The organism is Mesobacillus maritimus (assembly GCF_023715205.1).
Taxonomy (GTDB): Bacteria; Bacillota; Bacilli; order Bacillales; family Cytobacillaceae; genus Mesobacillus_B; species Mesobacillus_B maritimus_C.
Map to the genome: position 1 here is coordinate 230687 of NZ_JAMBNR010000001.1, position 57671 is coordinate 288357.

The window sequence follows — 57671 nt, forward strand, 5'->3', positions numbered from 1 at the left end:
CGTTGCAATCAGCCGGAAGTTTTGACCATCTATTTGCTATTTCATCGATCCTGCGCCTTCTTTCTCCAACATCAATCTCTTTCAATCCTTTTAAACGTTTGACCGCAATTTTTATTCCTCTCTTTAAAATTTTACTTCGCAAGCTTGGCAAATGAACCTCCCCCTCCCTACATTGATAAGCGTATTTAAATCCTTGACACTTTTATTTTACTAGGAAACCTTCAAGGAGGAAAATTTGAATTCTTTCTTTTGTTAATATTCAAAAATAATCCTTAATTAATCCCATTCTCTTTTTGCTCTTCTCGCATAAATCCAATGTTTCCCACTGTATTGTAAATAAAACCAAAATACTCATTTCAAATGCAAAATAAAAAGCATTCATTCGAATGCATCAAATGAATACTTTTTACCAGTTATTTGGTTTATAATTATTCTGCCTTTTTAACGACTTCCATTTACATGTTGAGAAACTATTTCAACAATTTCATCCTCGATTTGCTTTCCTTTTTCCTCATCAAGCAAATTATTTAATAGAATAGAAAATATAACAGTTTCACCTTGTTCTGTTTTTAAATAACCACACAGTGAGCTAACGGTTGTAAGCGTTCCCGTTTTCGCTTTTATATTTAGTGTGCCCATCCTATCTCTTAATGTTCCACCGATCATTTTTTCTTTGTAACCAGCAACAGGTAAAGATTCTAAAAAAACAGGAAACCATTTTTCTTGTTGGATATGAAATAAAAGGCTAGAAAGCTCATTGGCTGGGATTAGGTTGACATGAGAGATACCAGAACCATCCCTAATCATTAATGATTTTACATCAACACCTAATTTTGGTAGTTGTTCATACATTACTTCAATCCCCTTTTCCCAACTCCCCTCTCCTTTTTTCACTCTCCCCAATTGCTTTACCAACATTTCCCCATGACCATTATTACTCAATTTCAAAAACGGAAGGAGTATTTCAGATAATGGTGCTGAAAAATGGTTGGTTAGGATGTTTGAATCCTTAGGTACCTTTCCTATCTTCGATGTACCTGAAATGTTAATTCCTTGTTTAACTAATTCTTCCCTGAACAACTCAAGAACATATTGTGTAGGCTCCCAAATCGCTACCCACTCTTTTTCTGCAGTTACTCCTAATGGTAGAAGCCCCTTTATGATGATTGTATTTGTACCATGTTCTCTGCCGATGAAAAGTTCTTTCTCGCTATCTGGAGATACCGTTACCACCTGATTAATGATTTTTAAATTCTTCGTTTTATTCGATACTTGTATTTTTGCAGGTTCACCAACCCGATTCCCTGAAGAAATCGTAACTAAAACGGTACCAGTATCATAATCATCATCTGGGGAGACAGTAAGGGCTGAAATTTGTGCCCCATAATAGGCACTTTCATCGCTCCATACTAAATCCTTTGATAAACGAATATCGTCAAACCAACTATCGTCAGCGATAAGGTCACCTTCAATATTAGTAATTCCTGATTTCCTAACGTCTTTCGCTAATTGACTAAGATTTTCTTTTAAAAGTGTTGGATCTCCATACCCTTTTAAATAAAGATTCCCATCTAAGAAAGTTCCGGATTTTTCCCCTTTAATTCTTACTTCTGTTTTAAATCGATAATCCTCCCCAAATATTGATAAAGAAACTGCAGTTGTTAACAACTTTAAGTTGGATGCAGGTCTCATGCGAACATCGCCATTATATTCAAATAAAACCTCTCCATTACGTGCAGAACGAATACTAATACCCGTTAAAGCTCCTTTTAATATAGGTTCTTCTTGTATGTATTTTTGTATGTCTTTTTGAAAAGTTTCATCAAATCCACCAGCGAAAGATTTTGTTGCCGGACATGATATTAAAATCATTGCTACTAATACGGAAAAAACAAATTTGTTTAAAAAGCATTTGTTTAGACTATCCAATCCATTCACTTCCAACCTTCTTTTTTACTAAATAGCATTACCTGTATACACGCTTCTACTACAAAATGTTCTCGTCAAGCCCTGATAAACGATTTACTTCAAAAGTTGCTTCCTTTGCTATAGACCAATAATTGCTCTAAGCAGTGTTTTATCTTACAGAGAAAACCTTTTTTCAAAAGGTTCTTTTTCAAACAATGTTGCTAATTAATATTGGATGATTTGGCTATGATTCTATTCCAAATTTGTTTACAAGATGAGAAAAGAGCCTATAGACTAAAGAGTAGCGCAACTAAAGGCTTATTTCTCGTTTAAATCGGCTTTAGGATTTTAACAACTAACTTTACGTAAACAGCCTTTAAAAAAAGCGTGCAATATGAAGCTTCCCGCCACTAATCGATTTTATATTAAAAAACGTACTATTTTTATTGAAATCTATTTTCATCATTTTCTTAACCAAATTTAGTTTTTAACTTTTTCTTGTTTTTCTTCCTATATGAAGGTTACTATTGTTAACGTAGCTTCATAGAAAGGAAGTAAGTCAAAAATGAATAAGCGTGTTTATTTTTTAATGATTGTTTCATTCGTAATCGGAATGGTCGAACTCATCATTAGTGGGATTTTAGATCTGATTGCGGAAGATTTGAATGTCTCACTTGGTCAAGCGGGGTATTTAATTACCATATTTTCATTAATTTTTGCGATTGCTTCACCAGTGTTATTATTAATGACTTCAAAAATAGAAAGGAAAAAGTTAACGCTTGTTTCCTTGGTGATTTTTTTATTTGGAAATATGATTACAGTCATTGCCCCGAACTACGCCGTTCTTTTTACTGGTCGTGTGGTGACAGCGTTAAGTGGTGCATTGCTGATTATTCTATGCCTTGTGATGGCTCCAAGTTTGGTTGAATCAAAATACCGAGGACGTGCAATCGGAATCGTTTCAATGGGTGTTAGTGCGTCACTTGTACTAGGAGTCCCGATTGGTATATTACTTGGAAATACTTTTGGGTGGAGAGCTCCCTTTTTACTTATTACAATCTTAACAATTCTATCCATCATCGGGGTTTATTTTCTCATGGATCAAGTTGCTCCAAAGCCAGGTGTTCCGCTTCGCCAACAACTTGCCACATTAAAAAGTCAAAAAATATCATTTGCTCATATTACAACATTTTTATATATGACTGGCCATACGGTTTTATATGCCTACTTAAAGCCTTATTTACAAACTGCAACTGGAATGGAAACCACATGGATAAGTGTCGTGTACTTCCTATTTGGAATAGCGGCAGTTGCTGGTGGTGGACTTGGAGGGACACTGGCCGATTTATTTGGCTCGAAACGGTCCATTTTATTCTCCATTATCGGATTAGGAGTCGTCCTACTCATTCTTCCAATAACAACAAACTTAATGGTGGTCTTTTTAGTGGGGTTGATGGTTTGGGGAATGCTCAGTTGGTTAGTTTCACCTGCAATGCAAACTTATCTTATTGAAACAACACCTTCGACTTCTGATATTCAACAAAGTTTAAGTAACTCCTCTCTACATTTAGGGATTGCTGTTGGTTCTTTAATTGGTGGAATTGTCGTTGAATCTTCATCTATTGAACAAAACCCAATTGTTGGAGGATTTATCGTTATCATTGCGCTTTTTACTGCAGTTATTTCAATTCGTAAACCATTAAGTAACCAAAATGAGATGGCAAGAATAAAAAAACAAATAGAGTTATAGTATAAACAGACCATCCTAAAGTTTAAGTTAGGATGGTCTTTATTATGATTAGCTCCTACTTAACCTAAAACACTTTGTAAAATGCACGAATTGGCTTTTTACCAAAATCAATCGTCAAGATTACAAAAAAAAAAACACCCCAAACGGTTGGTTTCAACTCTAACGTTTGGGGTGCAGTTTAAAATTAGATGGTCTCTTTCTCCTTCAGCTACAATTTAAGCCTGCCCAAAAGAATTTCCTTGATTTTCATCGTTCTTTTGAATAAGAACTTGATGAGGGAAGGGTATTTCAATGCCATTTTTATCGAAGGCTTCTTTAATTGATTTTCTTAGTTCTCTTTCAAGTGCAAACTGTTCACCATTTTGCGTTTTGGCGATTACTCGTAGGATCACTTCTGATGAACCGAATGCTTGTACACCAATTACATTTGGTCCTTCTACTACAACAGGGTTCTGAGCTGCTACAAGATCACACGCACGTTGCATGACTTCTATCGCATGGTCAATGTTATCATTATAGGATATTCCGATATCCACTAACGCTCTCATGTTTCCACGTGAATGATTACTTACACTTGTAATTTCACGATTGGGAATATAATGTAATGTCCCGTCAAAGCCACGAAGCTGCGTTGTTCGCAATCCTACTGACTCAACAACCCCATCAACAGGACCAATAGTTACATAATCATTCACATCTATTTGTTTCTCCAATAATAAGAAGAAACCAGTGACAACATCACTGACAAGGCCTTGCGCACCAAAACCAATGGCTAAACCAACAATCCCGGCCCCAGCAATCAGACTTGCTACCGATAAACCAAATATACTAAATAATGAAGCAACTAGGATAAAGATTAGTACATAGGCTAAAATATTTTCAGCTAATCTTTGAAGCGTTAAAGCACGACCTTCCGAAATATCATCGCGTTTCATCAGTTTATTAAAAGTTCGTTCTAAAACTTTATTGCCAATTGCTTTAACAATTGAAAACGCGATAAAGATTGCAATCACTTTTAGCAAAATGATCCCCGCACTAACTAACAAAGCTTCCCAGTCAAAATTTCCAAAATCCAATAAAATTACCTTCCTTTCTACCTCATTCCAAGCATAAAAAAATAATTAGTATACAATTTTGTTCCCTCTAAAAGTCGTCATTAAACTCTTATTCAAGAGAAATTCCGAATATTGTTTAAGAGTTTGTCTGATTTTGTCGAAAACAATTTTTGTAATTGCATATTTTATCATAAATAGTCTTCTGTGTCGAACTATCTCCTTTCCCCGGAAATAGAGATCATCATTCCCATATACATGATCCATGGTTTTATGTAGTGAATTTTGCTAAGATAAAAAGACACTCATCTCAATCTGTAGAGTGAATACATTTACTTAGGTGTACAATAATGAAAGTTGTTTTAGTTACCCCCAATTACCATCAACAGCGTGGCAATACAATTACTGTTCAACGGATTTCTAGTAAATTAGCAGCCTATGGCGTGGAAACTGAGATTGTATCCATTTCTGAAAATGTCGAAGAAAATCCTACTTTTCTCCCTAAAGGAGATATCATTCATGGATTTAATGCCTATCAATTTTTTAAATTTAAAGAGAATCTTACAACAAATTTACACAATTATGTCGTTACTTTAACTGGAACTGATTTTAACTATGATTTATTTAATGATCAAAAAAGGGCTAAAGGCATCCAATCCTTAATAGAGGCAAAAGCAGTTCACGTTTTTAATCAGCATGCAAAAAAGGTTATTCTGAAAGAGGTGCCTCAAATTCAAAATAAGATATTTGTCATTGAACAGGATATTAACGATTTTGATGACAATAGAAGCTCCCCTATTCAAAAAGAAGAAAACACTTTTTTATTCGTCCTTCCGGCTGGAATTCGTCCAGTTAAAAATGTCCCTTTTGCGATTGAAGCATTAAAAATTGTTCATAACAAATATCCCTATATTCGATTGTTGTTAGTAGGTCCAGAACTTGATAAATTAGAAGGAAAACTTGTTCGTGACCTTGTCCATAAAAACAAGTGGGTTCGATACATCGGGGAAGTCCCCCATCAAGATATGGGTTCGGTTTATAAAATTGCCGATAGCTTACTAAATACTTCCTATACGGAAGGTCAATCTACTGCAATCATGGAAGGAATGGCTTATGGCTTGCCTGTTCTCGTGTCTCACAATGATGGAAACCTTAGTTTAGTTGAACATGAAAAAACAGGTTTTGTTTATAAAAATCTAAGTGAGTTTATCGTATATGCAGAGGCTATCATAGACAGGACAAAAAAAGAAATGAACTAGGCTCTGCGGCAAAAAAATTTATTAATAATCACCATTCAAATTCAAAGGAAGTAAATCATCTACTAAAAATTTATCAACAGGTTTTAGAACCAACGAACAATTATGATAACTAGAAACCACTGAGTAGAAGTTATAGAAACCTACTCCAAAAAAAGAGGCACAATAATACCTTAAACTCTTTGTAATTATCATAGATAAAAATGTATCCCAACTTATAAAAAAGTTAGCTAAAAGGATAGCACATGGCTAATTAAAGTATCTACCATGTGCTTTTTTTATTTTATTTCTTCTTTCAGCCCTCAGACACTCTAACTATAGATTTGTTTTATGATCAATTATCTGCCACTCCCATATCCTCCGCCGAAATAAGGACCATATGTTGGTTCACCGTAACTTCCTCCATATTGTGGTCCGAATCCAGGAGTCCCATAGCCACCGCCAGTATACGGTCCAAAGCCTGGAGTACCATAACCACCACCAGGATGCGGCCCAAAACCTGGAGTACCATAACCACCACCAGGATGCGGCCCGAAACCTGAAGTACCATAACCACCACCAGGATGCGGCCCAAAACTTGGAGTACCATAACCACCACCAGGATGCGGCCCGAACCCCGGTACCCCGTAGCTACCCCCAAACCCAGGACCTTGACTACCTAATATTTCACTTCCTAAATAACCAATTCCAGCTCCAATTAAACCAGCACCTAATGCTCCGATTTTTCCATCTCTAGACACCATAAAAACTGGTTGTTGTCCATACATAATGAGCATTCCCTCCATTTAATCTTTAAAGAATACGATAGTATCCTATTCTTAAAGATTAAATTTGTATTGGACACCTGCCCTGTTTTGTTTATTTTCTTAGATTTCTCTATAGGCATGTGCCTAAAAACACCTATATCAACATAATAACCATTACTTGTTGCTTAACACGATAACCAATATATGGATGGTGCCTGGCACCTTCCTTTTTATGGGAAATAATTTCTGCGCATTTCGTCTAGTAATCTATGTTAAAATGTCTAATTAGAGAATTATTCAAGGGGGAATAGGGGAATGTATTGCCACCATTGCGGGGAGAAGGTTATGAAAAACTCCCTTTTTTGTTCTCAATGTGGGACAAAACTGGATCACGAGGAATTGATTAGCGCGAATAATCAAGGTGAGCTCGCTGCTGCCTTAGAAACAAACCGGAAGAACAAAGTAGTGAGTTTACTGCCACTCCTCCTTCCATTTATTAGCCTATTACTCGTTTCCACAGGATTAACTTTCTACTATGTAAAAGAATCCAATATAAACGAAGAAACACTTGAACTTAAAAGATTAGCAGATCAAGCTGCATTGGATGGGAACTTTAAGGAAGCCAAAAAATACGGTTCTGAAGCACTTGAACAACGTCCAGGATTCATGGTACTAGAAACTGATTTAGAGGCAATTAATGATGCCATTCAATACCAACAACGGATTAAGAACATTAGTAATGATATTAAAAAATCACACTTTAATCGCGCATCAAAAGAGCTTGCTAGTTTAAAGGACGAGTTAACTAGAAAACATGGGCCCATTTATCAGCCATTTAACGAGCAACTCCAAGAGAAAAACATTAGCATTACAGTTGGCTCCATTAAACAAGAGCTTAATAACTTAAATACCATCGATGAACTAGCTAATAAATTAACTATTTTAGCTTCGCTCCCGAGAGAAGCTGCAACTGCTACGAGAGAGCAAATCCTAAATAAAATTGTACAACTTAGCACCGATAAAGCTGAAACAGAATTAAGCAATAAGCAATTCTCAAACGCCTTTATAACCATTGATAAAGGCCTTCAATATGCGGTGAATGACGAGAAGTTATTGTCACTTAAAACTCGTGTTCAGCAGGAAAAGGAAGCATTTGAGCTTGCTGAACAACAACGTATTGAACAAGCCTTAAAAGCAGCCGAACAAGAAGATTTAAAAAACCGTACGGCTGCCGTTGAGGTTACAGATTTTATTGTTGAAGTAGATGAATACGGTGATATATATCTCAAAGGTACAGTTAAAAACACAGCAACTAAAGGGATCAATTCCATTACGATTTCCTACACAATCTTTGACGAAAATAAGGAAATCTTGGACAAAGGCGAAGTAACCGTCTATCCGTTTGAACTCGCTCCAGGTGAATCAGGAACATTTGAGGACACTTATTTTGGGGCTTATCAAGATGTCACCGTTGAAATTGATAACATCACCTGGTATCTAAATTAAAGGAGAGTTACAAAAGATGATAAAATGGATGGCTAGTATTTTTGTTACCCTGTTCATTTGGGTTGCTGGGATTTTTCTCTTCTCCCATTTAAAAGAGGATATACCGAATCAAGTGACTGCTTCTTCAAATTTAGTTGCACAATTAACCGAAACAGATAAACCAAACCCTTCCCCAAAGGATTTAAAAGAAGTTATCCATGACACCCAAAAACTAGTTATGAAGTTGGAATTAGAAGATGGATCACTAGGTTCAGGTTTTTTATATAATCAAAAAGGCGATATCATTACCAATGCCCATGTTGTGGCCAATGCTAAAGAAGTAAAAGTTAAAACAACAGATTCAAAAGAATATACCGGTCAGGTCATTGGAATGAGTACGGAAGTAGACGTGGCCGTTGTTCGAGTAAAAGGTCTTGAAGAGGTGGAACCATTAAGTATTGCCCGTATACGAAAAGCAGAAATCGGAGATGAAGTACTTGCTTTAGGAAGTCCGTTAGGGTTTCAAAACACAGTTACCACAGGAATTATAAGCGGCCTCGATCGAGACTTAAATATAGACAATTTTAAGTATGAAGACGTTTATCAAATCTCAGCACCAATTGCTCCGGGAAATAGTGGCGGCCCATTAATTGACCGCAAAACAGGAGAAGTCATTGGTATCAATTCTGCTGTATCCAATCAAGGAATGATTGGCTTTAGCATTCCTATTCGAGATGTCCTTCCCTTGATCGAAGCGTGGTCGGAAACACCAATGAAATCTCTTCCTTACTTAAATTCCCAGGTTGAACAATCGGTCACAGGTGGAAATGAAACAGTTGAAGACTACGCCCAGTACATCATTACTTATTTTTACGAAAGCATTCAACTCGGCGATTATGTGACAGCATACTCATTATTTGGGAGCGAGTGGCAATCCAATACGAGCTATAATGACTTTCGAAAAGGTTATTTAAATACAGAAACTGTCTATCTTGAAGACGTAAAAATAACTAAAGAAGATACTAATCAGATAACAGCTGTAGCTAAGATTGTTGCTGAAGAAAGAGAAAAGAAATCTAAGGTAAAAGTTAATTATGAAGTAACTTATACACTAGGTTATGAAAATGACCAATTAAAAATACTCTCTGGTAAAGGTCAAGCTGCAAACTAACTTATGGGAATAAATGCAATTATTTTCTTTTGTCATCTCGGTTAAAACCCAATATTAAGGAGATAGTAAGCGTAGTGTTATCATTAAACACTACATTTACTACGGAGGGATGTACTTTGAATATTCTTTTTCGTTTATTCCCAGATCTGTTTTTCAAACTGTTTCGAGGTGCATTCACATTAAAAAGCTTGTTGTACAAACTTCAACATCTGCTTAGAATGCCAACATTTGCATAACCAAGAGTATTCGTAAGTACTTTCCGGTAGTTCATTGAAAAAGGAGAGCTATTGGCTCTCCTTTCAACTTCTTGTTTGCTTGAAAGGAAACGACATCAAACTCTCCATTTGAAAATTCATTACTCAATATAATCGTAACATCTTCCTGTGCTTCCCCAAAGATAGCTGTTAGTTCCACGGTCAAATCATACACGGACCCTGAAGCTTTAAACGAACTATCATCTTTTAAATCCGCAGGTACTTGTCTTGGTACAACTTCTACAAGTTCTAAATCTTTAAATTGAGTAAAACCTCCATAATGCTCCTTGAGAGCTGCAACAACTTTTGGCTGTAGCATGCTAATCGTAACTTTTTCAAGGTCGTCCCTATTAAACTCCTCAGCATCAACAACCAAAGACATAAAACTAATAACCAAGAGCACCAAACTCACCGTTACTTTTTTCATTTTACCTCCTTCTTTCGTTTCTTTTCTATGTTGTGTACTTTCCTTTATGTTTATCCTTATGTGATAAAGTGAAACTTCAATCAGTGGGGGTTTTCTTCACCCCCCACTGATTGTTAGTCACAGATAATCTGATTGATGGTTCTAAGGGGCTAAAGCCCTAAGAAAATTAATATTACCAATCGGGCTTTTGACTTTAAGTTGATCTCCACTTATCCTTTTTTGGTCTTCCTCAAGTCTTAAAGTAGGAGTCTTACTGCAGGTAAGGCGGAATAAAAATAGAAAATCTTTTTTAAAAAAAAGTATTATGTCCATTTCCCGTCGTAATTTGCAAAAATAACCATCATTTTTTCTAATCTTCAATAAAAATGTTGTGATTTGTTGACAAGTTTTCAATCCTATTTGCAGGAAAAATAACAGTAAATCAAAAAAATAGTATATAGTCGAACGAAAATTGGAAAGGTGGTTACAATCATGGCAACGGATTTAACCCTACAACAAATCGTCGAAGGTATTCCTAAATCGATATTGAACGCATCTGACCGAGAATTAGCAGGGTTTCAACAAATTATTGATGAGACTATTCGTTTAAGAGAAGGACAAAAGAACCTTCAACAAATGATTAAAAATTTCTCCTCTACAACTATAAAACGCTCTTAAACAGAATGTTCTGGGGGTGATGTAAACACCCCTATTTTTTATTTTGATACGCTTAAAGGCGAAAGACTTTGAATTTCACCTCAGCAATTTAACTAACACAATTAAATTGCCCGTACAAAACTAAATTAGGGTGGGCACAAGGGTAAAATACATATTATAAAAAGAAGATTTAAATACGCGATTCATGCAATCAGAATTCTACGGTTGCATAAAAACATATTGTCTACTAAAATATAGTCCAAGCGAAGCGGAAAAGATAATTATGCGCATATGTAAGGATTATTGTCATAATGTAATTAACGGTGTGGATCATTGATCACTTACAGAAAAAAAGTCAAGCTAGAACAAAGGTTCATTTGCCCTGAATCAAAAAGGGCTGGGGAGGGTAAATCGATGTTGATTCGATATAATAAAAGTCATGAAAAAATCGCTATGGGGCTTTTATCTTTTAATCCAGATGAAAAGGATCTTCAAAAGCTGTTACAGACGATAAATGAATACGAAACACTAGCAAATCGTCAATTATACCTTTGGAAAGAAGAAGAAGGGTTTATTGGAGTGATAGGAGTCATGTTAGACGATCATCAGATTGAACTACAACATTTATCTGTAAATCCATCCCATCGAGATAAGGGTTTTGGGTCACTTATGGTCAATAAAGTATTAGAATTATTCCCCGATAAAACGTTTACCGCAAACGAAACAACTGCTCCATTTATCGAAAAATTAGAATTAAAAGACTCCATAACCCCTCAGACACAAAAAAAACATCCTCTTTCGGTTTAAACCGTTTTGTTTTGAGAAGGCAATCGAAGACTTTTGGTCTTCGGTTGTCTTCTTTTTATACTTGAATCAATCATCTATTAACAATGCTGCACAACTTTATTCGTTTGAAATAATGTTGTCAATTTGGTAAAATATCTTGTTGGTATTTTTTAATTATACATGTATTATGATTCATACGAATAGGAGGAGCAATCGATGTATCATGCTGAAACTTTCAAGAAAAAAGTGAAGTTGTTCCTCTCCATCTTCTGGCCAATTATGGTGACACAAATAAGTTTGTATATGATGAATCTGGTTGATACTATGATGTCTGGGCGAGTCGGAACAAATGACTTAGCAGGTGTAGCGATGGGTTCTAGCCTATGGATGCCTGTTTTTACTGGTATTAATGGCATTCTGTTAGCTATAACCCCCATTGTAGCCCAGTATTTAGGAAATAAGCAGCAATCTAAAATACATTATTCGGTCACCCAGGCTATGTATTTAGCTGTTATTCTTTCACTTATCGTTGTCTTTGTAGGAAGTTTATTTCTAAATCCAATTTTAACTTATATGAATTTAGATCCAGAAGTACACCATATTTCCTTTCACTATCTTGTTGGCTTATCTTTTGGAATCATTCCATTGTTTTTGTCAAATGTTTTGCGGAACTTTTATGACGGGCAAGGTTATACACGAATTACAATGTTCATAACCGTTTTAGCTGTCCCTTTTAATGTGCTATTAAACTATGGACTTATCTTCGGAAACTTCGGATTGCCAAGTCTAGGTGGAATCGGTGCTGGGTATGCAACAGCGATAACATACTGGATTATCCTATTGTGTAGTATAACGATGACTTTTCGACTCGGAAGTGTTAAAGAGTACCGTCTTTTTGTAAAATGGGTGAAACCTTCATGGACCGCTTGGAAAGACCAACTTGCGATAGGGATACCGATCGGTTTATCTATTTTTTTTGAGGCTAGTATCTTTTCTGTTGTAACACTTCTAATTGGGACGATGTTCTCAACCATTACTATAGCTGCAAATCAAATTGTTCTAAGTTTTACGTCGCTAATGTTTATGATTCCTTTAAGCCTCTCAATGGCGCTGACGATCGTGGTTGGTTTCTCTGTCGGCGGGAAGAAATTTCAAGCCGCAAAACAATATAGTACAATGGGCGTTTTAAGTGGTATCGCTTTTTTAGCAATCGGAGCAGTTTTGCTTTACTACTTACGCGAACCTATTGCTTACCTTTATACACAAGACCGTGAAGTTGTCTTATTGGCAAGTCAAATTTTCTTAGTCGCCATTATTTATCAATTATCGGACGCAGCACAGGCAGGATTACAAGGGGTTTTACGAGGCTATAAAGATGTGAAACTTCCTTTCTTTATTACTTTTATAGCCTACTGGATCATTGGAATCCCTGTCGGTTATTCACTTGCCGCTTTTACAGATTTAGGTCCTATTGGTTTTTGGGTCGGAATTTCTTTAGGGCTCACTTTTGCGGCAATTGGATTCTTAATACGGTTAAGAATTGTTCAACGTCAGATGGTTAAGAAGGATCCGACTACAATCGAAAAAACCTCATAAAGAAAAAAACGGAACCCACTCCTTAATGAGTTCCGTTTTTTTATAAGTTTTTCGGGTAAAGATAACAATTTTCAAAAAGGATGTTCCATTTTCACTTTATTGCAAAATTGTGTTTTGATTATAATCGTGGGATAAGTGTGTATTGATTAGCTCCATTTACAGTGACGATATTAAATAAAGTTTGTTTTCGGTCTGGAAACTTTACCGCATAAGTGATTGGAGTTCCCGCATTGTTATTCACACCTCGAATTGTTACAACACTTGGGACCGGGACTGAATAGGCGGCAACATTACTGTTGAGCATATGATTTTCTCTTACAACTTGCCCGTCGACTAAGATCTGAATTTCATTATTGCTATCACCTATATAATCCCAAATCAACATCCGTGCTGTACCATCTCCATCAAATCCGGACACCTCAAAGTCTCGTGAATCAATTTGAATATTTGTATTTGTATCCAATGTGTAGCCAGATGGAATTTCTGCACTGATTCGATTTTTCACTTCATTTACTGCAACCTCTTCGGGAATTGTTGACTCGAGTGTGAACATGAGAAAGAAAAACAGAATGGATAATATACCGAGTCCAGAACGAAATTTCTTTTCCCCATGAAACAGTTCTTCTTGATTTACACGTTCCTCAGATATTTCTTCGTTCGAATTTAGTTGAGCATGTTCTTGATTTTCTCCAAACATTTGCTTTGGATCTTTCTTCTGCCTTTTCAAGACTACCCTCCCCCATTCATTTAAACATTTTGATGCTAATGGGATATTTTTTAAACCAATAAGACATGAACGCACGTACCAGGAAGAAACTAATAAAAGCTAACAGGATAGCAAATGGTTTTGATAAAATTTCATCTTCTGCCCACAAATTCATAAAAAACAAGCCGAATGCAAGACCCACTAGACTAATAAAGAGCATTTGTGAAAACGGCCATAAAAATGGATACCTTGTATAAATTTTACGAAAGGAAGGTACTCGTAGTGATAGCCATAGTGTGAAACTTATTAGAAATAGCATGACAAAGTAAAGATTATCTTTTGGTGCTTCATAATTAATGACTGCAAAAATATCCGATACTGCCATTAATGGACTAAATATTAATATTAAATACATCATTAAAAACCAAGGAAGAAAGAAAACAATAATAATAAGGCTTAACAAACGTTTCATCATTATTGTTTTCCTCCTTTTTCAATTGGAAGGTCAACTACTTCTATTGTCGTTAACTGCTCAACACTAGCATTTAAATCTCCTGAAAACCGCATCGCATGATTTCGTATCGCTTGTTCACAAATGTTTCGGACAAGCCGACCATTGCCGCTATCTGTGCGACCTTCATAAGTTTTAAAAATCATTAGCATTTTTTCTTCAGCATGCTTTGAAGCTTTGTAGCCTTTCCCTTGAAGAATTAACCTACTAATTTTTAATAACTCGGAAGGACGATAATCTTTAAACGTAATAATATTGGGAAAACGCGATCTTAAACCAGGATTAACATTTAAAAACTGTTCCATTTCATCCTCATATCCAGCCACAATCACTACTAGTTCATTCTGATAATCTTCCATTGCTTTCACAAGTGTATCGATGGCTTCTTTACCGAAAGAATCACTTGAAAGACTGTAAGCTTCATCAATAAACAAAACACCTCCTAAAGCACGATCAATCACCTCTTTTGTTTTTAGAGCGGTTTGGCCAACATACCCTGCGACGAGACCAGAGCGATCTGTTTCGACCACGTTATCCGTTTTTACAACTCCAAGTTCTTTCAAGCGTTTAGCCACAATTCGAGCAATGGTGGTTTTTCCAGTTCCTGGGTTCCCCTTAAACACCATATGCAAGCTCTGGCTAGCCATATCAGGCAGGCCTAACGCTTTTCGTCGGGCATTCATTTCAATTTGTGCTGATAAACTCTTAACAAAATTCTTTACCTCTTCAAGACCTACGATTTTTTCTAATTCATCAAGCGCTAGTTGTTCCACTTCTTGTTTATGTAATCCGAAGTCATATTTCGTTAATAAAGTTAACTCTTCATTCGGTAACTCTATTTCATCCGCAATTCGAACGGCTTGAGTTCGAATCGCCTTTTCAATCGTATTTCGAACAAGCCGTCCATTCCCAATATCCTTTTTTCCGGCAATCTGTTTATTTTCATACCATACCTTCAATGGCTTGTGGACTCCCTCATCAAGATAAAATCCACGTGCTTGAACCATTAAGTTTGTCATTTGCACCATCTCATCCGCTGTATAATCAGGAAACTCGAGCTGTAAAGGAAATCGGGATGCTAATCCAGGGTTTACTCTGAAAAAATCTTTCATTTCCTCGGTATAACCGGCAAGTATAACAATTAGGTTCTCTCGATGAATTTCAATTAGTCGAACCAGTTCATTGATGGCTTCCTCACCTACACCTCCATTGCTTTTATCAACTAATGCATAGGCTTCATCAATAAAAAGAACTCCACCTAAGGCTGACTCAACCACTTCTTTCGTTTTTTCAGCCGTTTGACCTACATATCCTGATACTAATTCCGTTCGTCCTACTTCGACCAGATGCCCTTTTTTTAATACATCTAAATTTTTTAACATCAAAGACACACAACGTGCAATTGTCGTTTTGCCTGTACCAGGGTTCCCGTAGAAAATCATATTTAGGGTCTGGTCTGTTTTGACTGTAATACCCGCTTCTTTTCTTCGTTTATTCACCAATATTTGTTTTTCTAATGTACGTAAAAAAGTCTTTACATGTTCTAACCCAATGATTTCATCTAGATTCTCTTCAAGATTAAATGGCTGTTCCTCAATAATTCCAAAATCCTCTTTCATAAGGAGATTCAAATCTGCTTGTTCCTCTCCTAATTCAACTATCCTAGCAGCTTGTTTTCGAATTGCTTCTTCAAGGAGATTACGCACCAATCTACCATTGCCACTATCGTTTCTCCCGGGAATTTGTTTTTTTGCAAATAACCCAACCAATTCACTGTTAGCAATCTCATCAATTTGATATCCTCTTTGATTGGCCATCATGTGTGCCATTTTGACCATTTCTTCTGGTTTATAATCTAGAAATTCAACCTGAAAGGGAAATCTTGATGGAAGCCCTGGATTTGTACTTAGAAAATTTCCCATTTCATTTGTATAACCGGCTAAGATTACTACTAAGTCTTCACGGTAATCTTCCATTCCTTTTACCAAGGTATCGATGGCTTCTTGTCCAAAGGGATCATTTTTGTCCCTAGATAAAGTATAAGCTTCATCGATAAACAAGACACCACCGATTGCTTCTTGAATCTTTTGATTCGTTTTCGGTGCAGTAGACCCCAAGTATTCACCTACTAAGTCCTGCCTTGCTGTTTCAATAAGTTGTCCTTTAGAGAGAATACCCATTGACTTCAATAGTTTTCCAACCATACGGGCAACTGTTGTTTTTCCAGTTCCAGGATTGCCTGAAAAAATCATATGAAGTGTTAAAGGAATATCTTCTTGTCCTGATTGTTTTCGTCTACTCTGAATTTCTACTGTGTTCATTAATTCTTTCACAAATCCCTTTACGTTCCCTAACCCAATAAGATTGTCTAATTCTTTCATAATTTGTTCGATATTTTCCCCCTTATCTGGAACAATTGACAAAACAGGAAGGGATTTACCATTCTGTTTAACAAATAATTCGTTACCCTCTTTATAGAGAGCCATCTGTTCATTTTGTTTTATAAAATTTCTAGCTCGTAAATCAATCAATCCGTTACTAAGCTTTTCCTCAATCCAGAGGTGAAGAGACGTACCAAATTGTTGAGATTGTATCGCTTGTTGAGCTAAAAATGCAATGACTTTATCATCGTAAGTAAACGATATTAATGCATTATTTTGAAGATGTTGATTCACTTTCGCTAATAGTTGCTTTGCTAATTGTTCAAGCGCCTCCATTGATAGCGGTTGTGTGATTAAAACTGTTTTTATTGAGTTTTGAAGTTTTTCAGGAAGCTTTGTTAGAGCATCAGGTTCGTTGTTCACAGTATCTTCGATAGAAAAGACAATAAAATAATCAGCTGCTTCAACTGTAATGCCTGCCTCGGTACGAAAATAACCTTTCGTCACCAAACTGGCCACATATCGGAGAATGTCAGAATGAGCTTTACTAGCTCCTTTAAAGCAAACTGTTCCTATACCATATTCAAATGCTGCTGCCACATCTGATATAAAGTTTGTGTTAACTTCCTTTTCACTATAGGAGGAGAGATCAATTTCCATTACTTTTCGATAAGGAATCAGGCGTTGTTGATAAAGTTTTTCAATTAACAAGGAAAGTGCTAGCATTTTCCCTGTACCCTCGGGCCCTGCCATTAAGATTGTATGTTGGACAATTCCTTTTCGTCGTGTAAGGAACGCTTTTTTAAAAGCTGTTGTTAGGTTATTAAGAAAAGCCGTTTGGTCATAAATCGATTGAGCTAACCCTTGATTAATACGTTCAAACACTTCATCCAAGTTATGTACGTTTTCTGTTGTACGTAAATGTTGAAATCCTTTTTTCGAATCTGACATTACTTCTTTTACAGCACTACCCGATATCGGACTAGAATGTTTCGTTGATATTGGGGTAGTGGTTCCTCGATTCGTTACAAAACCTTTTTGGATACTGCTTATCTGATTTCCGATTTTATCGGATTTTTTTCTAAATCCATGCTGTTTAATATAATCAACTAACTGGATTTCTGGTAAAATAATTCGGCTCCATCTTTCAAATGACATAGTAGACTCCCTTAATTTTTTTTCAATCTTTTACTATTCTTTATAAAGGCTAGGATACGTATACAAATAGGATAGTCCCTAAAACCATTTTTAAACCAAAAGGAAAAGGCCGACACATTATGCCGGCCTTTTCCTTTTGAGTTTCTTACTTGTTTTACTCTTTTAAATTGTCAATAAAGCTTAACTTTGGTCATCATCTTCTACAAGGTGTTTTAGCATCGATAACTTATTGTTCCAGAACTGTTCATAATAATTTAGCCAGTCTCTCACTTCCACTAATGGGCCTGGGTGTAACACATAAAGCTTTTCCCTTCCTACCTTGCGAGAACGAACGAGGTTGGCTTCCGTTAGAATGTGGAGATGTTTCACAATTGCTGTTCTGCTTACCGAAAAGTTTTCTTTGATTTTTGTAATAGGGAGTTCTTCTTTTGCTAGCATTTCTAATACTTTCCGGCGCGTTGGGTCTGCAATTGCTTGAAAGACATCCTGCTTAGCAGCTGACACTTATTGTTCGACTACTTTTTTCAGTTTTTGAACAATTCCGGACCAACCCTGGTTCATTCGCTCTCTGATCACTGAGCTTGTCTCTCCTGCTTTTCCAACAATTTCGTCAGGATGCTTCCACCCATCATGAATAAGTGTGAATTCTGTTTTCCCATCTAATTCTTTCAATTTAAACGAAACTTTCCACCCTTCTGTATCCCATGAAAATGATAGGAGATGTGGCGCGTCCAGTTCCAACACCTTACATGGAGACGGTCCAAACGGTGATTGCAATTCAAATTCAAATCCAAGTTTCGGTTCAAAATTATTTGGCATAAACCATGCTTCAATTCCTTCTGCGGTCGAAACCACTTCCCATACCTTTTGAATCGCAGCATTAATAGTAATCGTTTGTTCAATCTTTGCTACAATATTTGAATGTTTATCTGTCATTTGTTTTTCTCCTCAGTTTTCAAAATTATAACACCTAAAGGTTACATATCGAATAATATAACACCTTTAGGTTATAGGTCAACCCCTTTCTACCAATTTACTGGATGGTGCCTGGCACCTGGAAATAACCACCTAGTCATGATACAAAGATTCAATTTGTGTTAAGTCATTCAACAAAGATTTCACTTCCTCTTTTGATAGGCGTATTAGTAATTGATCAAATAGTGAAACTACTTGGCCATCGTCCGCTTGATGCTTTTCTAAGTAACTCGATAGATTTTGTATTTGTTTTTCATTTAATGTCGTTACTGTATAGAAGCTTTTAATACTTTCTAATGTAAATACATTTTCAGTCTCATCAAATTGACCGGACAAAATCGTTCCATTAACGGTTTGCAACTGGACCACCTCATTTAGAATTTACCTTTATTTTTCCAACAAAAAGGTGCCGGTCGCCATCCAATTTCTGGATGGTGCCTGGCACCTTACATTTTTTTACTGAAACAAGGCTAAATATGCTCCATATCCTTCTTCTTCTAATTTTTCTTTTGGAATAAATCTCAACGCAGCAGAATTGATACAGTATCTAGCTCCATCTGGTCCGGGCCCATCATCAAATACATGCCCTAGATGTGTATCGCCGGTTTTTCCACGAACTTCAATCCTTCTCATACCATACGAAGTATCAAGTTTTTCCTCTATCTCCGTTCTTCTAATTGGCTTCGTAAAACTTGGCCAGCCACAACCAGCATCATACTTATCTCTGGAGCTGAATAACGGTTCACCTGAGATAATGTCAATATAGATTCCTTCCTCAGTATGATCCCAAAATTCATTCTGAAATGGTGGCTCGGTTGCATTATTACGAGTAACTTCATATTGAATTGGTGTTAGTTCATTTCTCAATTCTTCATCGGATTTCGTTTTTTTCCAATTTTCCCGAATAAACCTTGCTCGACCAGAGCCTTCTTTATATAAGTTATAGTGAAATGCATTCTTTTTATAATAATCTTGATGCTTTTCTTCAGCACGGTAAAAAGGTGTCGCCGGTATAATTTCCGTGACAATTGGCTTTTTGAATCGACCACTTGCAGCCACTTCTGCCTTTGAAGCTTCGGCTAATTTCTGTTGTTCTTCATTATGAAAAAAAATGGCTGTCCGGTACGATAAGCCGCGGTCATTGAATTGTCCACCCGCATCCGTTGGATCAATTTGTTGCCAAAATAACTCTAACAATTTTTTATATGGAAAAACTTCAGGATCAAAAGTAATTTGAACCGCTTCATAATGTCCTGTTGTGTCAGAACAGACTTCTTCATATGTAGGGTTTTCTTTGTGCCCCCCTGTATAACCAGAAACGATTTCCTTAATTCCAGGTTGTTCATCAAACGGTTGTACCATGCACCAAAAGCACCCACCTGCAAAGGTAGCTTTTTCCAATTTATCAGACATAAATGTCACCCCTATGATCAAAACTTGCCTTCCATACTCAGGGTTTAACCTGTGGAAGAGTTATTAATTATTAAGGCTACACGTTTCCATTCTTTTGCGCAACTATTATGCCAGCGAATATTCCCCTTATCTAAAGCTCTGTCCTCAAACTTTGTTTTTATTGAACCTAAAAATGGCCTAGTGATTTAGATTATACTCAAAAATAGTTCATTAAAGAGAAAAGAACTTATAGACTTAATTTAAACATACTCTAAATAGCTACTATTGCGTAAATATCGGCATTCGGATTTTACGAAACAGTCTATCTAAATACTTTACCAGAACATATTTACTGTTCCTTCATAATCAACAATTAAAAACTTGGTTTAAACACAGTCTTTTTCTTTGTGCATAAAGTGAATTATTAACGCCCTTTTAAAAAATTGTTCCTGTTTTTAACTGACTAAAAATGACAATGACCAATTTTTAGGGATAAGTCTATCAAAAGAATAAAATAAGGAGGGAAAATCCCTTTGGTACCATCTCCCTATTTTTCCCGAAACAAAGCCCCTAATCTTTATGTAGCCGATGTTAACCAAGAATCCATCTTTCAGCAACCTCATGAAACATTTCCCACGAAAATAACCTGGGTATATGGTAAAAACACAGCAATAGAAGAAGCTAAGCTTCAAAATAATGAGGAAGATATTAATGCCCCCGTTATAACTATCGAAAGCTACAATACATCTAACTCTGAAATCGAGTTTACAGAAACAAATTCAAAATTTGTTTCTGAAAATGTGACCTTACAAATGAGAAATCACTCACTTGATTCTTCCATCCAAAATCTAAGAACTAATAACATGTCCCAAGATTATTTTTATTCAAAAGTACAACATAATCAAGCAACCGATCGCGCTTCATCTAACGGTGCCGTGCAAGTTGAAGATGGGACAATAGAATCAACTGTTTCTTTTACATCCACGGAGGAAAAAAACACTTCAGAAACTAAGGGGTTAGCAAAGGTTTTTAAAAGTCTCAGTATTCATTCGCCTGTTAAATCTATTATTACTGAAGGCACTGAATTATTTGTTACAACTTTTCTGAAATATGACCAACAGAATCAGCTCGTTCATTTTTCAAATAATGACAATCTATTTACGATTGATTGTGATAAAATTGACGGAATTTGTTTTTAGTACTGCAGACTATAAGTAAACAAGAAAAAAGTTAAATTAGCTAAATCATCTCTTGCCGCATAACTCCATTCCACAGTATCCTTCACATGATGATATCTCTTGCGGAAAGGCTGTTTTCGTAAAGTTTGTTGTTAAAATCCTAAAGCCCACTTTAACGAGAAATAAGCCTTTCTCTGCGCTACTACTTATTTTGTAAGCTCTTTTCTCCTCTTAAAAACGAATTTGGAATGGAATCATAGTTAAATCATTCTATATTCCTTTAAAAAGCAACAATGTTTCAGAAAAGAGCCTTCGGAAAAGACAGCAATTTACTAATTTCTAATAACTATTCAATCCCCAATTGGATGCCCTGAAAAGTTCTAGAATCATAACTGAAAATCATTGTTTTTATAAAGATTAGAAGCATAGGAAAACGCACACTAATTCTTTTGAAGAGGTTGAATTTGATTAAGATTTATCCTTTCCAGTGCAAAAAAGCCCCTTTTAAAACAAGGGGCGACCTGCATAATGGTTTTAAAATACTTTCCCTGGATTTAGGATTCCTTTCTTGTCAATGATGTTTTTAATTTCCTGCATCAGTTCAACACTTTCTCCATGTTCTATCCGTAAAAACTGTTTCTTTCCAATTCCTATTCCGTGTTCTCCCGTACAAGTCCCGCCTTTTTCAAGGGCATATTCGACAATTTGCTGGTTAATTGCCTCCACCTTTTTAATACTAGCCAAATCATTGGCATCGATGGATAAAACCGCATGGTAGTTTCCGTCGCCAACATGTCCAAAAATAGCTGCATCCACACCATGAAATTCAACGAGCCTTCTTGTTTCTTTAATTGCATTCGGTAGCTCTGAAATTGGAACACATACATCCGTTGATAATAATCCTTTCCCAGGGTTTGCTGCCTGGATGGCAAAAGCAACTTGATGTCTCGCTTCCCAAAGTTGGGCACGTGCAAGCGTATCTTGTTCGAATTCAAATACTAAGCAACCTTCTTCTTTCGCTACTTCAGAGGCAAGTTCTACACCTTGATTTACCGCAAGCTGATTCCCACTCAATTCTAGAAACAATGTGGGAACCTCTTGATATGTTGTTCCTTTATAAGCATTAACAGCCTTGATCGTTGCTTCGTCTACTAATTCTACTTTTCCAAGTTCAATTCCAGCTTTTAACATGAAAGCTGCGGCACTTCCTGCTGCTTCAACACTTGGAAAAGTGGCTCTCGCTACCACTGTAGCTTCGGGAATTCCTCGTAGACGTAGCGTGATTTCAGTAAAAACTCCTAATGTACCTTCCGAACCCACAAATAGCGAGGTAAGATTATATCCGGCAGAAGATTTTACAACCACCCCACCTGAACGAATTATGCGCCCTTCGGCCAATACTACCTCAAGCCCTAATACTTGATCTTTCATCGTTCCATATTTCACACTGTTTGTACCACTCGCATTTGTTGATACCATTCCACCAATCGACGCGTCAGCTCCAGGATCCACAGGGAAAAATAAGCCATATTTTTTTAATTCTTTGTTTAATTGACTTCTGGTAACACCTGGTTGAACTTTTACGTAAAAATCATCAGGGCGAACTTCTAGTATTTTATTCATCAGCGTCAAGTCTAAACTGATTCCTCCTTGACTAGGGATAATTTGACCTTCAAGGCTACTACCTACACCAAACGGCGTAACAGGAATCTTCCGTTCATTTGCATAAAGGAGGAGAGTCGATATTTCTTCTTTTGATTTTGGGTAGACGACAATTTCCGGTTTTTGCGGTTGATGATAGGTCATACCCTTGCTATGTTGTTCAAGAATCGTTTCATTACGGGAGATTCTGTCTGCGTCTTGGATGATGTTCAATATTTGATCATACATCACAGTCATTTACAAACCTCCATCTTGACTAGTATAGGTCCTTACTGTGGCTAGTAACCCGTATGCAATTCGCTTCTGCACTTAACAAATGAAGCTTGAGGAATTTCATATTAGGAACTTTCTAAAATCAGCCTTTCAGGATTTTCGATATAAGAATGCACCATCGCCATAAAAGCATTGGCAGGTTCACCATCAATGATCCGATGGTCGAATGTTAAGGATGTTCCCATTACATGACCAATAACAATTTCGTCATCTACTACAATCGGTCGCTTTTTAATACTATGCACACCTAGGATTGCTACCTCAGGGTAATTGATAATCGGAGTTGCAAACCACCCTCCGTTTGCCCCTGTGTTAGAAATTGTAAACGTACTACCAGACATTTCAGCAGGTTTTAGCTTTCGCTCACGGGCCCTTATCGTTAAATCCTGAATTTCTATCGCAATCTCTAATACCGTTTTTTGATCTGCATTCTTAATAACTGGGACAATTAACCCTTCCTTTGTAGCAGTCGCGATTCCAATATGAATTTCCTTCTTGTAAATAATTTGCATGTTCACATCATCGACTGTTGAGTTAAAAATTGGATATTGTTTTAATGCTTTAGTAAGTGCTTTGATTAAGAATGGTAAATAGGTAAGTTTCGCTCCGCGTGATTCCGCATGAGGTTGAAGCTGCTTCTTCATTTCTACCAATTTTGTTATAACTACTTCGTCCATACCTGTACAATGGATTGCTGTTGATTTTGACTTTATCATATTATTGTAGATGACTTTTCTTATACCTTGGATAGGTTCAACCTGATGTTGTTGATCGTTTGCAGTTGTTTCAAACGTTTGTTTCGGAACTTCCGTTATATGGGCTAATTCTGGAACGATTGTCGCAGCAATCTCTTTTTCAGATTGATGATGATATTGGCGAACATCTTCTTCGGTTACTTTGCCAGCTTTTCCAGTCGGAGTTACTTTCGTAATATCGATTCCTAACTCCCTAGCAAGTTTTCGGACAGATGGTGCGGCAATAACCCGTTTCTTTAATGGTCGATACGAAGACCCTTGGTCAGATTGAATGGTAAGTTGTTTTTGATTCGATGACTCCATGTTGGGTATGGATTCTGGTTGAGGTGTTTGAGGGTGTTTGTCTGGTTGTGATTGATTACGATTTCGTTGTTCATAATCTTCAACTATAGTTATTAATGTTTTCCCTACTTTTACTACATCTCCCTCTGCGGCCCCTAAAGATTGAACTTTTCCGGTGACAGGAGAAGAAATTTCAACTACGGCTTTATCCGTTTGTACCTCGACTATATTATCATTTTCCTTTACATAGTCCCCTTCCTTAATGAACCATGTTAAAACCTGGGCCTCGTGTAAACCTTCTCCTATATCAGGGAGTTTAAATTCATATGCCATTTCCTGCAACTCCTTTTGAAATTTAGTGCGATAATACTTCGTGAATTCCTTGGCTAATTCTTGCTGCATTTGGCAACCAATCGTCTTCCACAGACGGTACCGGATAAGGTGTATCAAAGCCTGTAACGCGTATGATTGGCGCCGAAAGATGAAACAAGGCTTTCTCGTTAATTAGTGCCGAAATTTCTGCTCCAGGTCCTCCTGTTTTTACTGCTTCGTGAACGATGACTGCACGGCCGGTTTTTTGAACTGAAGCAATAATAGTGTCTTCGTCCAATGGTGCGATCGTACGCAAATCGATTATTTCAATCGATAGCCCTTCTTGTTTTTCAAATTGTTCGACAACGGTTTTCACAAGTGGCACAGTTGGTCCATACGTGATGACTGTCAAATCTTCCCCTTCTTTTAATACATTGGCCTTGCCTATCTCAAGAAGGTAATCCTCTTCCGGTACTTCTTCTTTAAAAGCCCGATATAATTTCATTGGTTCCAGAAATAAAACTGGATCGTTGTCCCTAATCGATGCGGCTAGCAGTCCCTTAGCATCGTATGGCGAGCTTGGCATAACCACTTTCATTCCTGGGGAGTGTAAAAACAAACCTTCTAAACTATCAGAATGCAACTCTGGCGTTCTGACACCACCACCGAAAGGAGATCGAACAACCATTGGAGCAGTTAGAGTTCCTGCCGAACGGAAACGAATCCTAGAAGCTTGGGCCGCCATTTGATCCATCGCTTCATATATAAAACCTAGAAATTGAATTTCTGCAACTGGACGTAATCCTCTTGCAGCCATGCCTACAGCGGTTCCAACAATCGCTGACTCTGCAATTGGCGTATCCACAACTCGTTTTTCTCCAAATAATGCTTGCAAACCATCCGTTGCTCGGAATACCCCACCATTTTTGCCGATATCTTCCCCTAAACAAATCACTCGATTGTCACGTTCCATCTCTTTTTGTAAAGTAAAATTGATTGCTTCAATCATCGTCATTTTCGTCATTTTAATGCCCCCTCAGTCACAATCGAGTTTTGCTGTTCGATGAGTTGTTTTGGCTTTTGTTCATAAACGAGATCGAATACTTCACTTGTTTTACTAGTTGGACTACTACTTGCTTTCTCAAATGCTTTAGAAACTTTCTCATTGGCAATCTCGAATTCTTGTTGATCCAGTTCTTCATTCCACAAATTACGATCTAGTAGAAAGGCTTTCATTCGCTTTAGTGGATCTTTATCGAGCCATGCTTCTACCTCTTCATTTTGGCGATATTTAGTCGGATCATCGGCAGTTGTATGTGGTCCTTGTCTGTATGTCACTGCTTCGATTAAAACTGGCTTTCCCTCTCGAGCACGCTCTAAAGCTTCTTTCATCGTCGAGTAAACAGCAAGAACATCATTCCCATCCACCTGAATACCGGATATGCCATATGCAGCTGCTTTTTGGGCAATTGTATCACTGGCTGTTTGTTTCGAACGCGGTACACTAATTGCCCACTGATTGTTCTGTACAAAGAAAACAACAGGTAGTTTATAAACGCCTGCAAAGTTTAATGCTTCATGAAAATCACCTTGAGAAGTTCCACCATCCCCTATGTAAGCAACACTCACACTGTTCTCACTATTGTATTTAGAAGCCCAAGCCCCACCCACAGCATGAAGACATTGCGCCCCGATGATGATTTGGACCGGGAACACATTGGTTACACTGGCTGAAGAGCCTCCTTGCAAATTGCCCATTGTGTAGAGGAAAAAGTTAGACATTGAAACACCGTGAACCAATGAAGCAGCTACTTCACGGTAACTTGGATAAATCCAGTCCCGCTTTTCTAAGGCGTATGCACTTCCAATCTGAGCGGCTTCTTGGCCAATCATCGGTGCATATGTACCAATTCTCCCCTGGCGTTGCAGCTTTAGTGCTCGTTGGTCAAATGTTCTTGCTTGAACCATCCATTTATAAAGTGCAATTAAATCCTCATCCGGAATATCAGGGTTTGTACCGATTATTGATCCTGATTCATCTAGAATCTGAACTTGGTTGACGATTCTTTCATTAGGTTCAATCCACATAAAAAATCCCCCATTCTCTTAAAACTAAAAGAAGTTGATATAATGTCAAAATCTTTTGATTTTAGTATAGTGTGCATGTTATCATTTAGTCAATTTATTTCACGAAAATTTAGACTTTTCAAACTAAAAATAGAATTTTTTAAATAACTATAAGGAGATTCATATGAACCACCAACAAATGGATAAACGAAAATTACGTGGAGAAAATTCAAAGCAAAAAATTATTCAATCAGCTAAACTCCTTTTTGTTGAACATGGTTTTAAGGACACAACGATTAGCTTGATATCGAAAACCGCTGAAACAGCTTATGGTACAGTCTATACTCATTTTCCCGGTGGAAAGGATGAGATTTTCCTGAACATCATGGATGAAATTCTCGATAGATTTTATCTAATAGCAGATATGAACTTTGTCGTCACCTCGAAAGAAGAATCACTCACTTTTACAAGAAATAATATTAAGAGTTTTCTAGATCTCGCTTTGGAACACCAGCAAATTTTAAAAGTCTTTCATGAAGCAATTGGTCTCTCGCATATAATCAATCAAAAATGGAGTACCTTCGTGAACAATTACATTTCGAAGATTGCTGAAAATATTGAGTTAGCAAAGGTAAGGGGACTTACAAGAGAAGAAGCTATCGACTCAGAAATTATTGCAGGAATGTTGTTTTTTACTGGTGAAAAATATATGTGGAAAATTGCTTTAAGGTCGACAAATAAAGAGGTTGAAACAATATCTGAAAATCTAGCAAAGATGTACGTGAACGGGTTATATAAATGAGGTTTTGCAAATTTTTTACGAAAGTGAGGATTCAAATGTATAAAACCTATTGTAGGATGTATCAAAAGTCACTCAAAATTATTTCCCCTATTCTCCCTTGGCGGAAACCAGCACTAATTGAAGGCGCAAACTCTGTGGAACAAATTCCTTCTTTAATCAAAGATCTGCATATTAAGCATGTTTTGATTGTTACTGATAGAGGAATTCTGTCATTAGGCCTGATGGAGAATATGGTCCATCAGTTAACAAATATAGGTGTTGCTTACACCATCTATGATCAAACCATCCCCAATCCAACAATAAAAAACATTGAAGATGCAGTTAAGCTTTATTATAGAAATAACTGTGAAGCCATTATTGCTTTTGGGGGCGGCTCTTCCATCGATTGTGCCAAAGGGGTAGGTGCTCGTATCGCTCGCCCGAATAAGAGCATTCAAGAGATGAAAGGCTTGTTAAAGGTTCGAAAAAGTATTCCTACCTTGTTTGCGATTCCAACCACTGCAGGTACTGGGAGTGAAGCAACGGTAGCTGCAGTCATATCCAATCCCCAAACAAATGAAAAATATCCTATTAGTGATATGTCACTTATTCCTCATTATGCTGTACTTGACCCTTTACTAACGATAAAACTACCACCGTCTATTACTGCTCAAACAGGGATGGATGCTTTAACACATGCAATCGAAGCATATATTGGAAAAAGTAACACGTCAGAAACGATTCAGTGTAGCCAAGAAGCCGTAAAGTTAATTTTTGAAAACTTATATGCTGCATTTGAGAACGGATCTAATTTAATTGCCAGAACGAACATGCAAAAAGCAGCTTATTTTGCTGGTATTGCCTTTACTCGTGCCTATGTTGGGTATGTCCATGCAATTGCTCATACACTTGGTGGTTTTTATTCTATTCCACACGGATTAGCAAATGCTGTTATCCTCCCGTATGTTCTTGAGTATTACGGGGAAAGTGTATATAAACCATTAGCTGAACTTGCCGATTTAGTAGGAATTGGCGCAGAGGCCGACACAATCGAAAGCAAGGCAAACATGTTTATTGACGAAATCCGTAAATTAAACGACAATATGGGAATCCCGAAAAAGTTGGATGGTATCCAAGATGATGATTTACCAATATTAGTAGAAAGAGCACTTAAAGAAGCAAATCCTCTTTATCCTGTGCCGAAAATTCTAGGCAAGAATGACTTGACTATTCTATATCAAAGGCTGTTTTTGTAAGGATTGTTGTTAAAATCCTGAGGCTAATTTTAAAGTAAAATATCCTTTTCTCTACGTTACTATTTAGTTTGTAAATTCTTTTCTCCTCTTCTAAACGGACTTCGGGATGGAATTATAGCTAAATCATTTATTTTTATAAAATCGAACTTTGAGAGAAGAGCTTAGCTGAGCATCAAACAATAGGGTTAAAATATAGTATGAGGTAAAAATAAGTTGATGAAAATGGAGGCTGGAGATGGAAAACTACAGCTCACTACTTGAAAAGCAAAAATTATTCTTCCATTCCGATAAAACAAAGGATATCAAGTTTCGGTTAGACGCCTTAAAAGCATTACAAGAATCTGTTAAACAAAATGAACAACCATTAATGGACGCGCTAAAGGCGGATCTCAATAAATCGGAATTTGATTCCTATACCACAGAAATTATGATTGTTTTAGAGGAAATCAAATTTACAATTAAACACTTACAATCTTGGGCAAAACCTCACAAAGTTAAAACACCGATTACGCACATAGGATCTACAAGCTATATTTATCCTGAGCCATATGGAGCTGCGCTCATTATTGCTCCATGGAATTATCCTTTTCAATTGGCAGTTGCCCCGCTGATTGGCGCGATTGCGGCAGGTAATTGTGCGGTGATCAAACCTTCCGAATTAACACCCACAACTTCAGCTTTATTTGCGCGAATGATGTCTGACATTTTTCCTGAAGAGTATATTGCAGTTGTTCAAGGGGGGGTCGAAACTAGCCAAGCTTTGCTGGCCGAAAAATTCGATTATATCTTTTTTACTGGGAGTGTACCGGTCGGAAGAATCATTATGGAGGCAGCGGCCAAAAATTTAATACCTGTCACTTTAGAGTTAGGAGGCAAAAGCCCCTGTATCGTTCACCATGATGCCAACCTCAAGTTAGCAGCCAAACGAATTGCTTGGGGGAAATATGTAAACGCAGGACAAACATGTGTTGCGCCTGATTATTTGTATCTTCATAAAGAGATCAAACAGGAATTTATTACGCTTTTTCGTGAAGCGATTATAGAATTATATGGAAACAACCCCCTTAAAAATCCCGAATTTACGCGAATTGTGAGTGTAAAGCACTTTGAGAGACTTCGTTCTTTTCTCGACAACGGGGAACTAACGATAGGGGGAAACTATAACAGCGATAACTTAATGATCGAACCAACTGTTCTATTAAATATTAACTGGGAAGACCCAATCATGCAGGATGAGATATTTGGACCTATCCTCCCTGTAATGGAATACAGTCAATTAGATGAAGTAATTAGTGGGATTGACCATCACCCTAAACCGTTAGCTCTATATCTATTTACTGAAAGCGATAATGTTCAGGAGCGTGTTTTAGAGTCTATTGCATTTGGTGGAGGATGTATTAATGATACGGTTTACCATCTTGGTTCCCCTCATCTTCCATTTGGTGGGGTTGGATCCAGTGGCATCGGGGCTTATCACGGTAAAGGAAGCTTTGATACTTTTTCACATGAAAAAAGTATTTTAAAACAATCAACTCGTTTCGACTTACCTTTCCGGTACCCAAATGTAAAAGACGGATTGAAAAAGGTCAAAAAGTTCATCAAATAGCCCAAAAATGGATGGTTCACCATCCATTTTTTGGCTATTTTTCATTAAAGTTTTCCGATAAATTGTAAGTCCTCAACTGGTTCAGCGTCCATTCCACCATCAAGAATTTTCCTAACATCCTTTAAGGTGACTTCTAGACTAACATATTCCCCTTTTTGGCCAGTGAATTCTTCTGCAACGTAAAACGGTTGTGTAAGATACGCTTCAAGGCGTTCGCCTCGATGATATACCTCCGTTTCAGATGAAGGTATTCCCGCAATTCCTTTAACATTGACTAATGACCGAATTTCGCGATAACGTCTCAGATACTTTTGAGCCCTTTTATAAATGGATTGGTGTGTTTGATCTATGTGGGTGCTCTCTGTGATGGATGATGTGGAGTAAATTGGGTTTACGGCAGGATATCGATGACGCGCAGCTAGGTCAGCGTCAAATTGCCATAACGTTTCAAGTGGTCCATAAGGTAATTCTTCATCAACTGATAAACCTTTTAAATCCAGCAAGAATGTTGTAACGGATTGGATGTTTTCTTGCTCTAAATTTCGTTGTAATTCATAGATTTCACCAGTGAGTACATGGGAACGGTCTGCAGCAAATAATACATCATGGTTCACACCAATCGCTTTCATTTTTTCAAACGTCTCAGCAATAGAGCTAACAATTATTTCTACTTCACTTTCAACATCACTTAGTTGAGGATAGTTATCTTTGGGATTTAACAAAATGGTTTTGTAGCCTTCCTTTTGTAATCGATGGAATAACTCAGCTAAGACAACTAACTGCCCCATACCTGGTCGAGCGACTAAACCAACTGTTCCTCCTTTTGCAATGGGTGCGAACAAATCAAACGTTTTAATCCCTGATTCAATCATTTTAACCGTCTCCCCTCTTATTATCAATTCATCCAGAGTACATTGTGCCAGTGATGCTAATGCAACCAATGTCCTTACTTCTGAACGTCCAACAGATATTTTGCCTGTACAAAGATTCGAAACTGTTGCTGGACGCAAACCAACTGAACGTGCTGCAGAAGTTAAATTAGGAACTTTCCTACGTAGCAATGGAACATTTAATCTTAAGTTTTCCATTATATCCCTCCTTACTTCTAAATGTAATATATTTTACGCTATAACGAAATAATTAATTACTTTTTAACGTAATTTTTTTTACTCAATATATAAATATCTCTTTAAACAAAAAAACAACATCCATTTAATGGATGGTGCCTGGCACCTTCCATTCTTTTCCACAAAATCGCCAAAATTACCCTAAAATAGAAATATTATATCTAATTGACAGATATTATAAATCACTGCTAAATTTAGAATGATAAGGAAGTGAACATTTTGAATTCGAATTTATTACTTGCAAAACAATTTCAGCGTGAGCAAAAGTGGAAGAAAGCAATAGATCATTACCAACGATATTTCGAAGAAATGATGGGAATTGCCGAAGAAAATATCTTTGTCGCTTATGCAAAATGTTTAAGATTTTGTGGCCAACCATCCAAAGCCATACGTATCTTGCAACAAGGAAAAGAACAGTATCCACAAAGCGAAACTATTTTAGTAGAATATCATAATTTATACGATACTTTAGGAGATTGGGTAGCCGCTAAAAACATAGCAAAAACGCTTGTTAGGTTGAACCCCAATCAACCAGATTACCATTTTCGTTTAGGAAGGACATATTCCTTCTTGCTTAATCGAAAAAAGGCGAAAGCGGCGTTCCAAATCGGATTGCAAAAGAAACATCAACTCTCAATCAGTGAATTAATAAATAAGATTCAAAGTGGGTTTGCCGAGGACAGTTCGAAAGTCCAAACAGAATATATTTTTGTGGATGGAAAGAACAATTTAGGTGGGTTTATTCATACTTATGAAGGCAAAAAATACTTTACAAAGATTGCCCATTTCACGAATAAAATTACTGGTGCCGGTCGGGAAGAACTATTTTACAAAGAGGTAACAGAGGAGTTCCCCATTTTGCAATCTTTTACCCCATCGTTTATAGATTCCCAGCAAATTGACGGAATCTTGTATTTAACTATTGAAATGATTGAAGGTGTGGAAAATCCTCCCGATCTGTCTGAGGAAGTAGTGGAACTTTCTAAAAAAATAAGTTCGATTGGATACCAAGAAATCATCACACATTATCCAAAACCGAAATACGTTTATCAATTTAAGCGGGGGCGGGCTATTTCTGTTGTCCATTTTTTTACACAAATACATGAACAAAAATACAACCAAAAACTATTTGATTCACTTAAAGCAATTATTAAACAACAAAAATATCCAAGAGCTGCATCCCTTGTCATTCAACGATTAGAAGGGATCATTATGGATAATGAACTGTATAAACATATTGATCAAAAAAAACATTACTCGTTATTACATGGGGATTTCGCCTACCAAAATTTAATGATAAGCAAAATAGATCAGCAACCTAAGGTTCTCGATTGGTCCACTTTTACAATAGGACCTCATTTTATTGATATCGCCCGGTATTTTACAAGCATACGAACTCCCTACTCAAGGATTAAAACCTTTTACCTTGAGGGCCAAAACCTTGGTAAAGATTTAACCAAAATTGAGCAAATCTTTTTTCTATACGCACTTATTCTATTTTACTTTCAAAAAATCGGTCGATTAGGGATTGAGACAGAATTATCGGTTGACTTATTATCTGCTTTAGAAGATTTGGAGGTGCTCGTGTTTAACTATCTAGAGGGTAAAGGAGAAGAAACATTGCCAGAAGCAAACCAAGAAGAATTATTATGCATGTTAAAAAAGAAAGAGCTTAAAATTAAACAATTGGAACAAAGACTTATAATCGTTGAGGAAGAAAGTAAATATCTTCATAAACGACTTCAAAATGTACTCAATAGTAAATCGTGGAAATTGACAACCCCGCTTCGTTTATTTACAGAGGGGTTGGCAAAAAAAGACTAGAATAAAAGATTTTGAACCAAACAAAAAGCCAAAAGACGTGAGGGCCACTTCCTCTATTCTTGGCTTTTTTTAATTCACCCCTATTAATATTCAATTTTCAGTCTATTCTTCTTTTTTATAAACCTAATCTTCAAGAGTCTCTTTTGGACTCCTAATGGTCCTATTTAATTCCCTTAATAATTCGGGTAAAGTTTCTTGGTCAACCATCGTACTTAACGCATTACTTGAAATGGGGATATTGTACTTTTTAAACACTTCTAATGTTATTCCCCAAATTTCAATTATTGTTTTGGACGACATATTGGATTGAATAACCACGATCATTCCCCCTCTTTCCTTCCATTGTAACACTTTCCAATCTTAAATTGGTATTAATATGGAAGTTTAGAAAGAAAACTTGCTGGTAGGCGAGCCAAAGGCGAAGACAGGACCGTTTGTCTATGGTTAATCCTCAGGTTCTTCTTGAAAGTGTTCATTTAAATAGGGATTCTCTGTTGTTGCAAAATTTATTGATTGGAGACTATCTTCTGCCTCGACTCCGTAAAGTCCGTTTTCTGGTTTTTTTTCCACTTCTTTATCTTCCTTTTTCATCACTTCTATATCCTCCTTTTATCGAAGATGTATTTCACTAAGTTCATTTAGGAACGTTCCGCTGTTATATCCTTATAAGGCATAATCCGTTGTTTAGCTTCTTCATAATCTAAACTTTCCACATCTTTCATAAATCGATCAATAGCTTCAATAGGATAGCCATATTCTTTTAATAGTTGTTCTAAGTTCGCTTTATTATCCATTTTCAACCTCCTGTTCAGTTGTACTAAGACTATATTTCCCTTGTAATACCTGTTTTATGTTCTGGAGACACTAAATTTAAGGCTTTTTCGTAAACTTTGTTGTTATAATCCTAAAGCCGATTTTAACGCGAAATAAGTTTTTCTCTGTGTTACTACGTAGTTGACGATTTTTAGAATGGAAATAAATTATTCTATATTCCCTTAAAAAAGCAGCATCTTTGAGAAAAGGGCCATATTAAACAACAATATAATTTTTATGGGAAACCACCGTCCGGTTATTGCTAAATTCGTATTGAGATAAGTTTTCTATAATTTCTATAATAACAGAGTTCTCATTCACTTTTTCTACTTGTCCCTTGATCCCTTTTATGGACATGATATAGTCTCCAACCATTGCTTTTCTTACTGTCATGTCTATCTCTCCTTCCTAAAAGGATTCTAATATTTATTAAAATATAGAAAAGATTGGGAGAGATTTCATCTCTTTTGTCAAACAATCTTACATTCTTTTTTTCATTATATATAGGAAAAAAAAGCGAGAAGTAAAATCCCCTCGCTTTTTCGCTTTAGTTAAGATCAGAACGTGTGGATAACCATGGGTCAATCGCAAATGCAAATTTACCAGTTAAACAAATTGATACATGGCCAGCCTCAACTAACTGATACGTTTTGTCTTCACTAGAGACAAGATCCATAACCGGCAGGCTTTGACTCTCAAGTACTAAATTATCGTTTGTCGATGTAATAACCAATATGTTACAATCAATGTTTCTTAAATCCACTCGCTTACCGCCAATAACCAACTCACCTTTTACAAGTTTATTGTTTTTGTATAATTCATTTAACATCTGTTTAAAGGCTGCGCCCGAGAATGTGACAGGATCTTTCAACCATTTATCCATCCTTCGCCACTTGTCTACATACGCTTGATCATGTCCGCGCGTAATGAGATTGATGTTAGGGCCGATATTAAAGCCTTGTAATGCAAGTAGTGTAGCATATAAAAATTCAGATGGGATCACTTCATAAGCATTGATCATTCGATCGAGATTAAGTGTTCCATCCTGAATCGCATTCACCCATTGGTCTGGTAATATAAAATCACTATAATCAATCGGTACCGCAGCTAATACCAAGTTTTTGATTGGTAAATCCGTAATTGAAGCCAAAATGGCAGATAATGTACCTCCAATACAATAGCCAACTAAAGATATTTCTGAAACCTTTGAATGCCTCAATGCCACTCTAATCGCCATTTCTAAATAATCTAGTATATAGTTGTCTAATGTAATATCTTTATCTTCTAACCCTGGGGATCCCCAATCGTACATATATACGTCATAACCTTGTTTCGTCAAATTTCCAATAACACTGTTTTGTTCGGATATATCTAGTATATAAGGTTTATTCAATAGTGAATATACCATAAAGAGCGGAATATCGTATTTCTTTTCTTTGGCAGGATAATACCATAAGACAGACTTATTCTTTTTCCAAACAGCTTGTCTTGGCGACGGGATAATTTCGGGCCTCGGTTCATTTAAAACTTTATAAAGTTGACACCAACGGTCCTTTTCGGTATTCAAATTCGGGACTGGTAATCGCCCTTTTAATGTGGATCCCATTGAAACCCACTCCTTTCATATAATTTGATCAAGTTGTTTTCGTTTAAGTTTGATGAAAAAATTCTCATTTTTGATTTCAAGGTGAAATCACTTGTCAATGAAAGAGAATTGTAGGAACACCCCCCCTATTCGTTTATTCAGCCGTGACAAGTGGTTTTTTCTGATTCTCCATTCTCACCATCTCTTTAAACTGCGCCACTTCTGATTTAATTTCTTTAAGCTGAGTTAATTCAGTTTTTAATTCCTCTACGATGGTTTTTGTTCCCTGATAATCAGCCAATTCTTGTCTTAACTTCTTAACCTCGGTGTTTATTTTCTTAACTTCAATTAATTCTTTTTTGGATTTATCCCATTCTGTTTGTAAATTTTGATTAAATTCCATGAATTCTTTAACAAGTTTATTTTGTTCCCGAAAGGCTAATGTAAAGGCATCTTGTAATTCCCATATTTGTTGTTGGAGGATATCTAATTTTTCTTCTGCTTGCACTGTTAACTTTGCAACATTGGCCACATCTTTTTTGGTTGGAATGTTTATCATATTTGCGATTAACTCTTGATTTCGCTTCATTCTTTCAATATATCTAGAGTGAGCCGTGACACCAAGTTGAGTCAACATCGTTAGTTCGCGCTGATCAATGGACTTAATGAGTAAGTCGTTTAAGCGCTTCTCCCACATTTCACTAAATACTCTAAATGATTCATAAGGATTGCTTGTGTATTCTTCTCCCATTTTCCTTCACCTCTTAGTCATAAAACAAATTTTAAAGTTGAATGAATACTCATTCATTTGTTTCTAAAAAAATATTTAGTCCGCCTGAAAACCTCCTCTAACGTAAACACAATATAAATCGGCAAAATCTATTATTCTCCAATATTTTACACCGATAACTTTAGTAGAACAACCTTATTTTCTCTGCAAATATGAATATTTTGAAAACATTTTCCTCCTAATGTTTATTTTAATCTTTTTAATAAAAAGGAAAAAGACAGGTTCATATAAAACCTGTCTTTTTTCATTATTCATGAAAATTGGTGCCATCCGTAGTTTCTTTGACGATTCCCACTCGAATAACAAAGTCTCCAAAATGTTCGCCCTCATGGCGTTCTTTTGCGTATCGAGGGAATAGTTTACGAAGTTCAGTTAATATCTCTTCTTCGCCAATATTTTCTCGATACATTTTACTTAAACGGCTTCCATCAAATGCTGCACCCAAATACATATTGTATTTTCCTACTGCTTTACCGATAAAACCAATTTCGCCAAGTGCGTGACGCGCACACCCATTCGGACAACCTGTCATTCTAATCGTAATTTCTTCATTTCTTAAACCATTTTCTTCAATAATCTCATCGATTTTATCTATTAGGCTTGGTAAGTATCGTTCCGCTTCGGCCATTGCTAAACCACAGGTAGGCAAGGCTACACAAGTCATTGAATTTCGGCGGAGGGCAGAATAATGACTGCCATCTGTTAAGCCGTATTGTTCAATCAACTCTGTAATTTTTTTCTTCTTTTGACTTGATATATTGCCGATGATCAAATTTTGATTTGCCGTTAAGCGGAAATCCCCAGTATGGACTTTGGCAATTTCACGTAAAGCGGTCTTCAACTTGAAATCTTCATAATCCTTTATTCGACCACCCTCAATGAAAAGGGTTAAATGCCATTTGCCTTTGATTCCCTTGACCCAACCGTAGCGGTCTCCGTTATGTTCAAAATGATAGGGCCTTGCTTCATCTAAAGCCCACCCGAGACGAGACTCTAATTCTTCTTTGACTACGTCTAGCCCAAGACGGTCAACCGTATACTTAAATCGAGCATTTTTACGAGCAGAGCGGTTCCCATAATCACGTTGAATTGTAATTGTTTTTTCTGCAATCTCATATAATTTATCCGGTTTGCAGAAACCAATAACTTTTGCTAGCTGAGGATATGTTTCTTTATCCCCATGCGACATTCCCATTCCACCGCCGATGGCAACATTGAAACCGACAAGTTTGTCATCTTCAATAATCGCAATAAAGCCTAAATCCTGTGAAAACACATCAATATCATTAGCTGGTGGGACAGCAATACCAATCTTAAACTTACGTGGTAGGTAAAGCGGACCATACATTGGTTCAACTTCCTCTTCCACTTCTGGAGTACCGGCTACTTTTTCTTCATCTAGCCAAATCTCATGATAAGCACGTGTCTTAGGCAACAAGTCATCACTTAGTTTTTTTGACCACTCATAGACTTCTGCATGGATCTCAGATTGATAGGGATTTGATGTACACATCACATTACGATTTACGTCTCCACAGGCTGCAATCGTATCTAATAATGCCTCATTAATCCCTTGAATCGTGGATTTCATATTCCATTTGAGAATCCCATGCATCTGAAAGGTTTCGCGTGTTGTTAGCTTCAAAGTTCCATTCCCATATTTATCAGCTAACTCATCCATTACCAACCATTGGGAAGGTGTAGATACTCCACCTGGCATCCTAACACGTAACATAAATTGGTAGGCAGGCTCTAGCTTTTGCTTTTGGCGCTCGACACGAACATCACGATCATCTTGTAAATAACTACCATGATGTTTCATTAACCGGTTATCATCATCTGGAATACCCGAGCTTATTGGGTCTAGCATCACTTCTTTTAGCGTTCCACGTAAATAATTGCTCTCTCTCTTTATGCGCTCTACATCACTTGGAGCTCCTTCTGGCGCTGATAAAGTTTTGTTCACCATGTTGAAATTACTCCTTTCAAATCCCAATCAATATACATCACGTTGGTAACGTCTTTGCTGCTGCATCTCAGCCAAATATTCTTCTGCTTGTTTAGGGGTTAAATTCCCTTCTTTTTCAATGATATCTAGTAAAGTGTTGTGGACATCATGCGCCATATGCTTCTCATCTCCACAAACATACACAACTGCCCCTTCTTGAAGCCAGTTGAATAATTCTTTACTATGCTCTTGCATTCGATGCTGAACATAAATTTTTTTAGCAGTATCGCGGGAAAACGCAACATCCATTTTGGTTAGCACACCGTCTTTTAACCACTTCTGCCATTCTGTTTGATATAAAAAGTCGGTAACAAAATGTTGGTCTCCAAAGAACATCCATGACTTACCTTCTGCCCCGATTTCTTCGCGCTCCTGCATGAAGGAACGGAATGGAGCCACTCCTGTTCCAGGTCCGACCATGATAATTGGTGTATCCGCTGTTTCTGGCAAACGGAAATTATCATTATGTTGAACAAATACTGGTACAGTGTCTCCAGGTTGCAAACGTTCTGCACAATGGATAGATGCTACCCCTTTGCGTTTGCGACCATGAGTGTCATAGCGAACAGCACCAATCGTCAAATGAACTTCATCAGGATTGGCTTCAAGGCTACTTGCAATTGAATAAAGACGTGCTGGCATTTTACGAAGGATTGAAACAAATTCCTGTGCGGAACTTCCCCATCTTCCAAAATCACGTACTAAATCAAGTAAATCCCGACCGTCCAAGTAGACTTTAAGTTTCTCTTCATTTCCAGGAATTAATAATTGGCGAAGTTCGTCATGATTATTAAGTTCAGCAACTTTTTGGATAAGAGGCTTGGTTAACACTGTAATCTCATAGTAAGACACAAGTGCTTCTTTTAAAGATCGAATATCACCTTGTTTATTGATTGTCACGGTTTGATCAGGACTAAACTGAAGTTCCTCAAGAAGCAACTCCACTAATTCAGGATCATTTTCTGGGTAAATGCCAAGACTGTCTCCCGGTTTATACGTTAGACCCGACCCTTCAAGAGATAATTCTAAATGGCGGGTTTCCTTATTAGACCCACGACCGTTTAAATTAATATTCTCAAGTACTTCCGCTTTAAAAGGATTCGTTCTGGAATAAATAGGTTCTACTGTTTCAGTCGTCACAGAACTCGAAGTTTCTTTTCCTTGATTGACATTGCCGCCTTGTGACTCATTAAGACTGGCTAAAACACCATCAAGCCATTCTGCAGCAGGTTCATCAAAATCAAGGTCACAATCAAAGCGTGGGTAAAGCCTAGTACCGCCTAGTTCTTCCAAACGCTGATCAAAATCTTTCCCTGTTTGACAGAAAAACTCATATGAACTATCTCCTAGGGACAACACAGAGTAATGTAAATTTTCTAGTTTTGGTGCGCGACGTCCATGAACAAATTCATGAAAGGATAAAGCATTATCTGGAGGATCTCCTTCTCCATGTGTGCTCACAATAATCAATAAGTTTGTCAGTTTTTTTAGATTATTCGGTTTAAAATCACTCATTGACGACACAGTTACATTGAAGCCATTGTCTTCAAGCTTTTTCCCTGATTTCTTCGCAAGTCCTTGCGCATTCCCAGTTTGTGAACCATATAAAATGGTTACTTCCTTCGAAATTGGTTGCCCTAAGTTTGCGACAGAAGCTTCACTCACCTGTTTGATCGCTGCTTCTAATGGAGCACTCGCAGGAATATTAGACTGCGAAGCAGCAAGGAAACCGCTCAACCATACTTTTTGTGATTCAGTCAACGTTGGCAGTAGACTGTTAAGAAGCTCTACCTGCTCTTGATTAAACGGACTGTTCAATACCTGAAGTTGCAACTATATCCACCTCACAAAAAAATCTAAACTTGTCATTCTTTGTCATTATAAATACTATTTTCATAATTTCCCACCGTTTTGGGTCAAAAAATGATTAAGTTTATAATAATTTTACTATTCCTATAAGTCAAGTCGGTTTTATGCAATAAAATCTTTTTTGTCTTTTCCTTCAAGTTTTACGTCGTGATCCAATGTCATACTCATTGATAATTTGTTATATATTTAATATACCCTATAAATTCGAGTTGACAAGTCGGAATACTATTATTTAATCTATAAGTACATTATTCATCATTTAGAATATTGCTAATGCGTTAATGACTGCATTGATCGATTTCTAACAAACATAGCTACATAGCAATATAAATTATTGGAGGAATGGAAATGTCTTATAGTTACGTATCACACCTTGAATGCCCAAAGTGCCAAGAAATTTATGCAGAAAGTGAAATCCAGCAACTTTGTAAATGCGGAGCGCCATTATTAGTACGCTATAAACTTGATGAAGTGAAAGGTACTTTTAATAAAGAGGACTTAACTTCACGTGAAAACAGCTTGTGGAGATACCATGAGGTCCTTCCAGTCAAAAACGAAGAGAACGTTGTAACGTTAGGTGAAGGAATGACTCCTTTCGTTCATTTGAAAAAACTTGGTGAAAATATGAACATCCCAAACTTGTATATTAAGGATGAAGGAATCATTCCTACAGGATCGTTTAAAACTCGCGGGGCTAGTGTTGGAGTTTCAAAGGCAAAAGAAATTGGAGTAAAGCAACTTGCTATGCCTACTAATGGTAATGCCGGTGCTGCATGGGCCCTTTATTCTGCCAGAGCAAGGATTAAAGCAACCATTGTTATGCCAGAAGATGCCCCTGCCATTACCCGCAAGGAGGTAGCTGTCTCTGGTGGTGACCTTTACTTAGTAAATGGATTAATCAGCGATGCAGGTAAGATCGTTGGGAAGCTTGTTAAAGAGAATGGTATTTACGATGCTTCCACTTTAAAAGAGCCATACCGTATCGAAGGTAAGAAGACAATGGGCTATGAAATATTAGAGCAGCTAAACTGGGAAATCCCTGATGTAATTCTTTACCCTACAGGGGGCGGCGTCGGACTTATCGGTATTTATAAAGCTCTTCTTGAAATGCAGGAGCTAGGCTGGATTTCATCTAAAAAGCTTCCAAGGCTTGTCGCAGTTCAAGCCGAAGGTTGTGCACCTATTGTCAAAGCTTGGGAAGAAGGGAAAACGGAGTCCGAGTTTTGGGACAACTCAGAAACTAGTGCATTTGGTATTAATGTACCTAAAGCACTGGGAGATTTCCTTGTACTTGAAGCCATCTATAAAACGAATGGATGTGCTGTAGCTGTTTCAGAAACAGAGCTTTCTCAAGCACAAGTAGAAGTTGCTAAAATGGAAGGGAATTTTATTTGTCCAGAAGGAGCTGCGACCTTTGCTGCAGCGAGAACATTACGAGAACAAAATTGGATTAAAGAAACAGATAAAGTTATTTGCTTAAATACAGGTCAAGGAATTAAATATCCTGAATCTGTGGATCTTTCCAACATCCCTTTACTACAGCCGAATGATGTAATTACAAGTTAAGGAGGTTATTTATGAAAAAGATTGGAATGCTGGGACAAATTTTTATTGGGTTTGTCTTAGCGATTATTTTTGGAGTCATCTTTGGTCCTAAGATGGAAGTTGTCCAACCGTTAGGTGACTTCTTTCTTCGACTTATCAAGTTTATTGTAGTGCCTTTAGTATTGGCTTCCTTAATTACTGGAATTACAAGCCTAGATAATGTTAAAAAGCTCATGACTGTAGGTGGGAAAACTCTTGCTTATTTTATGGTAACCACTTTTATGGCAGTTACTATTGGTTTACTTATCGGAACAATTATCGCACCAGGAAAAGGTCTTAACATTGCAGTGCCTACAGAAAATACGGAACAGCAAGAGATACCTAGTTTCCTAGAAACATTTTTAAACATAATTCCAACAAATCCGTTTGAATCGCTTAGTACTGGCAATATTCTTCAAATAATCTTTATTGCGATTGCGGTCGGAATTGCAATCACTGCTGTTGGGGAAAAAGCAAAACCGTTAGCCAACGTTTTTGATGCTTTAGCGGAGGTCATGTACAAAATTACCGGTGTCATTATGAAGCTTGCACCTATTGGAATTTTCGGGATCATGGCTCCAATTGTAGGAAATTATGGTTTGTCGATCATTTTACCTTTATTAAAAGTAATTCTTGCTGTAGCAATCGCGTGTGCCATTCAGCTATTTGTCACTTATTCAATAGCAGTAAAAACATTAGGAAAAATGAGTCCAATCAAATTTGTAAAAGGGATTGCCCCTGCGGGTTTAGTGGCTTTTACAACAGCCAGCAGTTCAGCTACTTTACCTGTTTCAATAAAAAACACGGAAGAAAACCTAGGTGTTTCTAAAGAGATCTCTTCATTTGTCTTACCACTAGGATCAACTATTAACATGGATGGAGCTGCCATCTATCAAGGAATTGCTGTTATCTTTATCGCTCAATTCTTCAACATCGAGTTATCGGTAATTCAGATATTCACAGTAATGTTAATGGCAGTCCTTGTATCTATTGGAGCAGCCGGAGTTCCTGGTGCAGGTTTAATCATGCTTACGTTGGTTCTTCAATCTGTTAACCTTCCACTTGAAGGAATCGCCCTAGTAGCAGCCATCGACCGCATTCTAGATATGTTCAGGACAAGTTTAAATGTCATTGGCGATGCCTCGGCAGCCGTTGTTGTCCAGCAGTCAGAAAATAAGAAAAAACAAGCCAAAGTTGCATAAATTAAAACGGATGCTTAATAGCAGCATCCGTTTTTTCTCTTTTCCTCCCCCTCTTACCAACAATTTAAACTCATACAGTTCTTTTATTCTATAAGACCTTAACAATCGTATATAAGGTGCCTACCCTGTTGCTTCTTTATAATTATGAACATCCTAAAATAATCTTAACAATATAACCATACTAATCATTCAGTTCACAGAAATTCGAGACTAAATGTTGGGCGAAATTAGATAAAATCATTCGAATAAGTGGATATGGTTAAAGCCTCAGATAGACATGCTAAAATGGGAAAACACGTCCATGGCTCTAAAAGATGAGGATTTATTTGTAACACCGATTTCGCTGTCAACTTTTTACGATATAGGGACAAGCAGGAAAATAGTGGATGTCTACCTTATATACTCAATAATTTTAATTTATACAACAATGTCCATTCCCCACAAAATGTTACTTGGGTTATTGAACTAGGAACCACAATGGAATACTGTACATAATATTATATTCGGATTATTAACGAAGTTAGCGACAGGATCGTCGGTGCATTGTTCCTTACGTAATGATGATTTTGACATTATCCTTAACAATCATTATCCTCAACTACTCGCATAATGACTGCACTTAGCAAAAATCAGTAAAAAAAGCAGAGAAACGACTAATTCTCTGCTTTTTTTCAAAATTATTCTTTTATTTCCAACACTAGACAGACATCCGATTATTTTCTTTCTTCTCAATAGAACTTGATATAGAATAGAATTTTGGATTTAAAGGTGGTAGCATTTCAATAAAACGTTCAAACGACAATTCACATGCTTCATATTTTTCTAATAAATCCAACACAGTTATTTTTGTTTCAAGAATACGTTTCTCATATACTCCTTCTTCAGCCATAGCCTCTAATTCAAATCTATGTGGTGGACATACCGTAATAGCCGCTAACTCTTTCACCTGCTCAGCAGTAGCAGGTTGTGTTAGATCCAGCCAGTTTTGAAGTAAATGATCCAGAGAGATTGGCCTATTAATCGGAAGATAGGTAGTTGATTCCGTATTTTTTAGAACCACAATATCATGTGCATTCAGTTTGAATCGTTTTAACACACGATCTACGATTTCGGCTTCATTACTAGGAAACACACCGAGCTTATCTCCTTCCTTAAAAGCCACTTCCTCAGGAATTGATAGCTTTGTAGCGTCAACAAAGCCTTCTGAAATCCGATCGTTATATTCTAATGACAACTCAGTACCTGTTACAAATTGCATGCCTAGACCATTGGACGCTTGTTTTTGTTCAGAGCTACCTTCAAATTTTAACCCAAAGGCCTTGAGCGCATTTGAAAGCAATTCTTTTTTCCACTGTTCAAGTTGTTTTTCAAACTCACCGCTTGCATCTGCCTCACCTCGTTGGGAAAATCTTGTTGCCCCTTTCTGCTCCAACTGTTCATCGATCATAGATGGAACGTTTTGATAAGTACTTGCCCAGTTTCGGTCCCCACATCCAAACACCGCATAATTTACACCCTTTAATTCACCATACTGCACAGTGTCTAGCCATTTTACAAACTTTCGGGCATTTTTAGGCGGTTTCCCGTTATAGGATGATGTAACAATAATCACTGCTCCTTCTTTAGGTAAACGACCAATATAATCATCGAGGGTGCCTACTTCCGTCTTTACCCCATAAGCATTTGCAAGGTCCCCTAAATCCCGGGCAACTCCTTCAGCCGTTCCCATATTGGATCCGTACAAAACAAGCAATGGTTTATTATCTACCCCCAGTAGTTTTCCCGCTCCTTTTTTATCCAGTTGTTTCGTTCTTTTAGCCTCCGTTGTTAGGGAGAAAGGATCCAATATTTTCTTATTTCTAAGCTTAACTCGTAGCTTAAAATTGTCTGGTTTAAGAGTTAATGTTTGTTTAATTTTCAATTCATAATTTTCATGATCGACTAACTCAAAATGCTGTAAAATCATACCGAGTACTAATGTAGCCTCATGAAGAGCAAATTGCATTCCAATACATGCTCGTTGCCCGTTCCCAAATGGTTTGTAAGCATCGTGTGGAATATTCTTCGGATTATCAAAACGCTCAGGCTTAAACTCCTCAGCATCTTCACCCCAAGCATTTTTGTCGCGATGAAGTTGTGGCAATAATACAACAACATTTTGACGCTTTTCAATTGGATATTTTCCACCTAACACCATATCTTCCTTGGCATATAAGGTAAATTGCGGTGCAGTTGGATAAAGACGTAAGGATTCGTTTAGTATCTGTCGAATATATTTAAGCTGTGTAACTTGTTTATAGGTCGGAATAGGACTTGTTAGCACTTGGTCAACTTCTGCGTAAGCCTTTTTCATAACCTCTGGATGTTTGAGCATTAAATACAGAGCAAATGATAGTAACCCACTTGTTGTCTCATGTCCTGCAATAAGGAACGTAATGATCTGGAATCGAATATTTTCATCATCTAATTGCTCGCCTGTCTGTGGATCATTAGCTGTTAACATCCGTGCAAGCAAATCGGTTTCACCTTGGTCGCCTTGTTCTCTTCGTTCTGCAATCAATTTATCAACCAGAGAGAACATCGCCTGAATATCTTGTTCAAACTGCTTTTTCTTAGAAATATACAACTTATTTTGAATCGGTAAACGTGTACTTTGATGCATGGCTTCATCTAAAGCGTTGACCATACTGATGATAAAAGGGTTATGTTCTTCTTGATAAAAGCTGTTGAAACGATAATTAAATCCACACAAACCGATTGTATCTAACGTTAGTCTTGTCATATTATCGGGTACATCAATGCTCTCATTTTGACCCAATCTAGCCCATTTCTGCACTAATTGTAAAGCAATGTCTACCATCATAGAATGGTAGCCTTTCATCGCTTGTTGACTGAATGATGGAATCAAAATATTATGTGCTTTTTGCCAATTGGGTTCTTGTGTTTTTCCAGTAAACAGCCCATCCCCAGCAAATGCGCGGACAAAATGAAGTCCTCCAGCAAGACTTTTATCAAACTTAGAATCATCACAAACTTCCTTAACCCATTCCTCTCCAGAAAGAACAATTTGTGAAAATCCACCATAAAACTCCATGCGAAAAATAGGTCCATACCTATCGGCTAACTTACAGAGTGATAATGTTGGTTCGTCCTTATCAAGTAAAGGAACATTTCCCAGTGGTCCATATGTTTTTGGTTGCGGAATCCGCATTTGCTTTTCCATAGATAAAATTTCCCCCAAACCTTCTAATTATATCTAAGCTTGATTTCTTAATACTTTTACTTCAATAGGAAAAACAAGAATAAACTTATTGACTTTCTTTTTTTCCAGCTACCCCATATAACACAAACTCAGCTATCTCTTCACTAATATTACCTAATGGCATTGTTTCAGGGCTAACCTGCTCTTGAACCTTTTCAAAGTTTAAAATTGCCCAAATCGCACTGGTAATTCCTATTTCATATAATAGGGACTGCACTGGAGTTAATTGATCGTTCGCAACTTTTTTCATAAGGTGTTTCATATGTTTGTCTTGGGTATAAACCTGTTCTAAAAATACTTTTGCCAATTCCGGATGATAAGGGTACTCCCTAAATAGAATGTTAAAACTATCTAGATTGCTGCGTACTAAATCCATACGTGCCTGGATGATATCATGTACATCAGGCTCAAGATCATTCTCTACTTTTTTAAAAACAGACGGAGTAATACAAGCTAAGAAGATTTCTTTTTTATTTTTAAAATGCTTATATAAAGCAGCTTCTGAGACACCAACTCTACGTGCGATTTCCGCGGTTGTTGCCCCATTGTACCCGCGTTCAGCAAATAATTTTCTTGACTTTTGGATGATTTTTTCTTTTGTATTTGTTTTTTGCCCCATCATTTCCCCACTTTCAGCTAAGGTTAGTGAATACTTACTCACTCAATTTATACATTATTGCAAAAATTAAAACAATACTTATTTTCACTAAAATTATCTACAATTTTCGACAATTGCTAACTGTCCTGATTTTAACTGGTTAACACTAAATAAATTCTATCCTATCTATCTTTATGAGGTACCGCTTCTTTCCCTGATGTTTCTTAAGTAAAAAGCCTCTGTGAAACCCTTTTGTTGACTTCCGCTCAAGCCACTTGGTTATCCGCGTGGTGTCCGAGAGTCTATCTAGCTCTGCCCACAGAGGCAAAACTTCTTTTCTCAGAGCCTCTTTTTCATGATATTCGGCCACGCATTTCTTACTCCTCGCCTTGTCGGGTCAGCCTTGGCCTCGCATTGTCGAAGAGTCTTCGTGTCCTCTGTTACAATCACCATACCAGAAAACCAGCATCGCTCTTTAACACTACATGAACAAAAAAACACTTGGACATGCAAGAAAAATTAATTTGTGCATAACTTTTATTTAGTTAACAGCAACTACAATGAATACTTTTCACTACCACTGTAGTAAAAATATGGATTACAAGCAGGAAATGAAGGAAACATGTCGAAATTCAACCTATACAAGAAAAATTTCACCAGGATTTCATAAAGGAGTTGCAAAACAGGATGGGTTTGACGTACGATGAAAAGTCCTCAATTACTGAGTTTATCATTAATAATAAAGCGCAATTTGAAAACAAACTTTTATCAGAGGCTGTAAACGTCGCCTCTAAAATTCAAGACATACTGCAAACAGGAAATATTGATCTTCTTGTAAATGCACAGAAGTTAGTAATATATGTTGTTGAACAAAAAGAAACTGAGCTCGTAAGTTTTGCCGAACAGGAAGGTGTCGTGTGGGCAAAACATTCTCTAACGCTCGCTTTTAAGCTAGAATGGGTCCAAGCGATTAGAAGGACTTTATGGCATTTCCTTTATAAATTTGAACAGTTACATGAAAAGAGAAGTACCATGGATCAATTTTATGAACAAGAAAAATTGATTAATGATCGGATTGACCAATTTTTGAACAACTTTTTCCTTAGTTATTCGCATTATAAAGACGAGTTGATTAAATCTCAAAGACAAATGGTGGAACATTTATCTGTTCCGATTATTCCTGTTAGTCGTACGGTTGCTGTTCTACCTTTAATAGGTTTAATTGATTCATATCGCATTAAGACGATTGAGGAAAAGGTTCTAACTGACATTGAACAATTAAAAGTTGAAACCCTCATAATTGATCTTTCTGGCGTTGTTACTATGGAAAAAGACATATTAGACCATTTCCGTAAAGTTTTAAGTGGTATTTCGTTGATGGGTTGTGAAGCTGTTTTAACTGGTTTACGCCCTGAATTGGTCAGAAATATGATTCATGATGGAATTACTTTCAGAGACAAGGCTAATACAAGAGGTACCCTTCAACAAACCTTAAAAAAATATCTAGAACATTAGACTTGAATAACTTGTATGCAGCTATAAGAACGGTATGATGTGTGTTAAATGAATACAGATTTAACCAATATTAAAGAAAAAACAGGGAGAACTTTTTGCACTTTAAAATTTAGGGGCAATTTGCAAAGCTAGAGAAATTAAAAACATTAGAAATAGCAAGGCGGAGGTTATCCCTTGCTATTTTGCTATTAATTGCTCACGAAGAAAACATTTCCGCTACCTTCTATGAGAATTTATAGGAGGAGAATTTCCTGCTATTGTATTTAGAGGAAGCTTAAGAAGAGGATATAAACGGAGATATTCCGATTAACCACTCTTAATAACACAAAAATTCAAATATTTGGATAGTCTAACCCGGAAAAACTCCTCAGATTTTTAGGGGAATTTAGGTATTTCCCAATTTAACCGGAGTTTTTCCGATTATTTTTCATACGCAATGAAATCACCAGTTTGTAGAACAATTTGCAAATAAAAGTGTAGTGTATTTTGCTGTGGATTACTAGCTGCCCCCATATTTATTTACAAATTCACCCAAAACAATGATCAAAATCCCTTTATCAACAAAAATAGACCTCCAAATCACCTTATAATTTGAAGGTCATTTTCATTTTATTTTTTATTGTTTGCGATAGTTTACGGATTCTCTGTTTTTCCTAATTTGTGTAGCTTTAATCATAAAACCACACTTTACTTATTCAAAATAAGTTTACCAATAGCCGTAACCGCCGTAACCTCTTCCGTAGCCACCTGCACCAACAATGATCAATAGGATAAACAGTACGACAAGTAAAGCAAAACCTGTACCATATCCGCCTTTACCACTCATTCTATACACCTCCAATTTTACTAGGTCACTATTAAAATATGCACCAAGCCTCAGATTCGTTTGGGCAATCAATAAGATTAAGGAGATGTATAAATCTTTCAAACAAAAATTTTCAAGGTCCGTGGACCCAAGGCAAAGTCTGAGTTACAAAAAGCTATAAAACGGTCCTCGTTAATGGGGCTTTAATACAACCTTTATACAATCTTCAGTTTTAGTATCAAACACTTCATAGCCATGCTTTGCTTGCTCAAGAGGCAATACATGTGTAATAATATCCCCCATATCCACTTTTCCTTGATTTGCCAACTCATATAGGTATGGCATATACGGAATGACAGGTGCCTGTCCTGTTTTTATATCTACATTTCGTTGAAAAATATCACCCAATGGGAACGCATTATATCTTCCACCGTACACACCTGTGACTTGGATCGTTCCACCTTTGCGTACAGCTTGACTTGCAATAACTAGCGCCCCCATCGAGCCACCTTGTAATTTTAAACCAGTCGCTAGGAACTCCATAGGAGTAAATTTCCCGTCCATCCCGACTGCGTCAATGACAACATCCGCTCCACCCTTAGTCAGTTCTTTAATATATTCACCCGTATTTTGATGTTGTTCAAAATTGATGGTTTCAACCTTATTTGTCCGCTTTGCATGTTTTAAACGATAATCAATATAGTCTACAGCAATGACACGTTTTGCTCCTTTTAACCAAGCAAATTTTTGTGCAAGTAAACCTACAGGGCCACAACCTAAAATGACCACTGTGTCACCATTTTTTACGCCAGCATGATCGACACTCCAGTAAGCTGTTCCAGCTGCGTCTGCAAGAAGCACTAGTTTTTCATCTTCTATCTCACAATTATCAGGTATCTTAAAAGGAGTAAAATTTCCAAAAGGAACTCGTAAATACTCCGCCTGTCCACCAGCAAGTCCCCCGGTTAACTCCGAGTAACCAAAGAAACCTCCCATCTCTCCGTGAGGGTTAGAATTATCACATTGACTGGTCAAATCATGATTACAATACCAACATTGCCCACAAGCCGGTTGGAACGGGATTATGACCCGGTCTCCCTTTTTAACTTTTGTCACTTCAGGACCCACTTCTTCGACAATCCCCAGCGGCTCATGGCCGATAACAAAATCCGTTGGTGAGTTTGGGATCATTCCATGGATCAAATGTAAGTCAGAACCACAAATAGCCGAAGTTGTTACTTTTACTATAATATCATCGGGATTCTCAATATCTGGTGTCTTCACTTCTCTTACCTCAATATTTTTTATCCCTTGATAGGTGACAGCTTTCATAAAAATATCCCTCCTTTTTTATTGATCTGGCGTAGCAAACATTCCTCTTCGGTCAGTATCTATTGGAAATAAATTCATTTCAGCTATTTGAACAGCTGTTTCAGCCGCTTTTAAATCCACTTCGTATTGAGTTTTAAAATCTTTAGGGTTTAGCCAGCCTTTTTTAATCATAAAGTCCGCTATTTCTGCATGTAGATCTAATGCTCTTTCCATTTGACTCGTTAATATTTTTCTTAATTCAGGACTAGCTGTTTCAGTTATCGCAAAACCATAGTTGCGGATGCCATTTTTAACTGATAATAAAAAATCCATCGCAAATGCAGAGTCTGCTAAGTTAGGCATTCCCTCAGCATTCCTTGGATCTAAATAGTCTTGCATTACCTCACCTCTAACTAGTGTAATAGTTCATTTTGGTTATAATAAGCAGTTATTTCCTTAATCGCTTGAATGGATTGTTGCACATCTTTTTCCATTAATTGCTTCAATTCATTATCAAAACATAGTCCTTGCATCAGTTTTGAACGAAGCAAGCAGACGGTTTTGAAATTTAGAATCTCATGAGTTTCTAATGTTTCATGTAGAGCTAAAGTTTCTTCTTGTTGCATCATTACACCTCCGCCTTTTATATCAACAATAATATTCTCCCCCAATCTACTCAAGGCATGTTATGGGATATTCTTACATCCACACTTCTGTATAAACCAGATTTTTAAAAGCAAGATATTAGACAAAAAGATCTTGGAGTGAATTTTCGTGACCAAATATTTAGGCCTGCATGAGACGATCGATGTCCATGAGATATTAACATTTAAGCACTTAAGCTTAACGAAGACTACAACCATGAGTAAACTCGTACAAGACCCTGCATTAAAAGGAATTCTTGAAGAAGATTCGACTGCATGTTCAAACCATATCCACCAATTGCAAAAATTTATCACTAATCGGGAGGAGACCCTATGAACCAATTGATTCAAAGTTTAATGGGTATGGGTGGCTTGACGGATCAAGTCATTGCGACAGATTTTTTAATTTCTACAAAATCTTCCATAAAAGACTATTCTGCTGCACTAACAGAAACTGCTACTCCAGAATTACGTGCTGCTCTTCGAGAACAATTACGTGCTGCAATTGACACACATGAGAAAATGACTAATTACATGATTGAAAAGGGTTATTACCACCCTCATTCGTTAAGTGAGCAACTCAATGTGGACCTTACTGCATCAGATACAGCTTTAAACTTAGAAAAAAAGATGAAATAGGTGATTTAGAAAGTATTTTTCAAACGATCAAAAGCTCCTTTCCGTAAAAAAGGAGCTTTTTTGAATTTAACAATAATTGCATTACCTGCCGCAATCGCTGTTCCCACTTTATGTGCAAATAAATTTAATTTCTTTAAAAATATTCTGCTGACATTCGCTCATGAACAGGTATTGTAACAGCTATCTTTGCCTCCTTTTTCGCTTCTTCAATTCAAAAATGCAGATCTTCTTTTGTTCTTAGCAGGCACGGTATCGATAAGACTATCATCCTGTGGGTCTCTTACCTCGAAAGATTGTTGCCGACCTACCCATTTTCCAGAAAATTTTTTTTCTTCTAGTAACCCCTGCACTCACCCTTTTATCTGTTATGGTTAGACAATGTTTGCCGGTGAATGCTGATTAAATCAATTAATAAAGAGAATCCTGTTTCCCTTTTCCCTGCACCTGCCCCACTAAGGGTCACAGGTCCTAATAAATCACATTCATATGTTACCGCATTTACTGCTCCACTAATTGAAGCTAAGGGGTCAAGCAACTCTACTTTTTCCGGAGCGATGGAAGCACATATTTGTTCACCACGCTTGGTTGCCTTCGCTAAGAGCTTCCACCGTTTCCTTTCCATTTTCGCTGTCTCGATTTCTTTCAAAGTAAGATTGGTAATTCCCTTGCAAATAACATCTTTTACATTTAGATTTGCACCCATTAAATAGTTTGCTAAAATCACAATCTTGTAGCGAGCATCATATCCTTCAATATCGTTTGTCGGGTCAGCCTCTGCATATCCTAGCTCCTGCGCTTGTTTAAGAGCTTCTTTAAATGAGATTCCATCTTCTTCCATCTTCGTTAAGATATAATTTGTCGTTCCATTTAAAATACCACGTATTTCTGTGATTTCATTCCCAGCCAGAGTGGTTACGGGCATCCTTAACGCGGGTGTCCCACTCATCACGGTACCTTCAAAGCCCCAATAGACTCCTTTTCGCCTTGCTAGCTCCATTAGTTCTTTAAAGGCAAGAGCAACGGGACCTTTATTTGTCATCACGACATTCTTTCCAGAATTAAATGCCGCTTTACAATAATCGATCGCTGGTTGCCCCGTGTTCACATCTGTAAATGAAACTTCAATAATCGTATCCGCATTCGTTTCCTGAATTGTCTTTAAACTATTCCAACCGGTCATTAACCCCTCACATGCTGGGTAATTTTCTATAGTTCCCGTTCCCTCTAATACGTCTAGGACAGTAGAAATATCAAGTCCATCTGGATGATAAATTGAGCCTTTATTTATGTCAGCAATTGCAACAATTTTTGTTGTTAATTCTTCTGTTTCATAGAGAAACTCTTTTTTGTCACGGAGAATCTCGGCGAACCCTTGACCAACATTTCCAAAACCAATTAAGGCTAATTTGTGAGTCACTTTCACACCCCCAATGTATTTATTATTTTGCCTCCCCTGTTAGGAACTCAATGACCGTTTGCACCAATATACCTGTCCCTAAAGGTAAACAGGATTCATCGATATCAAAAATCGGCGTATGCAATTCACGCTTAATTTCATCATTTTTACAACAACCTAAAAAAAACATTGAACTCGGTAGCTGTTGAGAAACGTACCCGAAATCTTCGCCGCCCATCCCAAAGCACCCATTTGTAACTTTCGCCTCGGGATTTTGTTGTAAAATCGCATTGTTAATCAATTCATTCACTCTAGGACAATTGTATAGAGCAGGTTCTCCTCTTTTAATGTTTAATGTGCAGTTCCCTCCCAAATTTACTACCAGCGAGAATGCTCTCTGAAGTTCGAAGGCCAGAAGTTTGCGAACTTCTGGTGTATAACTTCTAATCGTGCCCTCAATGATTACTTCTGTAGGAATAATATTACTTGCAGAACCAGCATGTATTTTGCCGATGCTAATTACACCCGACTCAAGAGCTTCTAATCGACGAGATACAATTCCATAAACAGCTTGCAGTACGGGACCGACCATCCAGATTGGATCCGTTCCTTTTTCAGGATAAGCTCCATGACCTCCTGTTCCATAAATTACACCTTCAAAAACATCAACATTTGCCATACTATAACCATCATTTATTTGAACTTCACCAGCAGGTAACCAAGGACACATATGCAGCGCAACAGCCATGTCGACATCATCATAAACACCATTCTGAAGAAGATAAGGTGACCCAGATAGTCCATTTTCATCCGGGCTTTCTTCTGCAGGTTGAAAGATCAATTTTACAGTACCGGATAGCTCATTAGCTTGAAAGATATTTGTTAAAACTGTTGCAACCCCCAATAAAATCGCAGTATGGGCATCATGGCCACAAGCATGCATCACTCCACTTTTTTTTGAACAATAATCACAGTCATTTTCCTCTTTAATTGGTAAAGCATCCATGTCTGCACGGAGCGCGATACATGGCCCATCTCCACGCGACAATGTTCCGACAACACTTGTCTCGACACCAATACCTGCTTCCACTTTCATTCCTTCTAAGTTCTTTAACGTGTTTTGAACAAACCTAGATGTCTCGAATTCTTTAAAACTGAGTTCGGGATATTGATGTAAGTGTCGCCGCCATTTTATTAGGTGGCTAGTTAAAAGATGAACCTGTTCCGTTACTGAAATTGGTTGAGTCATTTGTCGCATTTTCCCTTCCCTATCAAATTCTGATTTCCCCTTAACTTTTTATCCTCTGTTTACATATGCAAAAGCCTGTTTGAAATCAGCAATTAGATCATCAATCTCTTCAATTCCACACGAAACACGAATGAGCCCTTCAGGTATCCCCATCGCTGCTCTTTCTTCAGGAGTGCATTCAATGTGACTTGTTGTACGAGCTGGCCCTACGGTTGTCTCGACCGCCCCGAGATTTGCAGCTCGGTTGGCAAATTGTAATCGGGGCAATAACTCTTTAACCATGTTCATTCCACCTTTAACACTAAAGCTAAGCATCCCTCCATATCCTTTCATTTGTTTTTTGGCGATGTGATGGTTGGGGTGCTCCTCAAGCCCTGGATAATAGACACCTTCTACTAAGTCTTCTGTTTTTAAGTAGTTTGCTAATGCTATAGCATTTTTGCTTTGTTGACATACTCGCAAATGAAGTGTTTTCATTCCACGAAGCATTAAATAGGCTGCCATTGGGTCCATTGTTGCTCCATTAATTTCACGATAATGAAAAATTTGTTCAACCAATTCTTTCTTTCCACATACAATGCCGCCCAAAGCATCCGCATGTCCGCCAAGGAACTTTGTAGCACTATGGATCACTAAATCTACTCCTAAGCTCAATGGTGTTTGATTAATTGGTGTTGCAAACGTGTTATCAACGATTACCAATGCACCTACCGCTTTTCCTGCCTTTGCCATTCGCTCAATATCTGTAATCTTAACTGTCGGGTTTGTAGGAGTTTCCAAATATAAAATTTTGCATCCCTTCAGTACCTCGGCTTCCATTTGTTCATGGTTTCCTGTTTCACACAAGATGACCTCAATTTGTTGCCTAGGCAAGAATTCAGTAAAAATTTTGTTAGTCCCGCCATACGTATCTTTTATAGAAACGATCCGATCTCCTGGAACTAAAAAAGTTGCAAAAGTATTACTGATGGCAGCCATTCCTGTTGAAAAACTAGTAGCCGCTTCTGCACCTTCTAAAATTTTCACTTTATCCTCAAAAGACTGGACAGTAGGGTTCGTATTTCGTCCATAAATATGACCATCTATTTTTCCAGTCGCAACCTCATACCATTGTTCTAAATCATCATATCCATAAGCGACGCTAAGAACGACCGGAACCTGTGTTGCACCGTGAACTAAATAATCCTTTTCCCCTGCCCATACTGCCTTTGTACCAAGTTTTGCATTTTCCACAAGATCCCTCCTCAATATTTTCCGAACAATAACCCCCGAGATTTTGCTTCTATCACCTTTTTAAACTTCTTTTATAGCTGTAACAATCCTCAAGCCAATCTTCGATTAACCAACACCCTACACTTCTTCAATTTCACCGATGTCGGATGGGAAATCATTGCTATTTATCAATGGTAGAAATTGCTCTTTTACAAATAATTGTCTAGGCAGTGACGCGAAAGTTTCACACCCGTTTTCCGTTATTCGAATCGATTCACTCGCTTCAAAACCATAATCATCAAGCCATATTCCCGGAATCAAATGGAATGTCATATTCGGTTTTAGTATCGTTTTATCTCCACTCCTAATGCTAACTGTGTGTTCTCCCCAATCAGGTGGGTAGTTTAAGCCCATTGAATAACCTAGTCTTGAGTCTTTAGTGAGTCCAAATTTACTTATGGTTTGCTTAAAAGTGGACTCAATTTCTTCAGAAGCGATCCCTGGTTTTATCATCTCAAGGCAGGCATTTAAGCCTTCCACTACTACATCTGATAAAATCTGGATCTTGTCAGCTGGCTTTCCAAGGCTAATGGTTCTCGCAAGTGGCGAATGATAACGCTTATAGCAGCCAGCGAGCTCAATTGTCACAATATCTCCAGACTCATATGGATCATCTGTCCAAGTTAAATGAGGTGTAGCTGAACGCTCTCCAGAAGGAAGTAGAGGGACAATCGCAGGGTAATCACCGCCAAATTCATTTGTCCCCCGAATTTGTGACCTAAATATCTCTGCGGCGACATCACACTCACGAACACCGACGTCAACCATTTCAAGAGCTTTTGTCATCGCAATTTCACTAATTTTGGCGGCGCGCTTTATCATTTCTATCTCGACATCAGATTTAATAAGGCGGAGCCAGTTGACAAGGAGAGAGCCATCGCTAATTGTGGCATTTGGTAATCCGCACTTTAATGCTTCGTAACATCTTGCTGTAAAATAGTAATTTTCCATCTCAACACCAATCGTTCGTTTATCTTGACCAATCTGTTTTAATATTTCAGCAACATATTTCATTGGATGGAGTGTCGTCGATTGCACATATTCGTCCGGATATGGAAAAATGTTTTCATGGAATAGCCAAGTTGTCATTCTTGCACCATTTGCATCTTGATTCCGACCAATCCAGAATGGTTGATCCTCATCATCAATAACAACCAGCATTTGGTGAACGTAAAACGACCAAGCGTCATAACCTGATAAATAATTAATATTGGCTGGGTCAGTTATTAGCAATACCTCTATTCCTTTTTTCGCCATACTTTCTTTTGTTTTTCGAATCCTTTCTTTATACTCCTCTGTGCCAAAATTCATAGGAACACTCCCCCTGCCTTCTCCATTACATTTGGTTATACCCTTATATTAGTGAAACAGGCAAGAAATGGTCATCTGTCAAAATGTATGAAAATTTTGTTGTTTTTTCTTTCAAAGTATCGAAATAAGATTAAAGCCCTTAACCTGCACAAAAAAACGACTTCTTTTTAAGCAAAAAGAAATCGTTTTCGATGATTGCCTTATTATTTTTGGTCCGAATTTTCGATATAACTTCCAAGTTTCCATATCTTTATGCATAATTCTAGAAGAAAAACCTCTTCAGGATCGAGGAGAGATAGCCCTGTTAAAGACTCAATTTTTCTCAATCGATAAAGCAACGATTGTCGGTGTAAATTTAAAGCTCTTGCTGTTTGGCTGACATTGCCATGACATGCATGATACATACTTATGGTTCCAATCAAGTCCATGTTTCGCTGCTGATCATACAAAAGAAGTGGTTTAACGGTAGTGTAAATTACCTCTTTCATTTCTTCATTTTTAGAAA

General features: G+C 37.2%; 53 protein-coding genes (2 of these 53 running past the window's edge). 17 read left to right on the plus strand and 36 right to left on the minus strand.

The genetic code is table 11. The features are described from left to right. A protein-coding gene (locus tag M3182_RS01145; RefSeq protein WP_251555840.1) for an alpha/beta hydrolase crosses the window boundary here: on the minus strand, positions 1-151 show its beginning. It extends 776 nt beyond the left edge of the window; the window shows 151 of its 927 coding nt (coding positions 1-151); its start codon is at positions 149-151; the stop codon falls past the left edge of the window. A 290-nt stretch (positions 152-441) separates the two neighbouring features. Next, the gene (gene dacB, locus M3182_RS01150) at positions 442-1872 is read right to left on the minus strand and encodes a D-alanyl-D-alanine carboxypeptidase/D-alanyl-D-alanine endopeptidase (RefSeq protein ID WP_285866728.1); all 1431 of its coding nucleotides are present in this window, start codon (positions 1870-1872) and stop codon (positions 442-444) included. Positions 1873-2473: 601 nt separating this feature from the next. Here dacB and M3182_RS01155 point away from each other — a divergent pair. Further along, complete coding sequence (locus M3182_RS01155) at positions 2474-3658, plus strand: MFS transporter (protein WP_251555845.1); 1185 nt, start codon at positions 2474-2476, stop codon at positions 3656-3658. 215 nt (positions 3659-3873) lie between these two features. Here M3182_RS01155 and M3182_RS01160 read toward each other — a convergent pair whose 3' ends face one another. Next, positions 3874-4734 (minus strand): mechanosensitive ion channel family protein, encoded by an 861-nt coding sequence (locus M3182_RS01160; protein WP_251429403.1) that lies wholly within the window; start codon positions 4732-4734, stop codon positions 3874-3876. Positions 4735-5060: 326 nt separating this feature from the next. Here M3182_RS01160 and M3182_RS01165 point away from each other — a divergent pair, with 326 nt between their 5' ends. Continuing rightward, positions 5061-5969 (plus strand): glycosyltransferase, encoded by a 909-nt coding sequence (locus M3182_RS01165; protein WP_251555846.1) that lies wholly within the window; start codon positions 5061-5063, stop codon positions 5967-5969. 335 nt (positions 5970-6304) lie between these two features. On the opposite strand, the gene M3182_RS01170 is transcribed toward M3182_RS01165, so the two are convergent. Next, positions 6305-6733, minus strand: coding sequence for a hypothetical protein (locus tag M3182_RS01170; RefSeq protein ID WP_251429398.1), 429 nt, complete (start codon positions 6731-6733; stop codon positions 6305-6307). Positions 6734-7027: 294 nt separating this feature from the next. Here M3182_RS01170 and M3182_RS01175 point away from each other — a divergent pair, with 294 nt between their 5' ends. Together M3182_RS01175 and M3182_RS01180 are read left to right on the plus strand one after the other, a co-directional pair. Continuing rightward, the gene (locus tag M3182_RS01175) at positions 7028-8218 is read left to right on the plus strand and encodes an FxLYD domain-containing protein (protein ID WP_285866574.1); all 1191 of its coding nucleotides are present in this window, start codon (positions 7028-7030) and stop codon (positions 8216-8218) included. A gap of 16 nt (positions 8219-8234) precedes the next feature. Then, complete coding sequence (locus M3182_RS01180) at positions 8235-9368, plus strand: S1C family serine protease (protein WP_251429392.1); 1134 nt, start codon at positions 8235-8237, stop codon at positions 9366-9368. A gap of 267 nt (positions 9369-9635) precedes the next feature. On the opposite strand, the gene M3182_RS01185 is transcribed toward M3182_RS01180, so the two are convergent. Further along, a complete protein-coding gene (locus M3182_RS01185; RefSeq protein WP_251429388.1) occupies positions 9636-10049 on the minus strand; it encodes a hypothetical protein in 414 nt (137 codons plus the stop codon). 471 nt (positions 10050-10520) lie between these two features. On the opposite strand from M3182_RS01185, the gene M3182_RS01190 reads away from it, so the two are divergent. The 3 genes from M3182_RS01190 (at position 10521) to M3182_RS01200 (ending at position 13067) form a co-directional block, all read left to right on the plus strand. Then, positions 10521-10706, plus strand: coding sequence for a hypothetical protein (locus M3182_RS01190; RefSeq protein ID WP_251429385.1), 186 nt, complete (start codon positions 10521-10523; stop codon positions 10704-10706). Positions 10707-11099: 393 nt separating this feature from the next. Further along, positions 11100-11492: a GNAT family N-acetyltransferase gene (locus M3182_RS01195; RefSeq protein WP_251429382.1), complete on the plus strand. Its 393-nt coding sequence runs from the start codon at positions 11100-11102 to the stop codon at positions 11490-11492. 195 nt (positions 11493-11687) lie between these two features. Continuing rightward, positions 11688-13067, plus strand: a complete 1380-nt coding sequence (locus M3182_RS01200) for an MATE family efflux transporter (RefSeq protein ID WP_251555847.1) — start codon at positions 11688-11690, stop codon at positions 13065-13067. A 118-nt stretch (positions 13068-13185) separates the two neighbouring features. Here M3182_RS01200 and M3182_RS01205 read toward each other — a convergent pair whose 3' ends face one another. The 7 genes from M3182_RS01205 to msrA form a co-directional block, all read right to left on the minus strand. After that, entirely contained in the window at positions 13186-13794 is a 609-nt protein-coding gene (locus tag M3182_RS01205; protein WP_251429376.1) for a hypothetical protein, read from the minus strand. Positions 13795-13810: 16 nt separating this feature from the next. Continuing rightward, a complete protein-coding gene (locus M3182_RS01210; protein WP_251429373.1) occupies positions 13811-14248 on the minus strand; it encodes a hypothetical protein in 438 nt (145 codons plus the stop codon). Continuing rightward, positions 14248-17823 carry an AAA family ATPase gene (locus M3182_RS01215; RefSeq protein WP_251555850.1) on the minus strand — a complete coding sequence of 1192 codons (3576 nt, stop codon included), beginning with the start codon at positions 17821-17823 and terminating at the stop codon, positions 14248-14250. Before M3182_RS01215 ends, M3182_RS01210 begins: the two co-directional genes overlap by 1 nt. A 180-nt stretch (positions 17824-18003) precedes the next feature. Then, a complete protein-coding gene (locus tag M3182_RS01220) occupies positions 18004-18327 on the minus strand; it encodes an ArsR/SmtB family transcription factor (protein WP_251555854.1) in 324 nt (107 codons plus the stop codon). Next, complete coding sequence (locus M3182_RS01225) at positions 18328-18759, minus strand: SRPBCC family protein (protein ID WP_251555856.1); 432 nt, start codon at positions 18757-18759, stop codon at positions 18328-18330. Between the two features lie 132 nt (positions 18760-18891). Beyond that, a complete protein-coding gene (locus M3182_RS01230) occupies positions 18892-19158 on the minus strand; it encodes a hypothetical protein (RefSeq protein WP_251555858.1) in 267 nt (88 codons plus the stop codon). A gap of 96 nt (positions 19159-19254) precedes the next feature. Then, positions 19255-20211 carry a peptide-methionine (S)-S-oxide reductase MsrA gene (gene msrA / locus M3182_RS01235; RefSeq protein WP_251429357.1) on the minus strand — a complete coding sequence of 319 codons (957 nt, stop codon included), beginning with the start codon at positions 20209-20211 and terminating at the stop codon, positions 19255-19257. A 512-nt stretch (positions 20212-20723) separates the two neighbouring features. Here msrA and M3182_RS01240 point away from each other — a divergent pair. Next, positions 20724-21389, plus strand: a complete 666-nt coding sequence (locus tag M3182_RS01240) for a hypothetical protein (RefSeq protein ID WP_251555860.1) — start codon at positions 20724-20726, stop codon at positions 21387-21389. Positions 21390-21902: 513 nt separating this feature from the next. Here M3182_RS01240 and M3182_RS01245 read toward each other — a convergent pair. From M3182_RS01245 to pdhA, 4 genes are all read right to left on the minus strand, one after another. After that, positions 21903-23267, minus strand: coding sequence for an FAD-binding oxidoreductase (locus M3182_RS01245; protein ID WP_251429351.1), 1365 nt, complete (start codon positions 23265-23267; stop codon positions 21903-21905). A gap of 101 nt (positions 23268-23368) precedes the next feature. After that, a complete protein-coding gene (locus M3182_RS01250; protein WP_251555861.1) occupies positions 23369-24673 on the minus strand; it encodes a dihydrolipoamide acetyltransferase family protein in 1305 nt (434 codons plus the stop codon). Positions 24674-24695: 22 nt separating this feature from the next. Then, complete coding sequence (locus M3182_RS01255) at positions 24696-25676, minus strand: alpha-ketoacid dehydrogenase subunit beta (RefSeq protein ID WP_251555864.1); 981 nt, start codon at positions 25674-25676, stop codon at positions 24696-24698. Continuing rightward, positions 25673-26740 carry a pyruvate dehydrogenase (acetyl-transferring) E1 component subunit alpha gene (pdhA, locus tag M3182_RS01260; RefSeq protein WP_251555866.1) on the minus strand — a complete coding sequence of 356 codons (1068 nt, stop codon included), beginning with the start codon at positions 26738-26740 and terminating at the stop codon, positions 25673-25675. Before pdhA ends, M3182_RS01255 begins: the two co-directional genes overlap by 4 nt. Positions 26741-26903: 163 nt before the next feature. Here pdhA and M3182_RS01265 point away from each other — a divergent pair, with 163 nt between their 5' ends. The 3 genes from M3182_RS01265 to M3182_RS01275 all read left to right on the plus strand — a co-directional run bounded on the left by M3182_RS01265 (position 26904) and on the right by M3182_RS01275 (position 30362). Next, entirely contained in the window at positions 26904-27521 is a 618-nt protein-coding gene (locus M3182_RS01265) for a TetR/AcrR family transcriptional regulator (protein ID WP_251429338.1), read from the plus strand. A gap of 35 nt (positions 27522-27556) precedes the next feature. Further along, positions 27557-28756, plus strand: coding sequence for an iron-containing alcohol dehydrogenase (locus M3182_RS01270; RefSeq protein WP_251429335.1), 1200 nt, complete (start codon positions 27557-27559; stop codon positions 28754-28756). Between the two features lie 235 nt (positions 28757-28991). Next, complete coding sequence (locus M3182_RS01275; protein ID WP_251429332.1) at positions 28992-30362, plus strand: aldehyde dehydrogenase; 1371 nt, start codon at positions 28992-28994, stop codon at positions 30360-30362. Between the two features lie 44 nt (positions 30363-30406). Here the strand turns inward: M3182_RS01275 and M3182_RS01280 are convergent, their stop codons facing one another. Then, entirely contained in the window at positions 30407-31450 is a 1044-nt protein-coding gene (locus M3182_RS01280; protein WP_251555868.1) for a P-loop NTPase family protein, read from the minus strand. A 258-nt stretch (positions 31451-31708) separates the two neighbouring features. Here M3182_RS01280 and M3182_RS01285 point away from each other — a divergent pair, with 258 nt between their 5' ends. Beyond that, the gene (locus tag M3182_RS01285; protein WP_251555871.1) at positions 31709-33313 is read left to right on the plus strand and encodes a phosphotransferase; all 1605 of its coding nucleotides are present in this window, start codon (positions 31709-31711) and stop codon (positions 33311-33313) included. A gap of 123 nt (positions 33314-33436) precedes the next feature. Here M3182_RS01285 and M3182_RS01290 read toward each other — a convergent pair whose 3' ends face one another. The 8 genes from M3182_RS01290 to M3182_RS01325 form a co-directional block, all read right to left on the minus strand. Beyond that, entirely contained in the window at positions 33437-33637 is a 201-nt protein-coding gene (locus M3182_RS01290) for a hypothetical protein (RefSeq protein ID WP_285866583.1), read from the minus strand. 120 nt (positions 33638-33757) lie between these two features. Next, a complete protein-coding gene (locus tag M3182_RS01295; protein WP_251556028.1) occupies positions 33758-33907 on the minus strand; it encodes a hypothetical protein in 150 nt (49 codons plus the stop codon). Positions 33908-33951: 44 nt separating this feature from the next. Then, complete coding sequence (locus tag M3182_RS01300; RefSeq protein ID WP_251429320.1) at positions 33952-34107, minus strand: hypothetical protein; 156 nt, start codon at positions 34105-34107, stop codon at positions 33952-33954. Between the two features lie 235 nt (positions 34108-34342). Beyond that, positions 34343-34519, minus strand: a complete 177-nt coding sequence (locus tag M3182_RS01305; protein ID WP_251429317.1) for a DUF2187 family protein — start codon at positions 34517-34519, stop codon at positions 34343-34345. A 154-nt stretch (positions 34520-34673) separates the two neighbouring features. Further along, a complete protein-coding gene (locus M3182_RS01310; protein WP_251429314.1) occupies positions 34674-35732 on the minus strand; it encodes an alpha/beta fold hydrolase in 1059 nt (352 codons plus the stop codon). A gap of 133 nt (positions 35733-35865) precedes the next feature. Next, complete coding sequence (locus tag M3182_RS01315; RefSeq protein WP_251555873.1) at positions 35866-36462, minus strand: hypothetical protein; 597 nt, start codon at positions 36460-36462, stop codon at positions 35866-35868. Between the two features lie 286 nt (positions 36463-36748). Next, positions 36749-38470 carry an assimilatory sulfite reductase (NADPH) hemoprotein subunit gene (gene cysI / locus M3182_RS01320; RefSeq protein WP_251555876.1) on the minus strand — a complete coding sequence of 574 codons (1722 nt, stop codon included), beginning with the start codon at positions 38468-38470 and terminating at the stop codon, positions 36749-36751. A gap of 27 nt (positions 38471-38497) precedes the next feature. Further along, positions 38498-40342 (minus strand): assimilatory sulfite reductase (NADPH) flavoprotein subunit, encoded by a 1845-nt coding sequence (locus M3182_RS01325; protein ID WP_251429305.1) that lies wholly within the window; start codon positions 40340-40342, stop codon positions 38498-38500. A gap of 384 nt (positions 40343-40726) precedes the next feature. On the opposite strand from M3182_RS01325, the gene M3182_RS01330 reads away from it, so the two are divergent. Next, the gene (locus M3182_RS01330; RefSeq protein ID WP_251555878.1) at positions 40727-41944 is read left to right on the plus strand and encodes a threonine synthase; all 1218 of its coding nucleotides are present in this window, start codon (positions 40727-40729) and stop codon (positions 41942-41944) included. Positions 41945-41955: 11 nt separating this feature from the next. After that, positions 41956-43164, plus strand: coding sequence for a dicarboxylate/amino acid:cation symporter (locus M3182_RS01335; protein ID WP_251429299.1), 1209 nt, complete (start codon positions 41956-41958; stop codon positions 43162-43164). 697 nt (positions 43165-43861) lie between these two features. Here the strand turns inward: M3182_RS01335 and M3182_RS01340 are convergent. Next, positions 43862-46387 (minus strand): cytochrome P450, encoded by a 2526-nt coding sequence (locus tag M3182_RS01340; RefSeq protein WP_285866604.1) that lies wholly within the window; start codon positions 46385-46387, stop codon positions 43862-43864. Between the two features lie 85 nt (positions 46388-46472). Beyond that, positions 46473-47087 carry a TetR/AcrR family transcriptional regulator gene (locus tag M3182_RS01345; RefSeq protein ID WP_251555879.1) on the minus strand — a complete coding sequence of 205 codons (615 nt, stop codon included), beginning with the start codon at positions 47085-47087 and terminating at the stop codon, positions 46473-46475. A gap of 624 nt (positions 47088-47711) precedes the next feature. Here M3182_RS01345 and M3182_RS01350 point away from each other — a divergent pair. Continuing rightward, a complete protein-coding gene (locus M3182_RS01350) occupies positions 47712-48539 on the plus strand; it encodes an STAS domain-containing protein (protein WP_251429293.1) in 828 nt (275 codons plus the stop codon). A gap of 706 nt (positions 48540-49245) precedes the next feature. On the opposite strand, the gene M3182_RS01355 is transcribed toward M3182_RS01350, so the two are convergent. The 4 genes from M3182_RS01355 to M3182_RS01370 all read right to left on the minus strand — a co-directional run bounded on the left by M3182_RS01355 (position 49246) and on the right by M3182_RS01370 (position 51284). Next, positions 49246-49365 carry a YjcZ family sporulation protein gene (locus M3182_RS01355; RefSeq protein WP_251429290.1) on the minus strand — a complete coding sequence of 40 codons (120 nt, stop codon included), beginning with the start codon at positions 49363-49365 and terminating at the stop codon, positions 49246-49248. A gap of 171 nt (positions 49366-49536) precedes the next feature. Further along, positions 49537-50676: a zinc-dependent alcohol dehydrogenase gene (locus tag M3182_RS01360; RefSeq protein WP_251429287.1), complete on the minus strand. Its 1140-nt coding sequence runs from the start codon at positions 50674-50676 to the stop codon at positions 49537-49539. 18 nt (positions 50677-50694) lie between these two features. Beyond that, positions 50695-51054: a spore coat protein gene (locus M3182_RS01365; RefSeq protein ID WP_251429284.1), complete on the minus strand. Its 360-nt coding sequence runs from the start codon at positions 51052-51054 to the stop codon at positions 50695-50697. Positions 51055-51068: 14 nt separating this feature from the next. Further along, on the minus strand, positions 51069-51284 hold the full coding sequence (locus M3182_RS01370) for a spore coat protein (protein WP_251429281.1): 216 nt from the start codon (positions 51282-51284) through the stop codon (positions 51069-51071). A 145-nt stretch (positions 51285-51429) separates the two neighbouring features. Between M3182_RS01370 and M3182_RS01375 the strand changes: the two genes are divergently transcribed. Next, the gene (locus M3182_RS01375; protein ID WP_251555880.1) at positions 51430-51636 is read left to right on the plus strand and encodes a hypothetical protein; all 207 of its coding nucleotides are present in this window, start codon (positions 51430-51432) and stop codon (positions 51634-51636) included. Then, positions 51633-51938, plus strand: a complete 306-nt coding sequence (locus M3182_RS01380; protein WP_251429275.1) for a spore coat protein — start codon at positions 51633-51635, stop codon at positions 51936-51938. Before M3182_RS01375 ends, M3182_RS01380 begins: the two co-directional genes overlap by 4 nt. A gap of 358 nt (positions 51939-52296) precedes the next feature. On the opposite strand, the gene M3182_RS01385 is transcribed toward M3182_RS01380, so the two are convergent. The 5 genes from M3182_RS01385 to M3182_RS01405 form a co-directional block, all read right to left on the minus strand. After that, positions 52297-53355, minus strand: a complete 1059-nt coding sequence (locus M3182_RS01385) for a homoserine dehydrogenase (protein ID WP_251429272.1) — start codon at positions 53353-53355, stop codon at positions 52297-52299. Between the two features lie 22 nt (positions 53356-53377). Continuing rightward, on the minus strand, positions 53378-54592 hold the full coding sequence (locus M3182_RS01390; protein ID WP_251555883.1) for a M20 metallopeptidase family protein: 1215 nt from the start codon (positions 54590-54592) through the stop codon (positions 53378-53380). Between the two features lie 39 nt (positions 54593-54631). Then, the gene (locus tag M3182_RS01395) at positions 54632-55816 is read right to left on the minus strand and encodes a cystathionine gamma-synthase family protein (RefSeq protein WP_251555884.1); all 1185 of its coding nucleotides are present in this window, start codon (positions 55814-55816) and stop codon (positions 54632-54634) included. Between the two features lie 117 nt (positions 55817-55933). After that, a complete protein-coding gene (locus M3182_RS01400) occupies positions 55934-57166 on the minus strand; it encodes a M24 family metallopeptidase (RefSeq protein ID WP_251429263.1) in 1233 nt (410 codons plus the stop codon). A gap of 203 nt (positions 57167-57369) precedes the next feature. Then, a protein-coding gene (locus tag M3182_RS01405; RefSeq protein ID WP_251429260.1) for a PucR family transcriptional regulator crosses the window boundary here: on the minus strand, positions 57370-57671 show its 3' end. Its footprint extends 1411 nt past the window's final position; the window shows 302 of its 1713 coding nt (coding positions 1412-1713); its start codon lies beyond the right edge, outside the window — the gene reads right to left on this strand; the stop codon is at positions 57370-57372.

Coding starts and splice junctions, on each gene's coding strand:
- dacB (WP_285866728.1), bottom strand. CDS start 1,872: ATGATTTTAATATCATGTCCGGCAACAAAATCTTTCGCTGGTGGATTT.
- M3182_RS01155 (WP_251555845.1), top strand. CDS start 2,474: ATGAATAAGCGTGTTTATTTTTTAATGATTGTTTCATTCGTAATCGGA.
- M3182_RS01165 (WP_251555846.1), top strand. CDS start 5,061: ATGAAAGTTGTTTTAGTTACCCCCAATTACCATCAACAGCGTGGCAAT.
- M3182_RS01170 (WP_251429398.1), bottom strand. CDS start 6,733: ATGTATGGACAACAACCAGTTTTTATGGTGTCTAGAGATGGAAAAATC.
- M3182_RS01175 (WP_285866574.1), top strand. CDS start 7,028: ATGTATTGCCACCATTGCGGGGAGAAGGTTATGAAAAACTCCCTTTTT.
- M3182_RS01180 (WP_251429392.1), top strand. CDS start 8,235: ATGATAAAATGGATGGCTAGTATTTTTGTTACCCTGTTCATTTGGGTT.
- M3182_RS01185 (WP_251429388.1), bottom strand. CDS start 10,049: ATGAAAAAAGTAACGGTGAGTTTGGTGCTCTTGGTTATTAGTTTTATG.
- M3182_RS01190 (WP_251429385.1), top strand. CDS start 10,521: ATGGCAACGGATTTAACCCTACAACAAATCGTCGAAGGTATTCCTAAA.
- M3182_RS01195 (WP_251429382.1), top strand. CDS start 11,100: ATGTTGATTCGATATAATAAAAGTCATGAAAAAATCGCTATGGGGCTT.
- M3182_RS01200 (WP_251555847.1), top strand. CDS start 11,688: ATGTATCATGCTGAAACTTTCAAGAAAAAAGTGAAGTTGTTCCTCTCC.
- M3182_RS01210 (WP_251429373.1), bottom strand. CDS start 14,248: ATGATGAAACGTTTGTTAAGCCTTATTATTATTGTTTTCTTTCTTCCT.
- M3182_RS01215 (WP_251555850.1), bottom strand. CDS start 17,823: ATGTCATTTGAAAGATGGAGCCGAATTATTTTACCAGAAATCCAGTTA.
- M3182_RS01225 (WP_251555856.1), bottom strand. CDS start 18,759: ATGACAGATAAACATTCAAATATTGTAGCAAAGATTGAACAAACGATT.
- msrA (WP_251429357.1), bottom strand. CDS start 20,211: ATGTCTGATAAATTGGAAAAAGCTACCTTTGCAGGTGGGTGCTTTTGG.
- M3182_RS01245 (WP_251429351.1), bottom strand. CDS start 23,267: ATGACTGTGATGTATGATCAAATATTGAACATCATCCAAGACGCAGAC.
- M3182_RS01250 (WP_251555861.1), bottom strand. CDS start 24,673: ATGGCATATGAATTTAAACTCCCTGATATAGGAGAAGGTTTACACGAG.
- M3182_RS01255 (WP_251555864.1), bottom strand. CDS start 25,676: ATGACGAAAATGACGATGATTGAAGCAATCAATTTTACTTTACAAAAA.
- pdhA (WP_251555866.1), bottom strand. CDS start 26,740: ATGTGGATTGAACCTAATGAAAGAATCGTCAACCAAGTTCAGATTCTA.
- M3182_RS01265 (WP_251429338.1), top strand. CDS start 26,904: ATGAACCACCAACAAATGGATAAACGAAAATTACGTGGAGAAAATTCA.
- M3182_RS01270 (WP_251429335.1), top strand. CDS start 27,557: ATGTATAAAACCTATTGTAGGATGTATCAAAAGTCACTCAAAATTATT.
- M3182_RS01275 (WP_251429332.1), top strand. CDS start 28,992: ATGGAAAACTACAGCTCACTACTTGAAAAGCAAAAATTATTCTTCCAT.
- M3182_RS01280 (WP_251555868.1), bottom strand. CDS start 31,450: ATGGAAAACTTAAGATTAAATGTTCCATTGCTACGTAGGAAAGTTCCT.
- M3182_RS01290 (WP_285866583.1), bottom strand. CDS start 33,637: ATGATCGTGGTTATTCAATCCAATATGTCGTCCAAAACAATAATTGAA.
- M3182_RS01300 (WP_251429320.1), bottom strand. CDS start 34,107: ATGGATAATAAAGCGAACTTAGAACAACTATTAAAAGAATATGGCTAT.
- M3182_RS01305 (WP_251429317.1), bottom strand. CDS start 34,519: ATGACAGTAAGAAAAGCAATGGTTGGAGACTATATCATGTCCATAAAA.
- M3182_RS01310 (WP_251429314.1), bottom strand. CDS start 35,732: ATGGGATCCACATTAAAAGGGCGATTACCAGTCCCGAATTTGAATACC.
- M3182_RS01315 (WP_251555873.1), bottom strand. CDS start 36,462: ATGGGAGAAGAATACACAAGCAATCCTTATGAATCATTTAGAGTATTT.
- cysI (WP_251555876.1), bottom strand. CDS start 38,470: ATGGTGAACAAAACTTTATCAGCGCCAGAAGGAGCTCCAAGTGATGTA.
- M3182_RS01330 (WP_251555878.1), top strand. CDS start 40,727: ATGTCTTATAGTTACGTATCACACCTTGAATGCCCAAAGTGCCAAGAA.
- M3182_RS01335 (WP_251429299.1), top strand. CDS start 41,956: ATGAAAAAGATTGGAATGCTGGGACAAATTTTTATTGGGTTTGTCTTA.
- M3182_RS01340 (WP_285866604.1), bottom strand. CDS start 46,387: ATGGAAAAGCAAATGCGGATTCCGCAACCAAAAACATATGGACCACTG.
- M3182_RS01350 (WP_251429293.1), top strand. CDS start 47,712: ATGGGTTTGACGTACGATGAAAAGTCCTCAATTACTGAGTTTATCATT.
- M3182_RS01355 (WP_251429290.1), bottom strand. CDS start 49,365: ATGAGTGGTAAAGGCGGATATGGTACAGGTTTTGCTTTACTTGTCGTA.
- M3182_RS01360 (WP_251429287.1), bottom strand. CDS start 50,676: ATGAAAGCTGTCACCTATCAAGGGATAAAAAATATTGAGGTAAGAGAA.
- M3182_RS01365 (WP_251429284.1), bottom strand. CDS start 51,054: ATGCAAGACTATTTAGATCCAAGGAATGCTGAGGGAATGCCTAACTTA.
- M3182_RS01370 (WP_251429281.1), bottom strand. CDS start 51,284: ATGATGCAACAAGAAGAAACTTTAGCTCTACATGAAACATTAGAAACT.
- M3182_RS01380 (WP_251429275.1), top strand. CDS start 51,633: ATGAACCAATTGATTCAAAGTTTAATGGGTATGGGTGGCTTGACGGAT.
- M3182_RS01390 (WP_251555883.1), bottom strand. CDS start 54,592: ATGCGACAAATGACTCAACCAATTTCAGTAACGGAACAGGTTCATCTT.
- M3182_RS01400 (WP_251429263.1), bottom strand. CDS start 57,166: ATGAATTTTGGCACAGAGGAGTATAAAGAAAGGATTCGAAAAACAAAA.